Annotated in this window: 51 protein-coding genes and 2 pseudogenes (2 of these 53 running past the window's edge); 27 read left to right on the top strand and 26 right to left on the bottom strand. The window is 65.4% G+C overall.

What is annotated here, in order from left to right:
* Together dapF and mtaB are read left to right on the top strand one after the other, a co-directional pair.
* A protein-coding gene (gene dapF / locus ABIA45_RS27175) for a diaminopimelate epimerase (RefSeq protein ID WP_057026575.1) crosses the window boundary here: on the top strand, nt 1-726 show its 3' portion. 150 nt of this gene lie to the left of the window's left edge; only the last 726 of its 876 coding nucleotides appear in the window; the start codon falls outside the window, past its left edge; its stop codon occupies nt 724-726.
* Nucleotides 726-1,979 carry a tRNA (N(6)-L-threonylcarbamoyladenosine(37)-C(2))-methylthiotransferase MtaB gene (gene mtaB, locus ABIA45_RS27170; protein ID WP_404654439.1) on the top strand — a complete coding sequence of 418 codons (1,254 nt, stop codon included), beginning with the start codon at nt 726-728 and terminating at the stop codon, nt 1,977-1,979. Before dapF ends, mtaB begins: the two co-directional genes overlap by 1 nt.
* Nucleotides 1,980-2,118: 139 nt before the next feature.
* Here mtaB and ABIA45_RS27165 read toward each other — a convergent pair whose 3' ends face one another.
* Both ABIA45_RS27165 and ABIA45_RS27160 read right to left on the bottom strand, forming a co-directional pair.
* Complete coding sequence (locus ABIA45_RS27165) at nt 2,119-3,228, bottom strand: DUF2336 domain-containing protein (RefSeq protein WP_271543562.1); 1,110 nt, start codon at nt 3,226-3,228, stop codon at nt 2,119-2,121.
* Between the two features lie 259 nt (nt 3,229-3,487).
* Nucleotides 3,488-4,189 carry an RluA family pseudouridine synthase gene (locus ABIA45_RS27160; protein ID WP_198399943.1) on the bottom strand — a complete coding sequence of 234 codons (702 nt, stop codon included), beginning with the start codon at nt 4,187-4,189 and terminating at the stop codon, nt 3,488-3,490.
* A 57-nt stretch (nt 4,190-4,246) separates the two neighbouring features.
* On the opposite strand from ABIA45_RS27160, the gene ftsY reads away from it, so the two are divergent.
* Both ftsY and ABIA45_RS27150 read left to right on the top strand, forming a co-directional pair.
* The gene (ftsY, locus tag ABIA45_RS27155) at nt 4,247-5,191 is read left to right on the top strand and encodes a signal recognition particle-docking protein FtsY (RefSeq protein WP_275503074.1); all 945 of its coding nucleotides are present in this window, start codon (nt 4,247-4,249) and stop codon (nt 5,189-5,191) included.
* 122 nt (nt 5,192-5,313) lie between these two features.
* On the top strand, nt 5,314-5,916 hold the full coding sequence (locus ABIA45_RS27150; RefSeq protein WP_036008846.1) for a septation protein A: 603 nt from the start codon (nt 5,314-5,316) through the stop codon (nt 5,914-5,916).
* A gap of 165 nt (nt 5,917-6,081) precedes the next feature.
* Here ABIA45_RS27150 and ABIA45_RS27145 read toward each other — a convergent pair whose 3' ends face one another.
* From ABIA45_RS27145 to ccmA, 5 genes and pseudogenes are all read right to left on the bottom strand, one after another.
* Entirely contained in the window at nt 6,082-6,675 is a 594-nt protein-coding gene (locus ABIA45_RS27145; RefSeq protein WP_157286495.1) for a DsbE family thiol:disulfide interchange protein, read from the bottom strand.
* On the bottom strand, nt 6,672-6,857 hold the full coding sequence (ccmD, locus tag ABIA45_RS27140; protein ID WP_036040763.1) for a heme exporter protein CcmD: 186 nt from the start codon (nt 6,855-6,857) through the stop codon (nt 6,672-6,674). Before ccmD ends, ABIA45_RS27145 begins: the two co-directional genes overlap by 4 nt.
* Nucleotides 6,854-7,627 (bottom strand): heme ABC transporter permease, encoded by a 774-nt coding sequence (locus ABIA45_RS27135; RefSeq protein WP_271543571.1) that lies wholly within the window; start codon nt 7,625-7,627, stop codon nt 6,854-6,856. Before ABIA45_RS27135 ends, ccmD begins: the two co-directional genes overlap by 4 nt.
* A gap of 91 nt (nt 7,628-7,718) precedes the next feature.
* Nucleotides 7,719-8,387: a heme exporter protein CcmB gene (gene ccmB / locus ABIA45_RS27130; protein ID WP_025032861.1), complete on the bottom strand. Its 669-nt coding sequence runs from the start codon at nt 8,385-8,387 to the stop codon at nt 7,719-7,721.
* A gap of 154 nt (nt 8,388-8,541) precedes the next feature.
* Nucleotides 8,542-9,145: pseudogene (gene ccmA / locus ABIA45_RS27125) on the bottom strand (heme ABC exporter ATP-binding protein CcmA).
* A 241-nt stretch (nt 9,146-9,386) separates the two neighbouring features.
* On the opposite strand from ccmA, the gene acnA reads away from it, so the two are divergent.
* The 3 genes from acnA (at nt 9,387) to ABIA45_RS27110 (ending at nt 14,021) form a co-directional block, all read left to right on the top strand.
* The gene (gene acnA / locus ABIA45_RS27120; protein ID WP_036008823.1) at nt 9,387-12,107 is read left to right on the top strand and encodes an aconitate hydratase AcnA; all 2,721 of its coding nucleotides are present in this window, start codon (nt 9,387-9,389) and stop codon (nt 12,105-12,107) included.
* A 231-nt stretch (nt 12,108-12,338) separates the two neighbouring features.
* Entirely contained in the window at nt 12,339-13,115 is a 777-nt protein-coding gene (locus tag ABIA45_RS27115; protein WP_157286493.1) for a thioredoxin family protein, read from the top strand.
* A gap of 534 nt (nt 13,116-13,649) precedes the next feature.
* Entirely contained in the window at nt 13,650-14,021 is a 372-nt protein-coding gene (locus ABIA45_RS27110; RefSeq protein WP_157286492.1) for a DUF2794 domain-containing protein, read from the top strand.
* A gap of 109 nt (nt 14,022-14,130) precedes the next feature.
* Here the strand turns inward: ABIA45_RS27110 and ABIA45_RS27105 are convergent, their stop codons facing one another.
* The 4 genes from ABIA45_RS27105 to ABIA45_RS27090 all read right to left on the bottom strand — a co-directional run bounded on the left by ABIA45_RS27105 (nt 14,131) and on the right by ABIA45_RS27090 (nt 19,267).
* Entirely contained in the window at nt 14,131-14,661 is a 531-nt protein-coding gene (locus tag ABIA45_RS27105) for a GNAT family N-acetyltransferase (RefSeq protein ID WP_404654438.1), read from the bottom strand.
* Between the two features lie 248 nt (nt 14,662-14,909).
* Nucleotides 14,910-15,701, bottom strand: a complete 792-nt coding sequence (locus ABIA45_RS27100; protein WP_128265191.1) for a Bax inhibitor-1/YccA family protein — start codon at nt 15,699-15,701, stop codon at nt 14,910-14,912.
* Nucleotides 15,702-15,983: 282 nt separating this feature from the next.
* A complete protein-coding gene (locus ABIA45_RS27095) occupies nt 15,984-18,551 on the bottom strand; it encodes an ABC transporter permease (protein WP_404654437.1) in 2,568 nt (855 codons plus the stop codon).
* Nucleotides 18,548-19,267 (bottom strand): ABC transporter ATP-binding protein, encoded by a 720-nt coding sequence (locus tag ABIA45_RS27090; protein ID WP_036024603.1) that lies wholly within the window; start codon nt 19,265-19,267, stop codon nt 18,548-18,550. The genes ABIA45_RS27095 and ABIA45_RS27090 overlap by 4 nt, the downstream gene beginning before the upstream one ends.
* 55 nt (nt 19,268-19,322) lie before the next feature.
* On the opposite strand from ABIA45_RS27090, the gene ABIA45_RS27085 reads away from it, so the two are divergent.
* Both ABIA45_RS27085 and thpR read left to right on the top strand, forming a co-directional pair.
* A complete protein-coding gene (locus ABIA45_RS27085; RefSeq protein WP_404655762.1) occupies nt 19,323-19,958 on the top strand; it encodes an arylesterase in 636 nt (211 codons plus the stop codon).
* A 176-nt stretch (nt 19,959-20,134) separates the two neighbouring features.
* A complete protein-coding gene (gene thpR / locus ABIA45_RS27080) occupies nt 20,135-20,671 on the top strand; it encodes an RNA 2',3'-cyclic phosphodiesterase (RefSeq protein ID WP_122400402.1) in 537 nt (178 codons plus the stop codon).
* A gap of 17 nt (nt 20,672-20,688) precedes the next feature.
* Here the strand turns inward: thpR and ABIA45_RS27075 are convergent, their stop codons facing one another.
* Nucleotides 20,689-21,093 carry a type II toxin-antitoxin system VapC family toxin gene (locus ABIA45_RS27075; RefSeq protein WP_404654436.1) on the bottom strand — a complete coding sequence of 135 codons (405 nt, stop codon included), beginning with the start codon at nt 21,091-21,093 and terminating at the stop codon, nt 20,689-20,691.
* Entirely contained in the window at nt 21,093-21,347 is a 255-nt protein-coding gene (locus tag ABIA45_RS27070) for a type II toxin-antitoxin system VapB family antitoxin (protein ID WP_157286488.1), read from the bottom strand. The genes ABIA45_RS27075 and ABIA45_RS27070 overlap by 1 nt, the downstream gene beginning before the upstream one ends.
* A gap of 161 nt (nt 21,348-21,508) precedes the next feature.
* On the opposite strand from ABIA45_RS27070, the gene zapE reads away from it, so the two are divergent.
* From zapE to ABIA45_RS27020, 10 genes are all read left to right on the top strand, one after another.
* Complete coding sequence (gene zapE, locus ABIA45_RS27065) at nt 21,509-22,696, top strand: cell division protein ZapE (protein WP_404654435.1); 1,188 nt, start codon at nt 21,509-21,511, stop codon at nt 22,694-22,696.
* Nucleotides 22,697-22,936: 240 nt separating this feature from the next.
* Entirely contained in the window at nt 22,937-23,905 is a 969-nt protein-coding gene (mdh, locus tag ABIA45_RS27060) for a malate dehydrogenase (RefSeq protein WP_025032846.1), read from the top strand.
* 204 nt (nt 23,906-24,109) lie between these two features.
* Nucleotides 24,110-25,309, top strand: a complete 1,200-nt coding sequence (gene sucC, locus ABIA45_RS27055; protein ID WP_036008785.1) for an ADP-forming succinate--CoA ligase subunit beta — start codon at nt 24,110-24,112, stop codon at nt 25,307-25,309.
* Nucleotides 25,310-25,313: 4 nt separating this feature from the next.
* Nucleotides 25,314-25,793: a DUF1579 family protein gene (locus tag ABIA45_RS27050; protein ID WP_404654434.1), complete on the top strand. Its 480-nt coding sequence runs from the start codon at nt 25,314-25,316 to the stop codon at nt 25,791-25,793.
* A 36-nt stretch (nt 25,794-25,829) separates the two neighbouring features.
* A complete protein-coding gene (gene sucD, locus ABIA45_RS27045) occupies nt 25,830-26,714 on the top strand; it encodes a succinate--CoA ligase subunit alpha (protein ID WP_036008780.1) in 885 nt (294 codons plus the stop codon).
* A gap of 137 nt (nt 26,715-26,851) precedes the next feature.
* On the top strand, nt 26,852-29,809 hold the full coding sequence (locus tag ABIA45_RS27040) for a 2-oxoglutarate dehydrogenase E1 component (protein ID WP_275512090.1): 2,958 nt from the start codon (nt 26,852-26,854) through the stop codon (nt 29,807-29,809).
* Nucleotides 29,810-29,948: 139 nt separating this feature from the next.
* Nucleotides 29,949-31,190, top strand: a complete 1,242-nt coding sequence (gene odhB, locus ABIA45_RS27035) for a 2-oxoglutarate dehydrogenase complex dihydrolipoyllysine-residue succinyltransferase (protein ID WP_404654433.1) — start codon at nt 29,949-29,951, stop codon at nt 31,188-31,190.
* 54 nt (nt 31,191-31,244) lie between these two features.
* Nucleotides 31,245-32,006: an SDR family oxidoreductase gene (locus ABIA45_RS27030; RefSeq protein ID WP_128265196.1), complete on the top strand. Its 762-nt coding sequence runs from the start codon at nt 31,245-31,247 to the stop codon at nt 32,004-32,006.
* 57 nt (nt 32,007-32,063) lie between these two features.
* Nucleotides 32,064-33,464 carry a dihydrolipoyl dehydrogenase gene (lpdA, locus tag ABIA45_RS27025; protein WP_157286484.1) on the top strand — a complete coding sequence of 467 codons (1,401 nt, stop codon included), beginning with the start codon at nt 32,064-32,066 and terminating at the stop codon, nt 33,462-33,464.
* A gap of 34 nt (nt 33,465-33,498) precedes the next feature.
* Nucleotides 33,499-34,029, top strand: coding sequence for a hypothetical protein (locus ABIA45_RS27020; protein WP_157286483.1), 531 nt, complete (start codon nt 33,499-33,501; stop codon nt 34,027-34,029).
* Nucleotides 34,030-34,177: 148 nt separating this feature from the next.
* Here ABIA45_RS27020 and ABIA45_RS27015 read toward each other — a convergent pair whose 3' ends face one another.
* Both ABIA45_RS27015 and ABIA45_RS27010 read right to left on the bottom strand, forming a co-directional pair.
* The gene (locus ABIA45_RS27015; protein WP_275503052.1) at nt 34,178-34,765 is read right to left on the bottom strand and encodes a DUF4337 domain-containing protein; all 588 of its coding nucleotides are present in this window, start codon (nt 34,763-34,765) and stop codon (nt 34,178-34,180) included.
* A gap of 249 nt (nt 34,766-35,014) precedes the next feature.
* Complete coding sequence (locus ABIA45_RS27010; protein ID WP_404654432.1) at nt 35,015-35,980, bottom strand: tyrosine recombinase XerC; 966 nt, start codon at nt 35,978-35,980, stop codon at nt 35,015-35,017.
* Nucleotides 35,981-36,092: 112 nt separating this feature from the next.
* Here ABIA45_RS27010 and ABIA45_RS27005 point away from each other — a divergent pair, with 112 nt between their 5' ends.
* Nucleotides 36,093-38,297, top strand: coding sequence for a primosomal protein N' (locus ABIA45_RS27005; protein ID WP_404654431.1), 2,205 nt, complete (start codon nt 36,093-36,095; stop codon nt 38,295-38,297).
* A gap of 228 nt (nt 38,298-38,525) precedes the next feature.
* Here the strand turns inward: ABIA45_RS27005 and ABIA45_RS27000 are convergent, their stop codons facing one another.
* Nucleotides 38,526-39,020, bottom strand: a complete 495-nt coding sequence (locus ABIA45_RS27000) for a septal ring lytic transglycosylase RlpA family protein (RefSeq protein WP_275512088.1) — start codon at nt 39,018-39,020, stop codon at nt 38,526-38,528.
* Between the two features lie 659 nt (nt 39,021-39,679).
* Between ABIA45_RS27000 and ABIA45_RS26995 the strand changes: the two genes are divergently transcribed.
* The 6 genes from ABIA45_RS26995 (at nt 39,680) to ABIA45_RS26970 (ending at nt 46,567) form a co-directional block, all read left to right on the top strand.
* Nucleotides 39,680-40,240, top strand: a complete 561-nt coding sequence (locus ABIA45_RS26995; protein WP_109141817.1) for a F0F1 ATP synthase subunit delta — start codon at nt 39,680-39,682, stop codon at nt 40,238-40,240.
* A complete protein-coding gene (gene atpA, locus ABIA45_RS26990) occupies nt 40,240-41,769 on the top strand; it encodes a F0F1 ATP synthase subunit alpha (protein WP_057026554.1) in 1,530 nt (509 codons plus the stop codon). Before ABIA45_RS26995 ends, atpA begins: the two co-directional genes overlap by 1 nt.
* A gap of 142 nt (nt 41,770-41,911) precedes the next feature.
* Nucleotides 41,912-42,787, top strand: a complete 876-nt coding sequence (locus ABIA45_RS26985; RefSeq protein WP_225158377.1) for a F0F1 ATP synthase subunit gamma — start codon at nt 41,912-41,914, stop codon at nt 42,785-42,787.
* Nucleotides 42,788-42,821: 34 nt separating this feature from the next.
* Nucleotides 42,822-44,264, top strand: coding sequence for a F0F1 ATP synthase subunit beta (atpD, locus tag ABIA45_RS26980; protein WP_036008750.1), 1,443 nt, complete (start codon nt 42,822-42,824; stop codon nt 44,262-44,264).
* Between the two features lie 86 nt (nt 44,265-44,350).
* Nucleotides 44,351-44,758: a F0F1 ATP synthase subunit epsilon gene (locus tag ABIA45_RS26975; protein ID WP_157286478.1), complete on the top strand. Its 408-nt coding sequence runs from the start codon at nt 44,351-44,353 to the stop codon at nt 44,756-44,758.
* Nucleotides 44,759-44,917: 159 nt separating this feature from the next.
* Nucleotides 44,918-46,567, top strand: coding sequence for an adenylate/guanylate cyclase domain-containing protein (locus ABIA45_RS26970; protein WP_404654430.1), 1,650 nt, complete (start codon nt 44,918-44,920; stop codon nt 46,565-46,567).
* A gap of 123 nt (nt 46,568-46,690) precedes the next feature.
* On the opposite strand, the gene ABIA45_RS26965 is transcribed toward ABIA45_RS26970, so the two are convergent.
* The 10 genes and pseudogenes from ABIA45_RS26965 to proB all read right to left on the bottom strand — a co-directional run bounded on the left by ABIA45_RS26965 (nt 46,691) and on the right by proB (nt 56,578).
* Nucleotides 46,691-47,191, bottom strand: a complete 501-nt coding sequence (locus ABIA45_RS26965) for an RNA pyrophosphohydrolase (RefSeq protein WP_404654429.1) — start codon at nt 47,189-47,191, stop codon at nt 46,691-46,693.
* A 198-nt stretch (nt 47,192-47,389) separates the two neighbouring features.
* Nucleotides 47,390-47,896 carry an RNA pyrophosphohydrolase gene (locus ABIA45_RS26960; protein ID WP_036024645.1) on the bottom strand — a complete coding sequence of 169 codons (507 nt, stop codon included), beginning with the start codon at nt 47,894-47,896 and terminating at the stop codon, nt 47,390-47,392.
* Between the two features lie 75 nt (nt 47,897-47,971).
* Nucleotides 47,972-49,195 (bottom strand): divergent polysaccharide deacetylase family protein, encoded by a 1,224-nt coding sequence (locus ABIA45_RS26955; protein ID WP_404654428.1) that lies wholly within the window; start codon nt 49,193-49,195, stop codon nt 47,972-47,974.
* Between the two features lie 146 nt (nt 49,196-49,341).
* The gene (locus ABIA45_RS26950; RefSeq protein ID WP_157286473.1) at nt 49,342-50,703 is read right to left on the bottom strand and encodes a S41 family peptidase; all 1,362 of its coding nucleotides are present in this window, start codon (nt 50,701-50,703) and stop codon (nt 49,342-49,344) included.
* The gene (locus ABIA45_RS26945; protein ID WP_404655760.1) at nt 50,700-52,076 is read right to left on the bottom strand and encodes a murein hydrolase activator EnvC family protein; all 1,377 of its coding nucleotides are present in this window, start codon (nt 52,074-52,076) and stop codon (nt 50,700-50,702) included. Before ABIA45_RS26945 ends, ABIA45_RS26950 begins: the two co-directional genes overlap by 4 nt.
* Before the next feature lie 32 nt (nt 52,077-52,108).
* A complete protein-coding gene (gene rlmH, locus ABIA45_RS26940; RefSeq protein WP_404654427.1) occupies nt 52,109-52,591 on the bottom strand; it encodes a 23S rRNA (pseudouridine(1915)-N(3))-methyltransferase RlmH in 483 nt (160 codons plus the stop codon).
* Nucleotides 52,592-52,682: 91 nt separating this feature from the next.
* Nucleotides 52,683-53,039, bottom strand: coding sequence for a ribosome silencing factor (gene rsfS / locus ABIA45_RS26935; protein ID WP_128265207.1), 357 nt, complete (start codon nt 53,037-53,039; stop codon nt 52,683-52,685).
* Nucleotides 53,040-53,248: 209 nt separating this feature from the next.
* On the bottom strand, nt 53,249-53,893 hold the full coding sequence (locus ABIA45_RS26930) for a nicotinate-nucleotide adenylyltransferase (RefSeq protein WP_404654426.1): 645 nt from the start codon (nt 53,891-53,893) through the stop codon (nt 53,249-53,251).
* Between the two features lie 19 nt (nt 53,894-53,912).
* Nucleotides 53,913-55,209, bottom strand: a pseudogene (locus ABIA45_RS26925) (glutamate-5-semialdehyde dehydrogenase).
* 247 nt (nt 55,210-55,456) lie between these two features.
* A complete protein-coding gene (proB, locus tag ABIA45_RS26920) occupies nt 55,457-56,578 on the bottom strand; it encodes a glutamate 5-kinase (protein ID WP_404654425.1) in 1,122 nt (373 codons plus the stop codon).
* Nucleotides 56,579-56,767: 189 nt separating this feature from the next.
* Between proB and ABIA45_RS26915 the strand changes: the two genes are divergently transcribed.
* A protein-coding gene (locus tag ABIA45_RS26915) for a Bug family tripartite tricarboxylate transporter substrate binding protein (RefSeq protein ID WP_275503037.1) crosses the window boundary here: on the top strand, nt 56,768-56,824 show its start. 909 nt of this gene lie beyond the right edge of the window; the window shows 57 of its 966 coding nt (coding positions 1-57); it begins with the start codon at nt 56,768-56,770; its stop codon lies beyond the right edge, outside the window.

The raw sequence follows: 56,824 nt of genomic DNA, 5'->3' as shown, positions 1-56,824 counted from the left end.
CTCATGGTGCTCTCGAGGCCGCGGCTCGACGGCACCGAGGCCTTCATCAGCATCTACAACAACGACGGCTCGGAGGCCGGTGCCTGCGGCAACGGCATGCGCTGCGTCGTGCGCCGCATCTTCGAGAAGACCGGGCAGACCACCGCGACCTTCGAGACGGCCGCCGGCCTGCTCAATGCCTGGCAGGGTCCGGCGCCCGACCTCTACACAGTGGATATGGGCGCGCCGAAATTCGGCTGGCAGGACATTCCGCTGGCGGAAGAGTTTCGCGACACCCGCTACATCGAATTGCAGATCGGGCCGATCGACAATCCCATTCTGCATTCGCCCTCAGTGGTGAGCATGGGCAATCCGCACGCGGTGTTCTGGGTCGACGACGTCAACGCCTACGATCTCGGCCGCTTCGGTCCGCTCTTGGAAAACCATCCGATCTTCCCCGAGCGCGCCAACATCACGCTCGCCCATATCGTCGATCGCGAGCACATCACGATCCGCACCTGGGAGCGCGGCGCCGGCCTGACCAAGGCGTGCGGGTCGGCGGCCTGTGCCACGGCGGTCGCCGCCGCGCGGCTGAAGCGCGCCGAGCGCAAGGTCGAGATCACCTTGCCCGGCGGCAAGCTCGGCATCGAATGGCGCGAGCGCGACGATCACGTGCTGATGACGGGCACCGCGACCTTCGAATATGAGGGCAGCTTCGATCCGGCGCTGTTCGCGCCGGTCGCCTGATGGCCGTCGACATCGTCACCTTTGGCTGCCGCCTCAACGCCTTCGAGGCCGAGGTGATCCGCAGCAAAGCGGAAGCCGCGGGTCTTTCCGACACGGTCGTCATCAACAGTTGCGCCGTCACCAACGAGGCGGTGGCGCAGGCGCGCCAGTCGATCCGCAAGCTGAAGCGCGAGCGCCCCGAGGCGCGCATCGTCGTCACCGGCTGCGCGGCGCAGACGCAGGCTGCGATGTTCGCCGACATGGCCGAGGTCGACCGCGTCGTCGGCAATGACGACAAGATGCGCGGCGCGGCGTGGCGGGAGACGCGCCACGCTTTCGATCTTGGCGCCAGCGAGAAGATCGCCGTCAGCGACATCATGGGCGTGAAGGAGATGGCACCGCATCTCGTCGATGGCTATGCGAGCGGCCTGCCGCGCGTGTTCGTGCAGGTGCAGAACGGTTGCGATCATCGCTGCACTTTCTGCATCATCCCGTTCGGCCGCGGCAATTCGCGCTCGGTGCCGATGGGTGCGGTGGTCGAGCAGGTGCGCACCTTGGTCGAGCGCGGCCATGCCGAGATCGTGCTGACCGGCGTCGATCTCACCAGCTATGGTGCGGACCTGCCTGGCGCGCCCAGGCTCGGCCTGCTGACCAAGCAGATCCTGCGCCATGTGCCCGAGCTCAAGCGCCTGCGCATCTCCTCGATCGATTCGATCGAGGCGGATGACGACCTGCTCGATGCCATCGCGGAGGATGCGCGCCTGATGCCGCATCTGCACCTGTCGCTGCAGTCGGGCGACGACATGATCCTGAAACGCATGAAGCGGCGGCATTCGCGGCAGGATGCGATTGGCTTCTGCGAGCAGGTCCGCCGCCTGCGCCCCGATGTCGTCTTCGGCGCCGACATCATCGCGGGCTTCCCGACCGAGACCGAGCACATGTTCTCGCGCTCGCTCGACCTCGTCGAGCAATGCGGCCTGACCTTCCTGCACGTCTTCCCTTATTCGCCGCGGCCCGGCACGCCGGCCGCGCGGATGCCGCAGGTGGCGGGGCCGGTCATTAAAGAGCGTGCGAAGCGGCTGCGCGCGGTAGGAGAGGCGGCGCTGCAGCAGCGCCTGCAAGCCGAGATCGGCACGATGCGCGAGGTGCTGATCGAGAGCGAGGGGCAGGGCCGCACGGAGCATTATCTGCCGGTGGCGATTGCGGGCGAGCGGGTGGGAAGCATCGTGCCACGATTGATTGCCGGCGTTGATGGCGAGCGGCTCACCACATAGTCGGTGTCGTCGCCCGGCTTGACCGGGCGCCCCAGTACACCGCGGCTTATCCGTACCCACCAACGTCTCTGGAATACTGGATCCCCCGCCTTCGCGGGGGATGACACCGTGGAGTGGTGCGCAGAGGACCTTAAAAAGTTTACGACGCCCTGACCTGCCAGAATCGCAGCGTCCGCTTGGCGTTCTCCGCCGTCATCCTCACAAAATGCCCCTGTGTCCTCGCGATGTCCGCGGGCTTCATCGCGCCTGTGGCGAAGCGGCATTCGAGCACGGCCTTGGTCGTTTCCCAGCTGAGCTGTGCGGCCTTGCACGGCACCAGCAGGCCGTCCTCGCGCAGACTCTGCATCAGCGGACGGATCACCTCGACCGTCGACCCCGACAACGCCGCCAGCGCCGCCACCGTCTCCTCATAGCGCCGCTGTCTGGCGAAGCCGAGCAACGTCGCCTCGTTGAGCTGGCCGGTAGCCTTCAGGCCGGCAATGGCGCGCTTGGCACCCTCGAAATCGCGCACCGCCGACATTTCGCGCTCGGCGCCGATGGTGACGGCGGCGATCGCGCTCTGGATCTCCTCGAACAGATGCGGCGGGGCGCGCGACAACAGGCGGGTGCGCACGGCGTCCGTCGCCGAGCGCAGCAATTGGCGACGCAGCTCCGAGGGCAAGTCGACGCGGACGCCGACGCTGACCGCGAGCTCCGGATCGCTTTCGGCCTGGCCGACGATGGTGGCAAATCCCTTTGCGGAGACGCGGGCGCCGGGATTGGCGGCGAGCCGCCGGCTGACGCTGGGATAGCGGCGCGCCAGCAGCGCGTCGGTGACGATCTCCTTCAGCCACCAGCGGCCGGCGACCGCGAGCAGATGCGGCTCGCCCTTAGCTGATGCGATCTTCACCAGCTCGCCGTCATCGAGGCGCGCAGATTCCTGCAGCACGGGGCCGGCGATGCGGATCTCGTCATTGTTGGCGAGGCGGCGGATCACCGACGGCGGCGCCTGCGCGATCGGCGCCAGCTGTGCGCTGATCTCGGCCAGCGCGACCCGCGCGGCCACATCGGCGATGGCGCGCAGCTCGATGGTGCCGATCAGGCGCTCGAGCACGTCGTCGAACAGCGCGATCTGCTCGTCGTCGAAATTGCCGGCGGAGGAGAGGAACAGCTCGGTGACGCGCCTGGCCGTCTCCAGGCCCTTTTCCGGCGAGCCGATCCGCAGTGCGGATTCGACCTCGTCGATGATCGATAGCCCGTCCCTGGTCATCACGCGCGGCTCGTCCTGAGCGGTTACGGAAGCTTGTTCTAAGCAACCGTTATCATTAGAGGCGAGCGCTGAAGGTTTCGTAAACCATGGTCGGGATGCGGTCGTTGAGCGAGATGCCGCCACGAATGCGGTGCGCTCCCTCACCCGCCTGCGGGGGAGGGCTGGGGAGAGGGTGTCTCCACAACGGGACAATCCCCTAGAGGATAGAACCCGCGCCTTCGGCGCGACCTCTCCCGCAAGCGGGAGCGGTGAACGGCACCTACTCCCCGTTCCACCCGCAGGCCCGAAGCTTCTCATGCATATGCGGCGGGGCCGGCGCCACGACGCGGACGGGCTCCTTGTTCCGGGAGATCGGCACCACGATCTCGCGCGAATGCAGGTGCAGGCGCGGCTCGCCGAAGCGCGGACCGTTGCCGTAAATGTTATCGCCGAAGATCGGCCAGCCGCTCGCGGCCGCATGTACCCGCAATTGATGGGTCCGGCCGGTCACCGGTTCCATGGCAAGCCAGGTGAAACCGTCGCCCCGGCCCATCACCTTCCAGTTCGTAATCGCCTTCTGGCCTTCGGGATCCGGTTTCTGCCACCAGCCGCGCTCGGCATTGAGCCGGCCGAGCGGCATGTCGATGGTGCCTTCATCCTCGGCAGGCCCGCCCTCGACCACGGTCCAGTACGTCTTGCCGATCTTGCCGTGCTTGAACAAAAGGCCCAGCGATGCCGTCGCCTTGCGGTGGCGGCCGAGCACGAGGCAGCCCGAGGTGTCCTTGTCCAGCCGGTGGGCCAGCACCGGCGGCCGCGGCAGGCCGAAACGCAGCGCATCGAAGCAATCCTCCAGATTGGGGCCGCCCTTCGGGCCGCGATGCACCGGCAGGCCGGCAGGCTTGTCGATGACCAGCATCAGGCCGTCGCGATGGAGCACGCGGGCCAAGATCTCATCGGCGGTCAATTGGGGAACATCGAGCAATCGCAGGACTTTCGGTCAAGGCTTTCGTTTACGGGCCGGAACGGCTAACACGCCACCATGAACGATACCACCTCCGAGACCCCCAAGCTGAGCTGGTGGCGCCGCCTGTCTAACGGGCTGAAGCGCACCTCGTCCTCGCTCGGGACCGCGGTCGCCGACCTCGTCACCAAGCGCAAGCTCGACCGCGCCATGCTCGACGACATCGAGGACGTGCTGCTGCGCGCCGACCTCGGCACGTCAGTCGCGGTGCGCATTGCCGATGCCGTCGGCACCGGCCGCTACGACAAGGCGATCTCGGCGGAGGAGGTCAAGGACGTCGTCGCCACCGAGGTCGAGAAGGTGCTGTCGCCGGTGGCAAAACCGCTCGTGATCGATGCGGCCAAGAAGCCGTTCGTCATTCTCGTCGTCGGCGTCAACGGTTCCGGCAAGACCACCACGATCGGCAAGCTGTCGCAGAAATTCGCCTCCGAAGGCCGCAAGGTGATGCTGGCCGCCGGCGACACGTTTCGCGCCGCCGCCATCGAGCAGCTCAAGGTCTGGGGCGAGCGGACGAAGACGCCCGTCATCGCAGGCGCGCAGGGCTCGGATTCGGCGAGCCTCGCCTTCAATGCGCTGACCGCGGCGAAAGAGCAGGGCATCGACGTGCTGCTGATCGACACGGCCGGCCGCTTGCAAAACAAGGCCGAGCTGATGAACGAGCTCGAGAAGGTCGTGCGCGTGATCCGCAAGGTGGATGACACTGCGCCGCATGCCGTGCTGCTGGTGCTGGATGCGACCGTCGGCCAGAATGCGCTGTCGCAGGTCGAAGCCTTCCATCGCACCGCCGGGGTCACCGGCCTCGTGATGACCAAGCTCGACGGCACCGCGCGCGGCGGCATCCTGGTGGCGCTCGCGGAGAAGTTCAAGCTGCCGGTGCACTTCATCGGCGTCGGCGAAGGCGTCGACGATCTCGCGCCCTTCACCGCGCGCGACTTCGCCCGCGCCATCGCCGGAATCGAATAGCGTCATCCTTCGAGACGCCGCTTGCGCGGCTCCTCAGGATGAGGTCGTGCCACACATGAGGTCCTCATCCTGAGGAGACCGCGAAGCGGTCGTCTCGAAGGATGGGAGATACGGAAGAGAGAATGGACAAAACCCAGCCGCATCCGCTGTTCAAGCTCGCGACCGAGCTCGGTCCGCTGCTCGTGTTCTTCTTCGTCAACGCGAAGTTCAATCTGTTCGCGGCGACTGGCGCCTTCATGGTGGCCATCGCGGTCGCGATGGCCGCCTCCTACATTGTGACGCGCCACATCCCGATCATGGCGATCGTCACGGGCGTGATCGTGCTGGTGTTCGGCACGCTGACCCTGGTGCTGCACGACGAGACCTTCATCAAGGTCAAGCCGACCATCATCTACGGCCTGTTCGCCGCGATCCTCGGCGGCGGCCTGTTGTTCGGCCGCTCCTTCATCGCCGTCATGTTCGACCAGGTGTTCAACCTGACGCCGCAGGGCTGGCGCATCCTCACCTTGCGCTGGGCGCTGTTCTTCGCCGGAATGGCGGTGCTGAACGAGATCGTCTGGCGCACCCAGAGCACGGATTTCTGGGTGAACTTCAAGGTATTCGGCGTCACTCCGATCACGATGATCTTCGCCATCGCCCAGATGCCGCTGACCAAGCGCTATCATCTGGCGCCGGTCTCGCTGGAGAGAAGCGAGGCCGAGGCGGGGGATGTGAGCAAGGGATAGGCGAAGGACAGGCGAAGCGTCGCCCCACATACCGCTGTCATGCCCCGGCTTGACCGGGGCATCCAGTACGCCGCAGCTTCTCCGTATACGACTGGCGTCTCTGGAATACTGGATCGCCCGATCAAGTCGGGCGATGACAGTTGAGCGTGTGGTACGAGCGCGGCATCAGCTTCCTGCCTTCAGCGCCTTCTCCAGCTCCGGCATCAGCACGGCCTTGAGATTTTGCGGCGTGATCGGCCCGACCAGCTTGTAGACGATGGTGCCCTCGCGCCCGACGACGAAGGTCTCCGGCACGCCATAGACGCCCCATTCGATCGAGGCGCGGCCGTTGGCGTCGACGCCGACGTGGCCGAACGGGTTGCCGTAGCGGCCGAGGAAGCGGCGCGCATTGTCGGCGGCGTCCTTGTAGTTGATGCCGACCAGCTGGAAGCGCTTGTCTTTTGCCATTTCGGTCAAAAGCGGCGCTTCGTCATGGCACGGCACGCACCAGGACGCCCAGACGTTGACGAGGCTGACCTTGCCCTTGAAGGCGGCGGGATCGAGTCCCGGCACCTGCGTGCCGTTGTCCTGCAGCCCCTGGAGCGGCGGCAGCACGGTCTGCGGTGCGGGCCGGCCGATCAGCGCCGAGGGAATCCGCGAGGGATCGCCGCTGCCGAGCCGGAACCAGAACAAAAGCGCTAGGCCGATGAAGACGATCAGCGGCAGCACCACCAGGAAGGTGCGGCGCTGCTGCGGAGCGGAGGCAGGTTGATCGCTCATCGCGGCTCCGTCGCGCTGCGGCCCGACCGGCGGGTGATGCCGCGCTGCTCCAGCTCGCGTAGGCGCTGCGTCTGGCTGCGATAATCGAGCATGACCCAGCCGATCAGGATCGCAACCACGAGGGCGACAGCTGCGTAAGACGCCACGATGAAAGAGGCATAAGGACCGAGCGACATCGTCATGCAGCCCCAGCTTCTTTTGACGCGTTTTCTACTCCGCTCGAGAACGCCATGCGACTGGCCTGCATCATCTGCAGCGAGCGGACACGGCGGCGCAAAATCTCGTTGCGCATCGCGGCCAGATGCAGCGTGACGAACAGCAGCGTGAAGGCGAGCGCCATCACCAGCAGCGGAATCAGGAACGACTTGTCCAGCGCCGAGCCGCTCATGCGCATCACCGAGGCGGGCTGGTGCAGCGTGTTCCACCAATCGACCGAGAACTTGATGATCGGCAGGTTGATCGCGCCGACCAGGGTCAGCACCGCGGCGGCGCGCGCCGCACGCGAGGGATCGTCGACGGCACGCCACAGCGCCATCAGGCCCAGATACATCAGGAACAGGATCAGCACCGAGGTCAGCCGCGCGTCCCACTCCCAATAGGTGCCCCACATCGGCCGGCCCCAGAGCGAGCCCGTGAGCAACGCGAGGAAGGTGAAGGCGGCGCCGATCGGAGCTGCGGCCTTGGCGGCGACGTCGGCGAGCGGATGCCGCCACACCAGCGTGCCCAACGATGCGATGCTCATCACGCCCCACACGAACATCGACAGCCAGGCATTGGGCACGTGGACGAACATGATCTTGACGGTCGCGCCCTGCTGATAGTCGTCGGGCGCGAGCGCAGCTTGATAGAGACCGATCGTGAGCAGGATGATTGTCGCGGCCGCCAGCCACGGCAACACCCGCGCTGTCAGCGCGAGGAACCGCGTGGGGTTGGCGAGGTCGATCAGCGTCATGGTATCCTGATAATCACCGGGGGCCGCTCAGGCAATCAACACGAAAGCCCGTCGCGAAAGTTGATCGGGGTCAAGGTCGGCCCGGTCCATTTCAATCGAGACCATGCCGCAGGCTCGCTGCGGCCGCGAACGGGCCGATCACGAGGCTGACCAGCGACAGCGCGCACAGGATCGAGAACGGCGCGCCGAAGGTCATCGGGCCGACGATCACCGCCTGCGAGGCCGCAACCCCGAAAATCAGCACGGGAATCGACAGCGGCAGCACCAGCACCGCCATCAACAGCCCGCCGCGATGCAGCGTCACCGCCAGCGCCGCGCCGATCATGCCGGTGAAGGTCAGCGCCGGAGTGCCCGCTAGCAACGTCAGCGCCACCGCAGCCGTGGCGATCATGTCGAGGTTGAGCAACAGGCCGAGCACGGGGGTTGCGACAATCAGCGGCAGGCCGGCGGCGAGCCAATGCGCCAGCGCCTTGGCGGCGCAGGCGAGTTCCAGCGGCGTCCGGCTCATCGTGATCAGGTCGAGCGAGCCGTCCTCATGGTCGGCCATGAACAGCCGGTCGAGGGTCAGCAGGCTGGCTAGGAGGGCGCCGAGCCAGAGGATCGCAGGTCCCAGCCGCGACAGCAGCGCCAGATCCGGCCCGACCGCGAACGGCATCAGCACCACCACGGTCAGAAAGAACAAGACGCCAATCAAGGCCCCGCCGCCGACGCGGAGCGCAATCCGGATGTCCCGGCGGATGAGGGCGGCAAGGGCGGTCATGGGGGGCTCCCCTTGTGCCTCAAGAGCGGGAGAGGCAAGGGAGCCCGCGGCGGCGCCTGGCTGCCGGGCCCGAGATGGATCGCTGCGGCAAGCTGAAGGGAGTCAACGGAGCGGGCGGCGCCCGGCCGCTCGGAAAGCTGAGGGTCGGCTCGCATCACGCCACTCCCCCGATCCGCAGCTCCCGCGATTCGATCCCGAGCGGGGCATGCGTCGCCGCGACGATCATGCCGCCGGCGGCAAGATGCTCGCGCATCAGGCCCGCGAACATGTTCTGACCGGCGACATCAAGCGCATTGGTCGGCTCGTCCAGGAGCCAAACCGGGCGGCGGACCGTCAGCAGCCGCGCCAGCGAGAGCCGGCGGCGCTGTCCCGCGGACAGGAATCCGGCGGGCAGATGGGTGGCGTGGTCGAGGCCCACCTTGGCGGAGGCTCTCGGCCGCATCGAAACGCTCGCCGCCGAGAAAATCAGCCCAAAACGTCAGGTTTTCGGCCACGCTCAGCGCCGGCTTCAGGGCGTCGCGATGGCCGAGATAGTGGCACTGCTCCGCCAGGGTCAGCTCGCCATCGCCCCCCTTCAGCGTGATCGTCCCGCCGGCCGGAACGAGCAGGCCCGCGATCAGCCGCAGCAGCGAGGTCTTGCCTGATCCATTGCGCCCCATCACCGCGACGGCCTCGCCCGACCCGGCCGCGAAATCGAGCCCGGTGAACACCTCGCGCCCGCCCCGCACGCATCTCAGCCCGTGACCTGACAGCCGCATGTCGCCTTGGTTCAGTCTGTTCACAGCCGGGCCTCAGGAAATCTTGGGGTAGCGCATGGGAATTTTTGGCTCGCGAATTGCTGCGGCACGATAGTGGCTGTGGCGGCGCGGTTAGAAAGCTTCTATAAGCCCGGAACTACTTGATGCAGCAATTCAACCTGCCCCTGCAAGCGGCCCAGCCTGATGCGCTGACGGTGTTAAAATACCCTGCCGGGTATAACTAGCAATTGGGATCTCCTACATGACCTCGCTCGACAGCTTCAAATGCAAAAAGACTCTCAAGGTCGGCGCCAAGACCTATGTCTATTACAGCCTGCCCACCGCCGAGAAGAATGGTCTGAAGGGAATTTCGAAACTTCCCTATTCGATGAAGGTCCTGCTCGAGAATTTGCTGCGCAACGAGGACGGCCGCTCGGTCAAGAAGGAAGACATCGTCGCGGTCTCGAAATGGCTGCGCAAGAAGTCGCTGGAGCATGAGATCGCCTTCCGCCCGGCGCGGGTGCTGATGCAGGACTTCACCGGCGTGCCAGCGGTGGTCGATCTCGCCGCGATGCGCAACGCGATGCAGAAGCTCGGCGGCGAGCCTGAGAAGATCAACCCCTTGGTGCCCGTCGACCTCGTCATCGACCATTCCGTGATCGTGAACTTCTTCGGCGACAACAAGGCCTTCGGCAAGAACGTCACCGAGGAATACAAGCAGAACCAGGAGCGCTACGAGTTTCTGAAGTGGGGTCAGAAGGCGTTCTCGAACTTCTCCGTCGTGCCGCCCGGCACCGGCATCTGCCACCAGGTCAATCTCGAATATCTGGCCCAGACGGTCTGGACCAAGAAGGAGAAGATGACCGTCGGCAAGAAGACCGGCACCTTCGAGGTGGCCTATCCCGATTCGCTGGTCGGCACCGATTCGCACACCACCATGGTCAACGGCCTTGCCGTGCTCGGCTGGGGCGTCGGCGGCATCGAGGCGGAAGCCTGCATGCTCGGCCAGCCGCTGTCGATGCTGCTGCCCAACGTCGTCGGCTTCAAGTTGAAGGGCGCGCTGAAGGAGGGCGTCACCGCGACCGACCTCGTGCTCACCGTGACGCAGATGCTGCGCAAGCTCGGCGTGGTCGGCAAGTTCGTCGAGTTCTTCGGCCCTGGCCTCGACCACCTCTCGGTCGCCGACAAGGCGACGATCGCCAACATGGCGCCCGAATACGGCGCGACCTGCGGCTTCTTCCCGGTCGATGCCGCCGCGCTCGATTATCTCAAGACCTCCGGCCGTGCCTCGGCCCGCGTCGCGCTGGTGCAGGCCTATGCCAAGGCCCAGGGCCTGTTCCGCACCGCCAAGTCGCCCGACCCCGTGTTCACGGAGACGCTGACCCTCGACCTCGGCGACGTCGTGCCGTCGATGGCCGGCCCGAAGCGTCCCGAAGGCCGCATCGCGCTGCCGACCGTCGCCGACGGCTTCTCGCTCGCGCTCGCCAGCGAGTACAAGAAGGCCGAGGAGCCGGCCAAGCGCTTCCCCGTGGAAGGCAAGAACTTCGACATCGGCCATGGCGACGTCGTGATCGCCGCCATCACCTCCTGCACCAACACCTCGAACCCGAGCGTGCTCATCGGCGCCGGCTTGCTCGCGCGCAATGCGGCTGCGAAGGGCCTCAAGGCCAAGCCGTGGGTGAAGACCTCGCTCGCCCCGGGCAGCCAGGTGGTCGCGGAATATCTCGCCAATTCCGGTCTGCAGCCCGATCTCGACAAGGTCGGATTCAACCTGGTCGGCTTCGGCTGCACCACCTGCATCGGCAATTCCGGTCCGCTGCCCGAGGAGATCTCGAAGTCGATCAACGACAACGGCGTCGTCGCGGCCGCCGTGCTCTCCGGCAACCGCAACTTCGAAGGCCGCGTCTCGCCGGATGTGCAGGCGAACTATTTGGCCTCGCCGCCGCTGGTGGTCGCCTACGCGCTCGCGGGCAGCGTCACCAAGAACCTCGCCACCGAGCCGCTCGGCGAGGGCAAGGACGGCAAGCCGGTGTACCTGAAGGACATCTGGCCGACGACCAAGGAGATCAACGCCTTCATGAAGAAGTTCGTGACCGCGTCGATCTTCAAGAAGAAGTATGCCGACGTGTTCAAGGGCGACACCAACTGGCGCAAGATCAAGACGGTCGAGAGCGAGACCTATCGCTGGAACATGTCTTCGACCTATGTGCAGAATCCGCCTTACTTCGAAGGCATGAAGAAGGAGCCGGAGCCGGTCACCGACATCGTCGAGGCGCGCATCCTCGCCATGTTCGGCGACAAGATCACCACCGACCACATCTCGCCGGCCGGCTCGATCAAGCTCACCTCGCCCGCCGGCAAATATCTCAGCGAGCACCAGGTGCGTCCGGCCGACTTCAACCAGTACGGCACGCGTCGCGGCAACCATGAAGTGATGATGCGCGGCACCTTCGCCAACATCCGCATCAAGAACTTCATGCTGAAGGGCGCGGACGGAAACATCCCCGAGGGTGGCCTGACCAAGCACTGGCCCGACGGCGAGCAGATGTCGATCTACGACGCCGCGATGAAGTACCAGGAAGAGAAGGTGCCGCTGGTGGTGTTCGCGGGTGCCGAGTACGGCAACGGCTCCTCGCGCGACTGGGCCGCCAAGGGTACGCGCCTGCTCGGCGTGCGCGCCGTGATCTGCCAGAGCTTCGAGCGCATCCACCGCTCCAATCTGGTCGGCATGGGCGTGCTGCCGCTGACCTTCGAGGAAGGCACCTCCTGGCAGTCGCTTGGGCTGAAGGGCGACGAGAAGGTGACCATCCGCGGCCTCGTCGGCGACCTCAAGCCGCGCCAGAAGCTGACCGCGGAGATCGTCTCCGGCGACGGTTCGCTGCAGCGCGTTTCGCTGCTCTGCCGCATCGATACGCTGGACGAGCTCGACTACTACCGTAACGGCGGCATCCTGCACTACGTGCTGCGCAAGCTCGCGGCGTAAACGCGGATTTGTGAATGATGGCTCACTGCGAAGTGAGTAGAAGCCTTAACGAAGGCGGCCTATCAAAGGCCGCCTTCGCGCGTTTGCGGTACGCTTCAGATGGGCCCGCCCGGCGGAAAACCTCCCTTTGGACGGTGGCCCGGATGGATGAATGTACCGCGCCCCGTAAGACTACGGTGACCATCCGGCGATAAGATTTCCCCCTGAGAGCAACGGTGTGCGGCGTTCGACATGACGACAATGACGGCTTCCCATCTGATTCCACGTTGGTCCGGCGCCCTCTGGTCGGGAGCTCTCGGCATATGTGCGATCATCGCCGTCATTCGTCCTGCCCAGGCTGAACCCCGCGCCGTCGTCGAATTGTTCACCTCGCAGGGCTGCTCCTCCTGCCCGCCCGCCGATCAGATCATCGGCGATCTCTCCAAGGACCCCTCCGTGATCGCGCTGAGCATGCCGATCGATTACTGGGACTATCTCGGCTGGAAGGACACGCTGGCGGATTCGCGCTTCTCTGCACGGCAGCGTGCCTATTCGCGCATGCGCGGCGACCGCGAGGTCTACACGCCGCAGGTCGTGGTCAACGGCTCCACCCATGTCATCGGCAGCGATCGCGCCGGCATCGAGAACGCGATCGGCAAGACCGACAAGGGCACCGGCGTGATGAGCGTGCCGGTGACGATGTCGCTCTCGGGCAAGCAGATCAACGTCTCGGTCGCCGCCAGCAAGGAGCCCGCGGTCTCGCGCGGCGAGGTCTGGATCTGCTCGATCGCCAAGTCGGTGCCGATCGCGATCACCCGCGGCGAGAACAAGGGACAGCAGGTCACCTATCACAACGTGGTGCGTAGCCTGCTCAAGGTCGGCGACTGGACCGGCCGTCCGGAGAGCTGGACGGTGCCGATCGAGAACCTCACGCGCGACGGCGTCGACGGCGCGGTGGTCTACGTCCAGGACGGCAGCCGCGAGCGACCGGGCCCGATGCTGGGTGCGGCGTACACGTCGCTGCATTGAAGCGCAGATCTTCTTGAGACATCAGTCTCTCGTCATTCCGGGGCGCGCCACTTGGCGCGAGCCCGGAATCCATCAATCCCATTATCCGAGCTGAGAAATGGATTCCGGGCTCGCGCTTCGCGCGCCACGGAATGACAGGCGCCGGAAGCATCCCGACACAAACAAAAAAGGACCAACTTGCGTTGGCCCTCCTTGTCGTGCGTACAGACCCGATCCTGTTCGACCCCGGGGGGCTGGGGGCTGAGGAATCCGGAACCGAAAGGACCGGGTCAACGCACGTCACCCTTTTCGCAGTGCAGGGCGGCAGGCGGTTGGCGGAAAAGCGGCGATACTATGATTCCTGCTAACGATCCCGTGACGGTTTGCCGCGACGGAGTTCCACCCTTGCGTGTGCCCTGATGGACGCCGATTCGATGGGTCGAGCCCCTTGCGATGCGGAACGGTTGGCGCAATCATGCAATTGTCACGAACGCGGTTCCGGGGACGATCTTGGCGGACGCGGGGTCATAGCCGTGCGATGAGGAGGCGCTTCCCATGAGTCTGACGTCGGAGGATGCCGACCCGAGTGAGCAGCGCGCGGCGGCACGTCCTGCCGCGGTGCATGCGCAGCCGAACCGGGTGACGTTCAACCGGATCGAACTGCACCGGATTCTCAATCTCTACGGCCGCATGGTCGCCGACGGCGAATGGCGCGATTATGCCATCGACTTCCTGAAGGACCGCGCCGTGTTCTCGGTCTATCGCCGCGCCTCGGAAGTGCCGATCTATCGCATCGAGAAGGACCCGCGCCTCGCGCGCAAGCAGGGCATGTACAGCGTGATCTCGGCGACCGGCCTGATCCTGCGCCGCGGCCACGAGCTCGAGCGGGTGCTGCTGGTGATCGATCGCAAATTGGCGGTGGTTTAGACGAACGAACGGTGCCGTAGGGTGGGCAAAGGCGCGTAGCGCCGTGCCCACGCGCTTTCTCTAGTGCGGCGAACGGTGGGCACGCTTCGCTTTGCCCACCCTACGACGTCTACTTTGTCGGCACCGTGCTTGCGCCCTCGCCGAGGTCGCGTTGCATCATCACGGTGTCCAGCCAGCGGCCGAATTTCAGCCCGACACTGGGATGCGTGCCGATCATCTTGAAGCCGCACCTCGTGTGCACGCCGATCGATCCGGTATTGGCGGAATCGCCGATGACAGCGATCATCTGACGGAAGCCGCGCGCCTCGCATTCGGCGATCAGCCGTTCCAGCAGCATTGACCCGACGCCGCGGCGGTGGAAGGACGGATCGAGATAGATCGAGTTCTCCACCGTGAAGCGATAGGCCGGCCGCGGCCGGTAGGCGCCGGCATAGGCATAGCCGGCCACGCGCCCGTCCAGCATGGCGACAAAATAGGGATAGCCGCCGTCGATCAGCGCGCGATAGCGGCGCGTCATTTCCGAGAGGTCGGGCGGCTCCAGCTCGAACGTCGCCGTGCCCTCGCGGACGGCCTGCTGGTAGATGGCGGTGATGGCGGGGAGGTCGGCCTCGGTGGTGGGCCTGATATCGGGTGCGGACATGGGGGAAGGATAGAGCCTTCGTCCGACTGCTGGAAGGGGTTCCGCCGCCTCCGCAGCGTCATTGCGAGCGCAGCGAAGCAATCCAGAAATGCATCCGCGGAGGGACTCTGGATTGCTTCGTCGCATCAGCGCAAAATTGCTGCGCAATTTTGTCGCGAGCTCCTCGCAATGACGAGGAGAGCCCGTACCCCCAAACGAAAACCCCGGCCTTTCGGCCGGGGTTCGTGTCCGTTCTCTCGTCTCAGAGCTTACTCGCGCTGGCCGAGGAGCTGCAGCAGCAGCGTGAACAGGTTGATGAAGTTCAGGTACAGCGACAGTGCGCCGGTGATGGCCGAACGCTCTGCGACTTCACCGCCGGCCGAGGCATAGCCGTAGATGTAGTCGTTCTTCAGCCGCTGGGTATCCCAGGCGGTCAGGCCCGAGAACACCAGCACGCCGACCACCGACACGATGAACTGCAGCATCGAGCTGGCCAGGAACAGGTTCACCAGGCTGGCGAGAACGATGCCGATCAGGCCCATGAACAGGAACGAGCCCATGCCGGTCAGGTCACGCTTGGTGGTGTAGCCGTAGAGGCTCAGCGCACCGAAGGTCGCCGCGGTGATGAAGAACACCCGCACGATCGAGGTGTGCGTGAACACCAGGAAGATCGACGACAGCGAGATGCCCATCAGCGCCGCGAACACCCAGAACAGGATCTGGGCGGTCGAGGGGGCCAGACGGTTGATGCCCGCCGAGATCACGAACACCATCGCGAGCGGCGCCAGGATGAACAGCCACTTCAGGGGGCTGACGAACATGGCGTAGCCGAACGGCGTCAGGAACACCTTGCCGACGCGAACGGCGTCCGCCGTCGGAACGTCGGTCACGGCGGCCATGTAGACGCCGAGCGCGGCAAGGCCGGTGATGGCCAGGCCAATGCTCATGTAGTTGTAGATGCGCAGCATATAGGCGCGCAGGCCGGCATCGACCGTCGCGGCGTCAACACGCCCGGCGGCCCTGCCGAAAGGAGAAGCGTAGTTACGGTCTAGGTCCGACATGGTCGAATTCCCGTTGGTTGGTCCGGTCCGGCACGAGGGTCGCCATGCCGCCGGTTCGTCAAATTCTATCTCGGAGACCGCTGCCAGCCGATTTAATTTTGGCTCACAATCGGGACTCCGAACCCATCCGATATGTGGGAAACTAACACATTCGCCGCAACCTTCCACGCGCGGCTGAATGTCGCCCTCGGCGTCAATCCTGACGCGAAGCTGACGGGGGTAGCGTGGTTAATCGCGGAAACCGGGCCGATTCCGGGCAGCTCGATCCGCCGCTACATTTTGTCACAAATTTCGCAACACCGTCGCGGGCTTTTTGTTCAATGCCAGCAGCGTGCCGGCAAGCCCGAGCCCGACGGTCACGACCAGCGCGGCGGCGACCACGCCGGCGGCGCTGCCGGCCTGCCAGACGAAGCTCAGCGTCATCAGCCGCGTCACGATCAGCCAGGCCGCGATGCTGCCCGCGATCACCCCGAACACCGCGGTGGCAAGGCCGATCAGGAGGTATTCGAGGGCATAGGCGCCGAGCAGCCGCAGCCGCGTCGCGCCCAGGGTCTTGAGGATCACCGCGTCATAGACCCGGTGGCGGTGGCCGGCGGCGAGCGCCCCGCCCAGCACCAGGATCGCCGAGATCAGCGTCACGGCGCTGGCGCCGCGGATCGCCAGGGCCAGATTGGTCACCACGGAGCCGACCGTCTCCATCACCTCGCGCACGCGCACGCTCGTCACCATCGGATAGGCGTCGGCGACCTCCTTGATGATCTTGCCGTCGCCCGCCTTTCCGCCCGCTTCCGTCAGCGTCGCGATATGGGTGTGCGGCGCGCCCTTGAAGGCGTTGGGCGAGAACACCAGGACGAAATTGATGCCGAGACCCTGCCAGTCGATCGTGCGCAGATTGCTGATCTTGGCCGGGATGTCGCGGCCGAGCACGTTGACCACCACCTCGTCGCCGAGCTTGAGGCCGAGCCCGTCGGCGATCTTCTTCTCCAACGAGACCAGCGGCGGGCCGGAATAATCAGCGCGCCACCATTCGCCCTCGACCACCTTGGAGCCCTTCGGCAGCTCGGCGGTGTAGGTCAGGCCGCGATCGCTCTGCAGCACCCATTCGGAATCCGTGGTCGGCTTGAGCTCCTCGGCGCGCACCCCGCGCGCGGCGACGATGCGTCCGCGCAGCATCGGCACGTCGTCGATCCTGGCGCCGGGGGCGATCTGGCGCAGATAGCCATCGAACTGCTCGGCCTGCGCGCTCGGAATGTCGATGAAGAAGAACGATGGCGCCTGGTCGGGGAGCGCCGCCAGGAACTGCCGGCGCAGATTGCCGTCGATCTGGGTGATGGTGACGAGCACGGCGAGCCCGAGTCCCAGCGACAGCACGACGGACGGCGTCAGCGCGCCCGGCCGGTGGATGTTGGCGATCGCAAGCCGCAGCATCGGCAGCCGCGTCCGTGGCAGCCGTCGCGCGATCGTCATCAGCAGGGCGGCGATGCCGCGCAGCAAGGCGAACACGACCACTGAGGAGGCCACGAACACCGCGGCGATGCGCCTGTCGAACGACAGGCCGATCACGACCGCGATGAGGAGTGCGATCACGACGGCCATGAACACGAGATAGCTCGCGCGTGGCCGGTGCCATTCGGAGCTGATGGTGTCGCGGAACAGCGCGGCCACCGGCACGTCGTGCACGCGCGCGAGCGGCCACAGGCCGAAGGCGAGCGCGGTGAGGAGGCCGTAGAGGAAGGACAGCGCGAGCTCGTCGGTGTGCACGGCCGGCACCACCGGCAGCGGCAACAGCTTGCCGAACAGGCCAACGATCGCAAACGGCATCGCGGCGCCGAGCGCCAGGCCGATCACGGACCCGATCGCGGCCAGCAGGACCACTTGCGCCAGATAGATGCCGAACACGTCCCGGCCGGTGGCGCCGACGGCCTTGAAGGCAGCGATCACCTCGAGCTTGCGGTCGATGTGACTCTTGACGGCATTGGCGACGCCGACGCCGCCGACCAGCAGCGCGGCAAGGCCGACTAGGGTCAGGAACTGCGTGAAGCGGTTGATGTTGCGCTCGAGCTGCGGCGAGGCATTGGAGCGGCTGCGGATCTCCCAGCCGGCCTGCGGCGCGGCGCTGCGCGCATCCGCGATGAAGGCTTCGGTGGCGCGCTCGTTGTTCGCGGCCTCCGGCAGCTTGACCCGGTAGACCCAACGCACCAGGCTGCCGGGCTGGATCAGGCCGGTGGCGCGCAAGGCCGCCTCGCTGATCAGAAAGCGGGGCCCGAAGCCGATGCCGCCGGCGAGCTTGTCCGGCTCGGCCTCGACGGTGGAGCGGATCTGGAACGTTGCGGACCCGATCGTGACGCGGTCGCCGGTCTTGAGAGAAAGCCGCGCCAGCAGCGTCGGATCGGCGGCGGCGCCGAACGCGCCGTCGCGTTCCGCGAGCAGATCGGACATCTCCAGCTGCGGCGCAAGCTTCAACTTGCCGAGCATCGGATAGGTGTTGTCGACCGCCTTCATCTCGACCAGCGCCAGCTTGCCGTCAGCCGAACGCGCCATGCCGCGCAAGGTCGCAGCCGCCGACAGCGTGCCGCGCGAACGCAGGAACGCGACCTCTTCCGGCTTGGCCTCGCGCTGGAACAGCACGAAGGAGACGTCGCCGCCGAGCAGCGTGCGGCCCTCGCGTGCGAGACCGTCGCTCAGGCTCGCCGACACCGAGCCGACGCCGGCAATCGCCATCACGCCGAGCGCGATGCAGGCGATGAAGACGTAGAAGCCGCGCAGGCCGCCGCGCAATTCGCGCAAGGCGTAGCGCAGCGACAGCGCAACGGCGTTCGGCTTCGCGAACGATCCGGCCACGGCGCTCATGCGGGCGCAGACTGCGTGTCGATGCGCCCGGAGCGCAGGCGGATGACGCGATCGCAGCGATGCGCGAGCGAGGAATCGTGCGTCACCAGCACCAAGGTCATGCCGCGCTCGGCATGCTTGCTGAACAGGAGATCGACGATCTGCTTACCGGTGGTCTCGTCGAGATTGCCGGTCGGCTCGTCGGCGACCAGGATCGCGGGATCCGGCGCCAGCGCGCGGGCGAGCGCGACGCGCTGCTGCTCGCCGCCGGAGAGCTGCGTCGGATAATGATGCAGGCGGTCACCGAGCCCGACCGATTGCAGCTCCTCTGCCGCGCGCTTGGCGGCATCGGGGTTGCCGGCGAGCTCGAGCGGCACTGCGACGTTCTCCAGCGCCGTCATGGTCGGGATCAGGTGGAAGGACTGGAAGACGATGCCGACCTGGCGGCCGCGGAAGCGCGCCAGCGCGTCCTCGTCGAGGGCATTGAAAGGCGTGCCATTCACCACCACCTCTCCGCTATCAGGACGTTCCAGCCCCGCCATCACCATCAGTAGCGTGGATTTGCCCGAGCCTGACGGGCCGATCAGTCCGATCGTCTCGCTCCGGCCGACCCGCAGGCTGATATCCTTGAGGATGTGAACGCGTGCCGCGCCCGTGCCCAATGAGAGGTTGACGTTGGAGATGGCGATGGTGTCCGCGGTAGCGGCGAGCGAAGAGGGGTCGATGCGAGTGTCCATGGTCCGGTCATATGGCAAGTCCGCACGCGGGGTCGAGGGGCGTTACGGATTGTTCATGCACATAGCCGTGTTGATGCTTGCCGTCATGACGATGGCCAACCCCGCTTGGGCGGGTGCGACAAAACCGGTCAAGCTCGTCGTCCTCGGCGATTCCCTGAGCGCGGGCCTTGGCCTTCCGGCCCAGGAGGCGTTCCCCCAAAAGCTTCAAAAAGCCTTGCGGGCCAAAGGCATAGAGGTCGACATGACCAATGCCGGGGTGTCCGGCGACACCACCTCGGGCGGCCGCGACCGGCTCGACTGGTCGGTGCCCGATGGAACTGACGGTGTCATCGTCGAGCTCGGCGCCAATGACGCGCTGCGCGGCATCGATCCCGACGTGGCGCGCGCCGCGCTGACCGACATCGTCCAGCGGCTCAAGGCGCGAAAGATTGCAGTCATGCTCTGCGGCATGCTGGCGCCGCCGAATTACGGCGCCGAATACGCCGCGCGCTTCAATTCGATTTATCCGGATCTGGCGAAGACATTCGACGTGCCGCTCTATCCGTTCTTCCTCGAGGGCGTCGCGGCCGATGCCAAGCTCAATCAGCCCGACGGCATTCATCCCACCGCTGAAGGCGTCGACATCATCGTCGGCAGGGTCATGCCCATGGTGGAGGCATTCATTGGCACGATCGCTGAGCAACGGCGTTGAAAACCAGGCAACGCAAACCCTAATTCCCAGGGTTTTACCGGGGTGAGGCGCGGTGTGCTTCGCAGAGTCACACAACTGCGATAGGAATCGGGGTACCGGTGATTCGTCGCCGGCTCTAATTTGGATATGGTTCTCGCTGTTCGAGCACCGTACCCAAGCATCGGGAGTGCGAAACGATGCCGCGTTTGTTCACGGGTCTGGAAATTCCGGCCGAAATCGGCCAGTCGCTTTCCAACTTGAGGGGTGGCCTCCCCGGCGCCCGCTGGATCGATCCCGAAAATTATCACGTCACCCTGCGCTTCATCGGCGACATCGACGGCGCTTCCGCCAACGAGATCGCTTCGATGCTGTTTCGCGTCGACCGCAAGCCGTTCGAGGTGAAGGTGCAGGGGCTCACCAGCTTCGGTGGCCGCAAGCCGCGCGCAGTGGTCGCCACCATCGTGCCGAGCAAGCCCCTCATGGAGCTGCAGGCCGAGCTCGAGCGCATGATGCAGCGGATCGGCCTCGACCCGGAGGGACGCAAGTTCATTCCGCACGTCACGCTGGCGAGGCTGCACGACGCCTCCGATCGCGACGTCGCCGACTATCTCTCGCTGCGCGGCTATTTCCCGAGCAAGGCGTTCATGGCCGAACGTTTCGTGCTGTTCTCCTCGCGCGCATCGACGGGCGGCGGCCCGTATGTGGTCGAGGACGCCTACGAGCTGTGTGAGTAGGTTTTCACTTCGGGGCGCTATGGCGGCGGCGTCGCGCCTGGCCGGCTCACGTCGGTCTTCGCAAAGTCCGCGCCTTTGAACAGCAGTGGCTCGTTGCGGGTCAAGGCCAGCGCGTAGGAAAAGCAATCCCCGTAGTTGAGCGACGCGGCGTGTCGCCCCTTTCCATAACGTCGCCAGGCGCGCCGTGCTGCATCGGCTTGTCCGGCATCGACTGCCACGATCTCGGCGCCGATCTTGACGAGCCAGAGATCAAGCTCGCGCCCGCCCGCATCACCTAATCGTGTCTCGATCACCATCGTTGCTTCAAGCACCGTTGCCGCTGAGATCAGGCGGATCGGATCATCCACGATCAGTCGCTCGATATCCGCTGCGTCGTCTTCGTTGAGCGCGATTGCCACGATCGCCGACGCATCGATCACCATCAGCGTGGCAATCCGTGCTCGTCATATCCGAGAATTTCCTCCGGTGTGCGGTCGTCCAGAACTCGCATTTCGCTCCAACGTCGTCTGATCTCGGCCAGATCTTCGAGCAACACGTCTTTGTTTTTCTGACCGCCAAGGCGACGCAATCGCTCCTCAATGGCGCGCCGGGTTGCTGTGGTAATGTTCTCCCCGGTCAGTTGCGCCAGGCTTCGCGCCAATTGCTCCGTTTCGGGGTCCTTGATGCTAAGCGCCATTTCGAGTTCCTTGGTTCCTTAATAGGTATATTCTAGCCGCCTAGGAGCGCAAGAACAGTTCGTTGGGAGAACCGGCATCGCGAGCGCGAGGGACAGGCCGCATACGCCCGTTGCGCCAAAACGCAGTTGCAATTTCCGTCCGTCTCTGGCGGTAAAGAGCCATGCTCTCCACCCCAAATCCCTCATTCCGCGAGGCCTACCAAGCCGAGATCGCGTCCGGCGCGATCGAGCCGGATGCCGCGCAGGCCGAGGTTGCCGAGGCCTATGCGGCGCTGGACCTGCGGCTTTCGACCTACAAGCCCGCCCGCAAGCAAGGCCTGCTCAGCCGGCTGTTCGGCTCTGGCGACAAGGACGAGGCGCCGCGCGGGCTCTACATCCATGGCGAGGTCGGCCGCGGCAAGACCATGCTGATGGACCTGTTCTTCCAGCACTCATCGGTCGAGCACAAGCGCCGCGCGCATTTCCACGAGTTCATGGCGGACGTGCACGAGCGAATCTACGATTATCGCCAGAGCATCGCGCGCGGCGAGATCGCCGACAGCGACGTCATCGCTCTAACGGCCAATGCCATCTTCGAGGAGAGCTGGCTGCTCTGCTTCGACGAATTCCACGTCACCGACATCGCGGACGCGATGATCCTGGGCCGCCTGTTCGCAAAACTGTTCGAGCACGGCACCGTCGTGGTCGCGACCTCCAACGTCGCGCCCGACGATCTCTACAAGGGCGGTCTCAACCGCTCGCTGTTTCTGCCCTTCATCAAGCAGATCACCGACCACATGGACGTCGCGCGGCTCGATGCGCGCACCGACTTCCGCCTGGAGAAGCTGCAGGGCGTGCCAATGTGGCTGACACCGGCCGATGGCGATGCGGATGCCGCGCTCGATCGCGCCTGGAAGCGGATGACGGGCGGCGCCAAATGTCGCTCGCGCGACATTTCGATCAAGGGCCGCATTCTGCACGTGCCGTGCTCGGCCCATGGCGTGGCGCGGTTCTCCTTCGCCGACCTCTGCGAGCAGCCGCTCGGTGCATCCGACTACCTCAGGCTGGCGCACGACTATCACACCCTCCTGGTCGACCATATTCCAGTGATGGACCTCCCCCAGCGCAACGCGGCCAAGCGCTTCATCACCCTGATCGATACGCTCTATGACAACGCCGTGAAGCTGATGGCCTCGGCCGACGCCAACCCGATCTCGCTCTACCTCGCGACCGATGGCACCGAGGCCATGGAGTTCAACCGGACCGCCTCGCGCCTGATCGAAATGAGCTCGGAATCCTATCTGGCGCTGCCTCACGGCCGCAAGGATTCCACCGCCAGCGGCTCGACCAAGGGCTTGGTCGAGACTTAAGTCCTATCCCCGCCGTCATTCCGGGGCGTCGCAAAGCGACGAGCCTGGAATCCATACTCCGGATGGTGGTTACGGATTCCGGGCTCGCGCTTCGCGCGCCCCGGAATGACGGCCGGGGTATGCTGGCTGCTATCTCGGCAAGCCCGACAATTGGGCATTGGGCGACTTGAACGGGGGAGGCGAAAGGGATAACCACCCGTCTCAGTTTCCCCTCCTTACGTGTCTAAAGGACAGGTTCACATGGCGCGCGACAAGATTGCTTTGATTGGCTCCGGCCAGATCGGCGGAACGCTGGCTCACCTCATCGGCCTGAAAGAACTGGGCGACGTCGTGATGTTCGACATCGCCGAGGGCGTGCCGCAGGGCAAGGCGCTCGACATCGCGCAGTCCTCGCCGGTCGACGGCTTCGACGCCCACTACACCGGCGCGAACTCCTATGAGGCGCTCGACAACGCCAAGGTCTGCATCGTCACCGCCGGCGTGCCGCGCAAGCCCGGCATGAGCCGCGACGACCTCCTCTCCATCAACCTCAAGGTCATGGAGCAGGTCGGCGCCGGCATCAAGAAGTACGCCCCCGACGCCTTCGTCATCTGCATCACCAACCCGCTCGATGCCATGGTCTGGGCGCTGCAGAAGGCTTCGGGCCTGCCGCACAAGAAGGTCGTCGGCATGGCCGGCGTGCTGGATTCGGCCCGCTTCCGCTACTTCCTCGCCGACGAGTTCAACGTCTCGGTCGAGGACGTCACCGCCTTCGTGCTCGGCGGCCACGGCGACACCATGGTGCCGCTGGTGAAGTACTCCACCGTCGCCGGCATCCCGCTGCCCGACCTCGTCAAGATGGGCTGGACCTCACAGGCGCGCCTCGACGAGATCGTCGACCGCACCCGGAACGGCGGCGCCGAGATCGTCAACCTGCTCAAGACCGGCTCGGCCTTCTACGCCCCTGCCGCCTCCGCGATCGCGATGGCCGAGAGCTATCTGAAGGACAAGAAGCGCGTGCTGCCCTGCGCCGCCTATCTCAACGGCGAGTACAGCGTGAAGGACATGTATGTCGGCGTGCCCGTCGTGATCGGCGCCAAGGGCGTCGAGCGCGTGGTCGAGATCGAACTCGCCGGCAAGGACCGCGAGGCGTTTGACAAGTCGGTCGGTGCCGTGCAGGGCTTGGTCGATGCCTGCAAGAAGATCGCACCCGATCTTCTCGGCCGCTAAGGCAAAGCAATACCCGCCGAAGATCGAAACCCGGTCTTCGGCGGTTTCACTTCCGGACCCCGGCTGACCGGGGTGGGGTTCCGGTCTCGGCAGATCTCGATTGTCAAAGAATCCGGGTTGCAGTTCCTGTGGTATATGGTATGCCAGCCACAAGACTGAGGTGGGCCCATGAGGTCACCGCCCGCGGGTTCAGGGAGCGACCATATGAATATCCATGAATATCAGGCCAAAGCGCTGCTGCATGAATTCGGCGTTCCGATTTCGCGCGGCGTAGCGGTACTCAAGGCCTCGGACTCCGACGCCGCCGCAAGACAGCTTCCCGGCCCGGTCTGGGTGGTGAAGAGCCAGATCCATGCCGGCGGGCGCGGCAAGGGCAAGTTCAAGGAGGCATCCGCCGGCGACAAAGGCGGCGTCCGCATCGCCAAGTCGGTGGAAGAGGTCAACGAATTCGCCAAGCAGATGCTGGGCGCGACGCTGGTCACCGTGCAGACCGGCCCGGCCGGCAAGCAGGTCAACCGCCTTTACATCGAGGACGGCTCCGACATCGACAAGGAATTCTACCTCTCGATCCTGGTCGACCGCGAGACCTCGCGCGTCTCCTTCGTGGTGTCGACCGAAGGCGGCGTCAACATCGAGGACGTCGCGCACAACACGCCGGAGAAGATCGTGACCTTCTCGGTCGATCCGGCGACCGGCATCATGGGCCATCACGGCCGCACGGTCGCGAAGGCGCTGAATCTGTCCGGCGACCTCGCCAAGCAGGCCGAGAAGCTCACCGCGCAGCTCTACGCGGCCTTCGTCGCCAAGGACATGTCGATGCTGGAGATCAATCCGCTGGTCGTGACCAAGCAGGGCGAGCTCCGCGTGCTCGACGCCAAGGTGTCCTTCGACGACAACGCCCTGTTCCGCCATCCCGAGATCGCGGTGTCGTTGCGCGATCTGACCGAGGAAGACGCCAAGGAAATCGAGGCGTCGAAATACGATCTCAACTACGTCACGCTCGACGGCAATATCGGCTGCATGGTCAACGGCGCCGGTCTCGCCATGGCGACGATGGACATCATCAAGCTCTACGGCATGGCGCCGGCGAACTTCCTCGACGTCGGCGGCAGCGCCAGCAAGGAGAAGGTCGCGGCCGCGTTCAAGATCATCACCGCCGATCCCAACGTGAAGGGCATCCTGGTCAACATCTTCGGCGGCATCATGAAGTGCGACGTGATCGCCGAGGGCGTCACGGCTGCGGTTCGCGAGGTCGGCCTCAGCGTGCCGCTGGTGGTCCGCCTCGAAGGCACCAACGTCGAGCTCGGCAAGAAGATCATCCGTGAATCCGGGCTGAACGTGGTGCCGGCCGACAATCTCGACGACGCTGCGCAGAAGATCGTGAAGGCCGTCAAGGGAGGCTAGCGCCATGGCCCAGGACCATCTCGCCGCATCATCTCCACTCCCCGAGCATGCGCGCCTCGCCGCGTTCGCCGGCGAATGGGATGGTGAGGAGATGGTCTTCCCGTCGCGCTGGACGGCGGGCGGGTCGGCCACCTCGCGCACCGTCGCGCGCATGGATCTCAACGGGTTCTATCTGATCCAGGACTCGGTCCAAATGCGGGACGGCAAGCAGGTCTTCGCCACCCACGGCATCTTCACCTTCGACCGCGACGACCGGACCTACAAATTGTTCTGGTACGACTCGCTCGGCTACACGCCGCCATCGCCCGCCTCGGGCGGGTGGGCCGGCAAGACCCTGACGCTGGTGCGCGGCTCGCTCCGCGGCAATGCGCGCCACGTCTACGAGATCATCAATGAGGATTCCTACTCGTTGAAGATTCAATTCTCGCCGGACGCGGAAGGCTGGTCCGACGTCCTCACCGGCGTCTACCGCCGCATCCACTGACCCACTCACTCTGTTAGTTTCGCGAAAGCAGACCTCATGTCCATCCTGATCGACAAGAACACCAAGGTCATCTGCCAGGGCTTCACCGGCAAGAACGGCACGTTCCACTCCGAGGCCGCGATCGCCTACGGCACCAAGATGGTCGGCGGCACCTCGCCGGGCAAAGGCGGCTCGACGCATCTGGGCCTGCCGGTGTTCGACACCGTGCGCGAGGCACGTGAGAAGACCGGCGCCGACGCGTCGGTGATCTACGTGCCGCCGCCGGGCGCAGCCGACGCGATCTGCGAAGCCATCGACGCCGAGGTCCCGCTGATCGTCTGCATCACCGAGGGCATTCCTGTGATCGACATGGTTCGCGTCAAGCGCTCGCTGCTCGGCTCCAAGTCGCGCCTGATCGGGCCGAACTGCCCGGGCGTCATGACCGCGGGCGAATGCAAGATCGGCATCATGCCCGCCAACATCTTCAAGACCGGGTCGGTCGGCATCGTCTCCCGCTCGGGCACGCTGACCTATGAAGCCGTGTTCCAGACCTCCCAGGAAGGCCTCGGCCAGACCACCGCGGTCGGCATCGGTGGCGACCCGGTCAAGGGCACCGAGTTCATCGACGTGCTGGAGATGCTGCTCGCCGACCCTAAGACCGAATCGATCATCATGATCGGCGAGATCGGCGGTTCCGCCGAGGAGGACGCCGCCCAGTTCCTCAAGGACGAGGCCAAGCGTGGCCGCAAGAAGCCGATGGTCGGCTTTATCGCCGGCGTTACCGCGCCTCCCGGCCGCCGCATGGGCCATGCCGGCGCCATCATCTCCGGCGGAAAAGGCGACGCCGGTTCCAAGACCGAGGCGATGAAATCCGCAGGGATTACAGTGTCCCCGTCGCCCGCCCGCCTCGGCCACACGCTTGCCGAAAAGTTGAAAGGCTAATTCACTCCTTCGTGCTTTTCCGGGCGAAGTTTCGCAGCAAATAGGGTAAAGGGTGCCTGTCGCGTCGAGCCCTGTCGGGGGAGCTCGGCGCCAGCGCCGTTTGTTATGCGCGAACCGAAATCGCCAGGAACTCAAGTATGTCTCGCCAGGACGCGAACGCAGCCTTTGCCCTGTCATCCTTTTTGCAGGGCACCAATGCCACCTACATCGACGAAATCTACGCCCGCTACCAGAAGGACCCGTCCTCGGTCGATGCCGAGTGGCAGGAGTTCTTCAAGAGCCTGAACGACGCGCCGGCTGACATCAGCAAGAACGCGGAAGGCCCGTCCTGGGAGCGCGACAACTGGCCGCTGACCCCGAAGGACGACCTGACCTCCGCCCTCGACGGCAACTGGGCCGAGGTCGAGAAGGCCGTCGGCGCCAAGATCGCCGCCAAGGCGCAGGCCAAGGGGGCCGACATCTCCTCCGCCGACCTGCTTCAGGCCACGCGCGATTCCGTCCGCGCCCTGATGCTGATCCGCTCCTACCGCATGCGCGGCCACTTCCACGCCAAGCTCGATCCGCTCGGCATCGAAGCCCAGCGCAACCGCGAAGAGCTCGATCCCCGCACCTACGGCTTCAGCGAGGCCGATTTCGATCGCAAGATCTTCCTCGATCACGTGCTCGGCCTCGAATACGGCACGCTGCGCGAGATCACCGCGATCTGCGAGCGCACCTACTGCCAGACGCTCGGCGTCGAGTTCATGCATATCAGCAACGCCGCGCAGAAGGCTTGGATCCAGGAGCGCATCGAGGGACCCGATAAGGAAATCTCGTTCACGCGCGAGGGCCGCAGGGCCATCCTGCAGAAGCTGATCGAGGCCGAAGGCTTCGAGAAGTTCTGCGACACCAAGTTCACCGGCACCAAGCGCTTCGGCCTCGACGGCGGCGAATCCCTGATTCCCGCGCTTGAGCAGATCATCAAGCGCGGCGGCAATCTCGGTGTGAAGGAGATCGTGCTGGGCATGCCGCATCGCGGCCGCCTCAACGTGCTGACCCAGGTGATGGGCAAGGCGCATCGCGCGCTGTTCCACGAGTTCAAGGGCGGCTCGGCCAATCCCGACGCGGTCGAAGGCTCCGGCGACGTCAAGTATCACCTCGGCGCCTCCTCGGACCGCGAGTTCGACGGCAACCGCATCCACCTGTCGCTGACCGCCAACCCCTCGCATCTCGAGATCGTCGATCCCGTCGTGCTCGGCAAGGTCCGCGCCAAGCAGGACCAGCACGGCGATCCCCCGGACATGCGCATCTCCGTGATGCCGCTCCTGATGCACGGCGACGCCGCGTTCGCCGGCCAGGGCGTGGTTGCTGAATGCTTCGGCCTGTCCGACCTGAAGGGCTACCGCACCGGCGGCTCCGTGCACTTCATCGTCAACAACCAGATCGGCTTCACCACCTATCCGCGCTACTCGCGCTCCTCGCCCTATCCGTCGGATGTGGCGAAGATGATCGATGCGCCGATCTTCCACGTCAACGGCGACGATCCGGAAGCCGTCGTGTTCGCGGCCAAGGTCGCGACCGAATTCCGGCAGAAGTTCCACAAGCCCGTCGTCATCGACATGTGGTGCTACCGCCGCTACGGCCACAATGAGGGCGATGAGCCGGCCTTCACCCAGCCTGTGATGTACAAGCGGATCGCCGCCCATCCCTCGACGCTGACGCTTTACTCCAAGCGCCTGATCGCGGAAGGCGTCGTCACCGAGGGCGAGGTCGACAAGCTGAAGGCGGACTGGCGCGCTCGGCTCGATGCCGAGTTCGAGGCCGGCACCTCCTACAAGCCGAACAAGGCCGACTGGCTCGACGGCAAGTGGGCGGGCTTCAAGATCGCCGACCAGGAAGAGGATGCGCGGCGCGGCGTCACCGGCGTCGACATCGCTACGCTGAAGGACATCGGCCGCAAGATCACCAAGGTGCCGGACGGTTTCCGCGTTCACCGCACCATTCAGCGCTTTCTCGATAACCGCGCCAAGGCGATCGAGAGCGGCAACGGCATCGACTGGGCGACCGGCGAGGCGCTGGCGTTCTGCTCGCTGCTCAACGAAAACCACCACGTCCGCCTGTCCGGACAGGATTCGGAACGCGGCACCTTCTCGCAGCGCCATTCGGTCCTGATCGATCAGGAGGACGAGAGCCGCTACACGCCGTTCAACCATCTCGGCCACGAGCAGGGCCATTACGAGGTCATCAACTCGCTGCTGTCGGAAGAGGCCGTGCTCGGTTTCGAATACGGCTATTCGCTCGCCGAGCCGAACACGCTGACGCTGTGGGAAGCCCAGTTCGGCGACTTCGCCAACGGCGCGCAGGTCGTGTTCGACCAGTTCATCTCGTCGGGCGAGCGCAAATGGCTGCGCATGTCCGGTCTGGTCTGCCTGTTACCGCACGGCTATGAGGGCCAGGGGCCGGAGCACTCCTCGGCGCGCCTCGAGCGTTACTTGCAGATGTGCGCGGAAGACAACATGCAGGTGGTCTACCCGACCACGCCGGCGAACTATTTCCACGTGCTGCGCCGGCAGCTGCATCGCGAGATCCGCAAGCCGCTGATCATGATGACGCCGAAGTCGCTGCTGCGTCACAAGCGGGCGGTGTCGCGCCTCGACGAGCTCGCGAAGGGCACGACCTTCCACCGCATCCTCTACGATGACGCCCAGATGCTGCCAAACGAGGCGATCAAGCTCGTCCCCGACGAGAAGATCCGTCGCATCGTGCTGTGCTCCGGCAAGGTCTATTACGACCTCTACGAGGAGCGCGAGAAGCGCGGCATCGACGACATCTACCTGATGCGAGTCGAGCAGCTCTATCCGGTGCCGCTGAAGGCGCTGGTGGCCGAGCTGTCGCGCTTCAAGAAGGCCGAGATGGTGTGGTGCCAGGAAGAGCCCCGCAACATGGGTGCCTGGCACTTCATCGAGCCCTATCTGGAATGGGTGCTGAACCAGGTGAACGGCGCGAGCCGGCGTCCGCGTTATGTCGGCCGCGCCGCTTCCGCCGCGACCGCCACGGGTCTGATGTCCAAGCATCAGGCTCAGCTGAAGGCGTTCCTGGACGAAGCACTGAGCTGACCGAAATTCCAATTGTCATGCCCCGCGAAGGCGGGGCATCCAGTACGCCGCGGCGTCCGTTTGATCCATGATCGTCACGGTGTACTGGATCGTCCGCCTGCGCCGACGATGACGGCCAAAAACGATTAAGGAAGAGACCATGACTGAAATTCGTGTGCCGACGCTCGGCGAATCCGTCACCGAGGCCACCATCGGCCGCTGGTTCAAGAAGGCCGGCGACCCCGTCGCCGTCGACGAGCCCCTGGTGGAGCTCGAGACCGACAAGGTCACCATCGAAGTCCCCGCGCCGACCGCCGGCACGCTGAGCGAGATCATCGCTGCTGATGGTGCGACCGTTGCCGTGGGCGCGCTGCTCGGTCAGATCACCGAAGGTGCCGGCGCAGCCAAGCCCGCTGCCGCGCCGGTCAAGGCTGCTGCGCCTGCCGCTGCTACCGCTGCTCCGGCGCCGGCTCCCGCTGCCGCGAAGGCGCCGCCGGCCGATGCGCCGCTCGCGCCGTCCGTGCGCAAACTGTCGGCCGAGACCGGCATCGACGCCTCGACCGTGCCGGGCTCCGGCAAGGACGGCCGCGTCACCAAGGGCGACATGCTGGCCGCGATCGAGCGCGCCGCGTCGGCGCCGACGCCGGTCAACCAGCCCGCCGCTGCCGTGCAGGTCCGCGCGCCGTCGCCGGCCGATGACGCCGCCCGCGAAGAGCGCGTCAAGATGACCCGGCTGCGCCAGACCATCGCGCGCCGGCTCAAGGACGTGCAGAACACCGCGGCCATGCTCACGACCTTCAACGAGGTCGACATGACCAACGTCATGGCGCTGCGCGCGCACTACAAGGACGCGTTCGAGAAGAAGCACGGCGCCAAGCTCGGCTTCATGGGCTTCTTCACCAAGGCCGTCGTGCAGGCGCTGAAGGACATCCCGGCCGTCAACGCCGAGATCGACGGCAGCGACCTGATCTACAAGAACTACTACCACATCGGCGTTGCCGTCGGCACCGACAAGGGCCTGGTCGTGCCTGTGGTGCGCGACTGCGACCACAAGTCGATCTCCGACATCGAGAAGAGCATCGCCGATTTCGGCCGCCGCGCCCGTGACGGCCAGCTCAAGATCGACGAGATGCAGGGCGGCACCTTCACCATCACCAATGGCGGCATCTACGGCTCGCTGATGTCGACCCCGATCCTGAACGCGCCGCAGTCCGGCATCCTCGGCATGCACAAGATCCAGGAGCGGCCGATGGTCGTCGGCGGCAAGATCGAGGTCCGCCCGATGATGTATCTGGCGCTGTCCTACGATCACCGCGTCATCGACGGCAAGGAAGCCGTCACCTTCCTGGTCCGCGTCAAGGAGAGCCTGGAAGATCCGGCGCGCCTGGTGCTCGATCTCTGATCGCTGATGCTTTGCGAGCGCCGTCGCAACTGATGCGACGGCGCGTGTCGAACCATGGAGGCGCGCGTGACGGATAAAGTCGTTGTCATCACCGGCGGCAGCCGCGGCATCGGGCGGGCGACCGCGCTTGCGGCGGCCGCGCGCGGCTTCCGCGTCGTGGTCGGCTATGCCAGCAACAAACAGGCCGCCGACGAGGTGGTCGCGCAGATCGCGGCCAGCAACGGCAAGGCCATCGCGGTGAAATGCGATGTCGCCGAGGAAAGTGACATCCTCAATCTGTTCAAGGAAGCCGACAAGTTCGGCACGCTTGGGGCGCTCGTCAACAATGGCGGCATCGTCGGCAAGAGCGGCGTGCGCGTCGACGAGATGTCGGCCGAGCGCATCCAGCGCGTGATGGCGGTGAACGTCACCGGCTCCATCCTCTGCGCGCGCGAGGCGGTGAAGCGGATGTCGACCAAGCACGGCGGCACGGGCGGCGTCATCGTCAACCTGTCGTCCGTCGCTGCGCGGCTCGGCTCGCCCAACACCTATGTCGACTACGCCGCGTCCAAGGGTGCGGTCGATTCCTTCACCGTCGGCCTCGGCCATGAGGTCGCGGGCGAGGGCATCCGCGTCGCCGCGATCCGTCCCGGCCTGATCGACACCGACATCCACGCGGCCGGCGGCGAGCCCGACCGCGCCCATCGCCTGGCCCATCTGGTGCCGATGAAGCGCGTCGGCACCGCCGACGAAATCGCCAATGCCATCGTCTGGCTGATCTCGGACGAGGCCTCCTACGTCACCTCAGCCATTCTCGATGTGTCCGGCGGACGCTGACGCGCCGCGCGGACGCTGAGCATCCTCACCACGCCTAACTTTACGGGACTTTCTCTCATGGCTACCTACGATCTCGTCGTCATCGGCACCGGACCGGGCGGTTATGTCTGCGCGGTACGCGCGAGCCAGCTCGGCATGAAGGTCGCCGTGGTCGAAAAGAACGCGACTCTCGGCGGCACCTGCCTCAATGTCGGCTGCATGCCGTCGAAGGCGCTACTGCACGCCTCCGAAATGTTCGAGGAAGCCGGCCATTCCTTCGCCAAGATGGGCGTCAGCGTTTCCGCGCCGAAGCTCGATCTGCCCGCGATGATGAACTTCAAGCAGCAGGGCATCGACGGCAACGTCAAGGGCGTCGAGTTCTTGATGAAGAAGAACAAGATCGACGTGCTCAAGGGTACCGGCAAGATTCTCGGCACCGGCAAGGTCGAGGTCTCCGCCGACGGCAAGTCGCAGGTAGTCGAGACCAAGAACATCGTGATCGCCACCGGCTCCGACATCGCGCGCCTCAAGGGCATCGAGATCGACGAGAAGCGCATCGTCTCCTCGACCGGCGCGCTGTCGCTGGAGAAGGTCCCCGGCAAGCTCCTCATCGTCGGCGCCGGCGTGATCGGCCTCGAGCTCGGCTCGGTCTGGCACCGCCTGGGTGCCGAAGTCGTCGTGGTCGAATTCCTCGACCGCATCCTGCCCGGCATGGACGGCGAGATCGCCAAGCAATTCCAGCGCATCCTCGAGAAGCAAGGATTTGCATTCAAGCTGGGCTCGAAGGTGACCGGCGTCGAAGTGAACAGCAAGGCATTGCTCGCGAAAATCGAACCGGCTTCCGGCGGTGCCGCCGAGACGCTTGAAGCCGACGTCGTCCTCGTCTGCATCGGCCGCGTGCCCTACACCGACGGTCTCGGCCTCAAGGAAGCCGGTGTCGCGCTCGATGCGCGCGGCCGGGTCCAGATCGATCCGCATTTCGCCACCAGCCTGAAGGGCGTCTATGCCATCGGCGACGTCGTCGCAGGCCCCATGCTCGCGCACAAGGCCGAGGACGAGGGCGTCGCGGTCGCCGAGATCATCGCAGGCCAGGCCGGCCACGTGAATTACGACGTGATCCCGGGCGTCGTGTATACCACGCCGGAAGTGTCCTCCGTCGGCAAGACCGAGGAGGAACTCAAGCAGGCGGGCACGGCTTACACGGTCGGAAAGTTTCCGTTCACCGCCAACGGTCGCTCCAAGGTCAACCAAACCACTGACGGCTTTGTGAAGATTCTCGCAGACGCGAAGACCGATCGCGTGCTCGGCGTGCACATCATCGGCCGTGAAGCCGGCGAAATGATCCATGAAGCGTGTGTTCTGATGGAATTCGGCGGCAGTGCGGAAGATCTCGCGCGCACCTGCCACGCCCATCCGACGCGCTCGGAGGCCGTCAAGGAAGCCGCGCTTGCGGTCGGCAAGCGAGCCATCCATATGTAACGACGCGCCCAGCGCCGAACCGGGCGGGAAACACATGCTGCGCCGCCTTCTTCAACCGGTCTGGGTCCTGCTTGCGATCGTTTTCCTGATCGAAGCCTGGCTGTGGGATCATCTCGAGCCGATCGTCGCCAGGATCGTCGCAGCCATCCCGCTGGCGCGCTTCAAGCATTGGCTGACGGAGCGCGTCGATGCGCTCTCGCCGGCCATGACGCTGCTCGTGTTCGCGGTGCCCGTCGTCCCGCTGTTTCCGCTCAAGCTGGTCGGGCTGTGGCTGCTCGCGCATGAATACTGGACCGGCGCGTTCGTCACGATCGTGTTCGGAAAGCTCGTCGGCGTCGGCGTCACCGCCTTCGTGTTCGACGTCACGCGCGCCAAGCTTCTGGAGATGCCCTGGTTCGAGCGGATCTACGCCTTGGTGCTGAAGATCCGCGCCAAGGCTGCGGAGCTGGTCGACCCGATCAAGCGCCGCATCCGCGAGCTGATCGCCGGCAACGGCGAGGGCTGGTCCTATCGCACGCTGCGAATGATCCAGCGCTTCAGGAAGAGCGTGCACCAGGCGCGGTGACACACATTCAGTGTCATTGCCCGCGAAGGCGGGCAATCCAGTATTCCACCAGCAGTCGTGATTGAACCGAGAGGCCGCGGTGTACTGGATGCCCCGCCTTCGCGGGGCATGACACTGTCTGTGTGGTTACAATCGTCGCCTCAACGCCTCAATGCAAATGCAGCAGATGCGGCCACCACAGGCCGAGCGCGGTCATGATCAGGCCGGCGATCGTCAGCACGCCGCTGACATAGGCGAGCGCCAGCATGCCGGTGATGATGGTGGCGGACGCCAGCACGATGCCGATCTGGAAGGCGGCCGAGGCCAGCTCGAAATGGTGGTACTTCGCGGTCGCCTCGTCGCGGGCGTGCTCGGCGTGCTTGGCCTTGTCCGCAAGCTGCTCGGTGCCTTCGCCGGTCTCGGGCTCGGAGCGGTAGCGCTGCGCCGTCTTGGTCCAGTCGTCGATCTGCTTCTGCACGGCGGGCTTCTGCGCCTCGGCCGCGGCGGCCAGTGTCAGCTTGCCCTGCTCCGCCGCGGTCACCACCACGGTGCGGCGGATGCTCTTGGCTTGGAAGAACGCCCAGAGATTGGCGGCTTCGACGTTCTTGCTGATCGATTCGGTCTGGGCACCCTTGCCGAGCGTCTCCGAGATCGCCAGGAACAGCGCCAGCACGGCGATCAGAAGGGCGATCTTCTTGTTCGAGCCGGACGCGTGTTCGGCGTGCTCGGCATGCTCCATGCTTTCATGTGCGCCCATAAGTCTCTCCTGTCCTGGTTCGGTACGATTGAACCAACCGCGTGCGCGGCGCAAGAGGCACGCGAGCTATGACGAGAGTGTGTCAGTCTGCCGGCTCTCTTGTCCCGGACGCGGCGCGGCGTGTAACGCTGCGACGCTGAGCCGGGACCCAGAAGCTGCAGACGATCGCGCCGGAGGATGGGCCCCGGCTCAGCAGCGCATCACTGAAGAAGTGCTGCGCTGCGTCCGGGGCACGAGAGCTCGTCAGCGTCAGCGCCGCGGATGGGCGCTGGCATACACCTCGAGCAGCCGCTCGGAATCGATGCCGGTATAGACCTGCGTCGTCGAGAGCGAGGAATGGCCGAGCAATTCCTGGATGGCGCGCAAGTCGCCGCCGCGCGAGAGCAGATGCGTGGCAAAGGAATGCCGCAGCGCGTGCGGCGTGGCGCTGTCGGGCAGCCCGAGCGCGCAGCGCAGCCGCTCCATCGCGAGCTGGATAATGCGCGGGCTCAAGGGGCCGCCGCGTGCGCCCACGAAGATCGGTCCTTCGGCTGGCAGCGGATACGGACACATCGCGACGTACTCTTGAATCAATGCGAGCACGTTCTGCAGCACCGGCACCATGCGGGTCTTGTTGCCTTTGCCGGTCACGACCAGCACGTCGCCTTCGCCGGGCTTCGGCACCTCGCGGTGCTTGAGACCCAGCGCCTCGGAGATGCGCAGGCCCGAGCCATAGAGCAGCGCCATCACCGCGGCGTCGCGTGCAAGGATCCAGGTCTCGCGCTCCTCGCCGGCGCGCTCGTCGGCATCGGCCAGACGTTTGGCCGAGGCCATCGGCAGCGGCTTCGGCAGGCTCTTGGCGACCTTCGGCGCGCGGATCGCCGACAATGCGCCGACCTTGCCCTTGCCCTCGCGCTCAAGAAAACGTCCGAACGAGCGCAGGCCCGCCAGCGCGCGCATCAGGCTGCGGCCGGCGATGTCGTCAGCCCGGCGCATCGCCATGAAGGCGCGCACGTCGGTGGCTTCCAGCGCCGCGAAGCGCTCGAGCGTGACGCGCTCGCCCCAATGGGCACAGAGGAAATCCAGGCACTGACGCAGATCGCGGCCATAGGCCTCCAGCGTCTTCGGCGACAGCCGCCGCTCGGCGCCGAGATGCGCCAGCCAGCGCGCCGTCTCCTGCGCGATCGAGGGATCGGCGCTGGCGAGCTCGATGTGTGGGGCGGCCGCTTTGCTCATGCGCTCTGGACGTGGTGATTCCGCACAGTATATCGCATCACACTCGTTTATCGTTCGCTAAGGCCGCCGCGCGGCGCTAGCCTGAAGGCCTCAAGGTTCCGATTCCCCGCTCATGGACCAATCGCCGCGCAACGACACCGCCCCCGCCACCCGCATGGTCGACGTGCTGGTGCCGGTCGCGCTCGACCATACCTATTCCTACAAGGTGCCGCGCGGCATGGAGCTGAAGGCGGGCGACCTCGTCGGTGTGCCGCTCGGTCCGCGCGAGGTGCTGGCCGTGGTCTGGGGCGAGAACGCCAATCCCGATCCGCGCCTGCATAACCGCCTCAAGGAGGTCAGCGAGAAGCTCGACATTCCGCCGCTCAAGCCGGAGCTGCGCCAGGTGGTGGACTGGGTCGCCAATTACACGCTGAGCCCGCGCGGCATGGTGCTGCGCATGTGCCTGCGCATGGGCGAAAATCTCGGCCCGGAGCGGGTGCGCGCCGGCGTGCGCCTGACCGGCGATCCGCCGAAGCGTCTGACGCCGGCGCGCCAGCGCGTCATCGCGCTGCTGTCGGACCGGCTGCTGCACGGCAAGTCCGAGGCGGCCAAGGAGGCCGGCGTCTCCTCGGGCGTCATCGACGGTCTCGTCGACGAAGGCACGCTCACGGTGGAGCCGATGCCGCCGCCGCCTCCGCCGCCGGCGCCTGATCCGGAATTCGGCCGGCCGGATTTTTCCCCGCTGCAGCGTGCCGGTGTGGATGCGATGCGCGCGCTCGCGGCCAACGGCACCTTCCATGTTGCGCTGCTCGACGGCGTCACCGGCTCGGGCAAGACCGAGGTCTATTTCGAAGCCGTCGCCGAGGTGATCCGCCGCGGCAAGCAGGCGCTGATCCTGATGCCGGAGATCGCGCTTACCGGCCAGTTCCTCGATCGCTTCGCGCAGCGTTTTGGCGTGCGGCCGATCGAATGGCATTCCGAGCTCACCCCGCGCACCCGCGCGCGCAATTGGGCCGCGATCTCCGAAGGTTCGGCGCCGGTCGTCGTCGGCGCGCGTTCGGCGCTGTTTCTCCCTTACGCCAATCTTGGCCTCATCGTCGTCGATGAGGAGCACGACCAGGCCTACAAGCAGGACGACGGCGTGCATTACCACGCCCGCGACATGGCGGTGGTGCGCGGGCATATCGCAAAAATCCCGGTCGTGCTGGCCTCCGCGACGCCGTCGGTGGAATCCGAGGTCAATGCGCGCAAGAACCGCTACCAGCGCATCGCGCTGCCCTCGCGCTTCGGCGGCCAGCACATGCCGCATATCGAGGCCATCGACCTGCGCCGCGAGCCGCCCGCGCGCGGCCGCTTCATCTCGCCGCGGCTTGCCGGCGCGATCCGAACCGCGATCGAGCGGCGCGAGCAGGCGCTGTTGTTCCTCAATCGTCGCGGCTATGCGCCGCTGACCTTGTGCCGTGCCTGCGGCCATCGCTTCGCCTGCACCATCTGCGATGCCTGGCTGGTCGATCATCGCTTTCGCCAGCGCCTCGTCTGCCATCATTGCGGCTTCTCGATGCCGCGCCCGCACATCTGCCCGAACTGTTCGGCCGAGGAATCGCTGGTCGCGGTCGGACCCGGCGTGGAGCGCCTGCAGGAGGAGGCGGCGGCGCTGTTCCCGCAAGCGCGCACCATGGTGCTGTCGAGCGATCTCATCACCTCGATCGAGACCATGCGAAGCGAGCTCGCCGAGATCGCGGAGGGCCGCGTCGACATCATCATCGGCACGCAGCTCGTGGCCAAGGGCCACAACTTCCCGCGGCTCAACTTGGTCGGCGTGGTCGATGCCGATCTTGGCCTCAGCAATGGCGATCCGCGCGCGGCCGAGCGCACCTGGCAATTGCTCAACCAGGTGATCGGCCGCGCCGGTCGCGAGCAGGGCCGCGGCGTCGGCTATCTCCAGACCCATCAGCCCGATCACCCCGTGATGCGGGCCTTGATCGCCTGCGACCGCGAGGCCTTCTACGACAGCGAGATCGAGCTGCGCGAAAAGACGCTCTACCCGCCGTTCGGCCGGCTCGCCAGCCTGATCATCTCCGCCGGCGACCGCCCGGGCGCCGAAGGCTTCGGCCGTAAGCTCGTCGCGCTCGCGCCGCGCGACGAGCGCGTCGTCGTGCTCGGCCCCGCCGAAGCGCCGCTCGCCGTCATCAAGGGCCGTTACCGCTTCCGCATCCTGGTGAAATCGGCGCGCGGCTTCGACCTGTCGGACTACTTGCGCAACTGGCTCGCGGTCTGCCCGAAGCCGACAGGCAATCTGAAGCTCGAAGTCGACGTCGATCCGCAGAGCTTTTTGTAGCCATCGCCGTAGCCAAATCCTCCGCCGTCATCCGGGGCGCGACGAAGTCGCGAGCCCGGAATCCATTCCTCCACCGACTCTGCCGCGCGATGGATTCCGGGTTCGCGCTCCGCGCGCCCCGGAATGACAAAACAAAAAAAGCCCGCGGTCCCCCAAGACCGCGGGCTTGTTTCACGTGCGCAGCAAACTGATGAAAACTGCGCGCTCGATCAGGCGCGGATCGCGCCTTTAGGAGACGACTTCCGCGGTGACGCGGCCGACGCCGCGACTGGTGAGGCCAATGGCGCGGGCGGCACCCGTGGAGAGGTCGAGCACACGCCCGCGAATGAACGGGCCGCGGTCATTGATGGTGACGATGACGCTCTGGCTGCCATGGGTGACGCGCAGCTTGGTGCCGAAGGGCAGCGAACGGTGCGCCGCGGTCATGGCGTTCTGGTTGAAGCGCTGGCCCGAGGCGGTCTTGCTACCGGACTCATTGCCGTAAAAGGACGCGATGCCGGAGAAGCTGCGGCCCGTGCCGGAGGTCGGCGTCATCGACGCATTGGCATTGCGCCAATCGGCGGTCGCGTTGGCCTCGGTCTGGGTGTGGTGGCGGTGGTGATGGCGATGCTTGGATTTGGCGGAAGCTTCGGTGGCAGTTCCACCGACAAGGAGAGTTGCGGCGACGAAAGCAATCGCCGTTCGCGGCCGGGTCACAAAGCCCAGCGTCTTCAAAGACAGCATTTAATGGTCCCTAAGCTAGTATTGCCACATTTGTGGCAAGTGGAGCCCCCATCAGTTTGTGAGCGATTTGGCGTTTCGATTCCCAATGAGGCGTGAATTGGGCAGTAAATCCGGTATGTGTCGTTATGAAATATCTTGTTACCGTCGCGAGATATTCATCCGATATCCCGTAATCTTCGCCTTTAACGATTTATTAACCTCTATATTACTTGCGAATACTGTAAAGCGAAGTCATCGGCCCTAGCGTTTAGAATTCGATAAGTATTCGGTGGGTGGAACCGGCGGGAACGGATTCACGCCTCAGCGATCCGTGTTCATGGCCGCTATGCGCTGGGGGCAGGAACCAATGGAGGTGTTCGCGGCAGGGCCGGCGCTGAATTCCGTGACGTGGCAGGTCGCCGCCTCGGTCGGCCCTTCTCGCGCGCAATGTGTTGCGAAGCTGCGACGAACTGGCGACAGAACCTCATGCCTTTAGTTTGGCGTCATGTTGCACCTGCGCACCTGCTATGTTAGCAAAGCCGCGATTTTAACGAGCCCGGCACCTCCCGTGCTGGTCGGAAATCGAAGTCCCGCTTGAATTCCAAGGGCTTGGATCGCTAGGCGCCGCTTCGTGGCGACGGTTTTTCCCTTGCGAGTTTGACAGCAAAAAGAGCGCGTCTGTGGCTGCAGAAGATACGTCCGTTTCAGGTGTGTCCGGCCGTTATGCAACGGCCTTGTTCGAGCTGGCCCGCGACCAGAACGTGGTCGACGAGGTCAAAGCCGATCTTGATAAATTCGATGCCTTGCTGAACGAAAGCGCTGATCTCAAGCGCCTCGTCCGCAGCCCGGTGTTCGCCGCCGACGCCCAGTCCAAGGCCCTTTCGGCCGTGCTGGACAAGGCGGGCATCGCCGGCATCACCGCCAACTTTCTGAAAGTGCTGACCGCCAACCGCCGCCTGTTCGCGGTGGCCGACGTCAGCCGCGCCTACCGCGCCCTCGTGGCCCGGTTCAAGGGCGAGACGACGGCCGACGTCACGGTGGCGGAGGCGCTCTCTGACAAGAATCTCGATGCCCTCAAGGTTGCCCTGAAGTCGGTGACCGGCAAGGACGTCGCGCTGAACGTGAAAGTCGATCCCTCGATCATCGGTGGCCTCGTCGTCAAGCTGGGCAGCCGCATGGTGGATGGTTCGCTTCGCACCAAACTCAATTCGATCAAGCACGCGATGAAAGAGGCAGGCTGATGGACATCCGCGCCGCGGAAATTTCCGCGATCCTCAAGGACCAGATCAAGAATTTCGGCCAGGAAGCTGAAGTCTCCGAAGTCGGACAGGTGCTGTCCGTCGGCGACGGTATCGCCCGCGTCTACGGTCTGGACAACGTCCAGGCCGGTGAAATGGTCGAGTTCGAGAACGGCACCCGCGGCATGGCGCTGAACCTCGAAACCGACAACGTCGGTGTCGTTATTTTCGGTGCCGACCGCGAGATCAAGGAAGGCCAGACCGTCAAGCGCACCCGCGCCATCGTGGACGCGCCGGTCGGCAAGGGCCTGCTCGGCCGCGTCGTCGACGCGCTCGGCAATCCCATCGACGGCAAGGGACCGATCCAGGCCGACAAGCGCATGCGCGTCGACGTCAAGGCGCCCGGCATCATTCCGCGAAAGTCGGTGAACGAGCCGATGGCGACCGGCCTCAAGGCGATCGACGCCCTGATCCCGATCGGCCGCGGCCAGCGCGAGCTGATCATCGGCGATCGCCAGACCGGCAAGACCGCGATCGCGCTCGACACCATCCTGAACCAGAAGCCGCTCAACGCGCAGCCGGACGAGAACATCAAGCTGTACTGCGTCTACGTCGCGGTCGGCCAGAAGCGTTCGACCGTCGCGCAGTTCGTGAAGGTGCTGGAAGAGCAGGGCGCGCTCGAATACTCGATCGTCGTCGCCGCCACCGCGTCGGATCCGGCGCCGATGCAGTACATCGCGCCCTTTACCGGCTGCACCATGGGCGAGTACTTCCGCGACAACGGCATGCACGCGGTCATCATCTATGACGATCTGTCCAAGCAGGCTGTCGCCTACCGTCAGATGTCGCTGCTGCTGCGCCGCCCGCCGGGCCGCGAAGCCTATCCCGGCGACGTGTTCTATCTGCACTCCCGCCTGCTCGAGCGCGCGGCGAAGCTGAACAAGGACATGGGCTCGGGCTCGCTGACGGCGCTGCCTGTCATCGAAACCCAGGCCAACGACGTGTCGGCTTACATCCCGACGAACGTCATCTCGATCACCGACGGCCAGATCTTCCTGGAAACCGACCTGTTCTTCCAGGGCATCCGTCCTGCCGTGAACGTCGGTCTGTCGGTGTCGCGCGTCGGTTCGTCGGCGCAAACCAAGGCCACCAAGAAGGTCGCCGGCAAGATCAAGGGCGAGCTCGCGCAGTACCGCGAAATGGCGGCGTTCGCGCAGTTCGGCTCCGACCTCGACGCCTCGACCCAGCGCCTGCTCAACCGCGGCTCGCGCCTCACCGAGCTGCTCAAGCAGCCGCAGTTCTCGCCGCTGAAGATGGAAGAGCAGGTCTGCGTGATCTGGGCCGGCACCAACGGCTATCTCGATCCGCTCCCGCTCAACAAGGTGCGCGCGTTCGAGGACGGCCTGCTCTCGCTGCTGCGCGGCAAGCACGCCGACATCCTCAACGCGATTCGCGACAGCCGCGATCTCTCCGACGATACCGCTGCCAAGCTGAAGTCGGTGGTCGAGGGCTTCGCGAAGTCTTTCTCGTAAGAAGGCCGCCATGGCCGGGCTTGTCCCGGCCATCCACGTCTTGTGCGTGGAAGACGGAGAACGTGGATGCCCGGGACACGCCCGGGCATGACGAAAGGATAGGGTCGCGGTCGAGCCGCAGGCTGATCGCTGGGGACGAAGAATGGCGTCACTTAAAGATATGCGCGTCCGCATCGCCTCCACCAAGGCGACGCAAAAGATCACCAAGGCCATGCAGATGGTCGCGGCCTCCAAGCTGCGCCGCGCGCAGACCGCCGCGGAAGCGGCGCGTCCCTATGCCGACAAGATGAGCGCGGTGATCTCCAACATCGCCAGCGCCGCGGTCGGCTCGCCCGGCGCACCGGTGCTGCTGGCCGGCACCGGCCGGGACCAGGTTCACCTCCTGCTGGTCTGCACCGGCGAGCGCGGCCTGTCCGGCGCCTTCAACTCCTCGATCGTGCGTCTCGCCCGTGAGCGCGCTCTGGCGCTCGCTGCGCAGGGCAAGGAGGTGAAATTCTTCTGCGTCGGCCGCAAGGGTTATGAGCAGCTCCGCCGCCAGTTCGACAAGCAGATCGTCGAGCACATGGACCTGCGCAGCGTCCGCCAGCTCGGCTTCGTCAACGCCGAGGAGATCGCCAAGAAGGTTCTGGCGCGTTTCGACAACGGCGAATTCGACGTCTGCACGCTATTCTATTCGCAATTCAAGTCGGTGATCGCACAGGTCCCCACCGCTCAACAGATCATTCCGCTGGTTGTCGAGGAAGGCGCTGCGAATGGCAGCGCGACCTCTTACGAATATGAGCCGGAGGAGGACGAGATCCTCACGCGCCTGTTGCCGCGCAACCTCGCGGTGCAGATATTCCGCGCCCTGCTCGAGAACAACGCCTCGTTCTACGGTGCGCAGATGTCGGCGATGGACAACGCCACCCGCAACGCCGGGGAAATGATCCGCAAGCAGACGCTGGTCTACAACCGCACGCGTCAGGCTCAGATCACCAAGGAACTCATCGAAATCATCTCCGGCGCAGAAGCAGTCTGACCGGACACGAAATTCGGATCGAAGGAGACAGTAAATGGCTACAGCAGCCACACAGATCGGTCGCGTTACCCAGGTCATGGGCGCCGTCGTCGACGTGCAGTTCGAAGGCCACCTGCCGGCCATTCTCAACTCGCTCGAAACCAAGAACGGCAACAACCGCCTGGTGCTGGAAGTCGCGCAGCATCTCGGCGAGTCGACCGTCCGCACCATCGCGATGGACGCCACCGAAGGTCTGGTGCGCGGTCAGGAAGTGACCGACACCGGTCAGCCGATCTCGGTTCCCGTGGGGGACGGTACGCTGGGCCGCATCATGAACGTCATTGGCGAGCCGATCGACGAGGCCGGCCCGATCAAGTCGGAAGGCACCCGCGCCATCCACCAGGAAGCGCCGACTTATACCGACCAGTCGACCGAAGCTGAAATTCTCGTCACCGGCATCAAGGTCGTCGACCTTCTCGCTCCCTATGCGAAGGGCGGCAAGATCGGATTGTTCGGCGGCGCCGGCGTGGGCAAGACCGTGCTGATTCAGGAGCTGATCAACAACGTCGCGAAGGCGCACGGCGGTTACTCCGTGTTCGCCGGCGTCGGCGAGCGTACCCGCGAGGGCAACGACCTCTACCACGAGTTCATCGAGTCCAAGGTCAACGCCGACCCGCACAATCCGGATCCGAGCGTGAAGTCGAAGTGCGCGCTGGTGTTCGGTCAGATGAACGAGCCGCCGGGCGCCCGCGCCCGCGTCGGTCTGACCGGTCTGACCGTCGCCGAGCACTTCCGCGACCAGGGCCAGGACGTGCTGTTCTTCGTCGACAACATCTTCCGCTTCACGCAAGCCGGCTCGGAAGTGTCGGCGTTGCTCGGCCGTATTCCTTCGGCGGTGGGTTATCAGCCGACGCTCGCCACCGACATGGGCGCGCTGCAGGAGCGCATCACCACCACGCAAAAGGGCTCGATTACCTCGGTGCAGGCCATCTACGTGCCGGCCGACGACTTGACCGACCCGGCGCCCGCGACCTCGTTCGCGCACTTGGACGCCACCACGGTGCTGTCGCGCGCGATCTCGGAAAAGGGCATCTATCCGGCGGTGGACCCGCTCGACTCGACCTCGCGCATGCTCTCGCCGCTGGTCGTCGGCGAGGAGCACTACACCGTCGCCCGTCAGGTCCAGCAGGTGCTGCAGCGCTACAAGTCGCTCCAGGACATCATCGCCATTCTCGGCATGGACGAGCTTTCGGAAGAGGACAAGCTGACGGTGGCCCGCGCCCGCAAGATCGAGCGCTTCCTGTCGCAGCCGTTCCACGTCGCCGAAATCTTCACGGGTTCGCCGGGCAAGTTCGTGGACCTCGCCGACACCATCAAGGGCTTCAAGGGCCTGGTGGAAGGCAAGTACGACCACCTGCCGGAAGCTGCCTTCTACATGGTCGGCACCATCGAAGAGGCGGTGGAGAAGGGCAAGAAGCTCGCCGCTGAAGCGGCTTAAGAAGCGAATGGCGAATGGGGAGTAGCGAATAGTCGCTGCTTCCATTCGCTACTCGCCATTCGCCACTCGCTATTCGCAGGTTTCCCATGGCCACCTTCCATTTCGATCTCGTCTCTCCTGAAAAGCTCGCCTTCTCGGGTGAGGTCGATCAGGTCGACATCCCCGGCGCCGAGGGTGATTTCGGCGTGCTGGCGGGGCATGCGCCGGTCGTGGCTGCAATCCGGCCCGGCATCCTCACCGTCACCACCGGCGGCAAGCACGAGAAGATCATCGTGCTCGGCGGCCTTGCCGAAGTCTCCGAAAAGGGCCTCACCGTGCTCGCCGACGTCGCGACCTCGCTGGACGAGCTCGACCGTGTCCAGTTCGCCGAGACGATCGCGGAGATGGAAGAGAACTTGAAGGAGCACGAAGGCACCGAGCTCGATCAGGCCATCGAGCGGCTCGACCACTTCAAGAGCATCCAGCATCAGCTCAACGCCACGGCTATGCACTAAGCCCCGGGGCACCGCTCCGGGGCGAACAAGACATTCCTGCAAGGGAATTCTGGGACAGGTCCAGCGCTCGTCACCGACCGTGGCGGGCGCTGAACTTTGTTGCACCGCGCCGGAGATGGCGGCATTCTGCGCGCGCGGATTTGTTCCGGGGGCCGGCAGATGAAACGCAAGATCGCAGCGATTTTCGCAGCCGATATTGCCGGGTATTCGAGGCTGGTCGCGGAAGACGAAGAGGAGACGCTGCGGCGTCTGGCCTCCTATCGCGAGGTCGTCGACGATTTCATCGCCAAGGCCGGCGGGCGCATCTTCAACACGGCGGGCGATGCCGTGCTCGCGGAGTTTCCGAGCGCGGTGGATGCGGTGCGCTGCGCGATCGACATCCAGGAGAGCTTGCGGACCCGCAACATGGCCTATCCGCCGAGCCGGCAGATGTCGTTTCGCATCGGCATCACCATCGGCGACGTGGTCGAGCGCGACGGCGATCTCTTGGGCGACGGCGTCAACATCGCCGCGCGCCTCGAGGGTCTTGCCGAGGTCGGCGGCATCTGCGTCTCGCGCGGGGTGCATGAGCAGGTCGCCAACAAGCTGTCGGTGCAGTTCGCCGATATCGGCGCGCAGGAGGTCAAGAACATTCCGACACCGGTGCACGCCTATATGGTGGCGATGCGGCGCGAGGACGGCGCCTATGCCAAGCCGCAGCTGAAGAAGCCGGCCTCCAAGATGGCGGCGGCGCCGGTGTGGATATGGCCGCTGGCGGTCGCAATCGTCTCGATCGTCGCCATCGTCGTTACCGGCTCTCTCTACAACACCAAGCTGAAGCACGCCGCGAGTGCCGCGGCACCCGTCGCCGTGCCGAGCGCAACGCCGACCGCGATGGCGGCAACGCCAAGTCCAATGCCGACCCAGATGGTAAAGGCGCCGATGACGCCGCCGAACGCCGGCGCCGCGATGGCGCCGATGCCCGCGCCGTCACCCTCACCGATGACAGGCAAGCTTGCGGCCGACAGCGTGCCCTTCATCAACGAGCGCGCCCGCAACTACGTCGCCGGCGACTACTCCGCTGCCGCCGGCTACAAGGCCTTCGCGCTCAATGTCGGCGGCTTCATCGGCTCGGCGTTGAATCAACCAACCGAGGAAGCCGCGCGAAACACGGCGCTCGAACAGTGCCAGAAGCGCGCCGATGCCGCGCAATCGCCGCGACGCTGCGAGCTTTATGCCGTCGGCAGCAACGTCGTCTACACCCACGGCAAGCCGCCGATGCCGCCGCAGCCTTGGGTCCGCCACGATGCCATAACCGAGAAGCCATTCGCGTCGAAGGATTTTCCGATCGTGCGCAGTGCCGCAAAAGTGCGGATCGAGAACATGTTCGCGCCCGCGGCAAAATCCCGTTCGATCGCGCTCGGCCCGACCGGGCATTATTTCATGGTGCTCGGCGCATCATCGGTGGATGAAGCCGTGCGGCGTTCTCTGGAATCGTGCGGCGCGATCGCCGGTGTTGCCTGCATGGTCGTCGCGGTCGACGACAATTTCGTCGTGCCGATCCCAACCTCGTTCAGGATCACCGGCTTCTTCAATGCCGCCTCCAACGCCTCGATCGTGGCCGAGGCGCGCGGCGAGGTCGTCCGCAAGCTCGGTGACACCATGGGCTGGACCGCTGTCGCCGTCGGCACATCCGGCCGGGCCGGCCTCGGTCTCAAGGCCGCTGATGAGCAGACCGCCGTCACCTCCGCGCTCGCCGACTGCGCCAAGCGCGACAGCGACTGCCACGTCATCGCCATCGGCCCATTCACGGTGGGCCCGATCAATTAGCGCTCACGTGAGATGAGGCCTGGCGCATGATGACAGAGGTGCCACCTCACGCGCCCGCGCCGGCAAAAAATTCTCTAACAATTTCAACGCCATTTCTACTGTGCATGGGGTTGTTTTCGAAAGTCAGCTTGCGAACCCCGCAAACTCCTGCGCCACGGCCCGGTAGACCTCGCGGCGGAACGGCACTACGAGCTCGGCGACACGATCGAGGCGCTCCCAGCGCCAGGCGTCGAACTCGGCGGGCTGGCCGTTGCGCGGCGTCAGCGGATCGATCTCGTCGTCTGTGCCGGTGAACCGCAGCGCGAACCATTTCTGGCGCTGGCCGCGAAATTTTGCGAGGCGGTGCGTCTGCGGTCCGTCGTAAGGCGGGAATTCATAGGTGAACCAGTCGGTCTCGCCGAGATAGTCGGCACTGACGACGTTGGTCTCCTCCCATAGCTCGCGCATCGCCGCGTCGCGCAAATTCTCGCCCTCGTCGACACCGCCCTGCGGCATCTGCCAGTCGAGCCCCGGCAGGATGATCTCCGGCCCATCGCCCTTGAAGCGATGGCCGATCAGCACGCGGCCGTCGGCGTTGAACAGCGCGATGCCGACGTTGGGGCGGTAGGGCTTGTGAGTCGTCACGCGTAACCTTCTCTCGTCATTCCGGGGCGCGCGAAGCGCGAGCTCTGGTGCGCAATTGCGCACCTGAGAATCCATAACCACAGGCGGTAGTCGGTTTAAAGGACGTCGCTGCTATCCTTCGCACAACTTCTGCCTGGGGAGTATGGATCCCCGCCTTCGCGGGGATGACGGGCGAGAGAGCCGCGACAGGTGATCTGATCACCCCTCCGCCAGCGCAGAAAATTCCTGCACCACGCGCTCATAGACCGGGCGCTTGAACGGGATGATCAGCTCAGGGAGATTCTTCATCGACTCCCAGCGCCAGCTCACGAATTCCGCCTTGTGGCCGCCGCCGCCGGGATGCTCGACGTTGATCTCGCTGTCCTTGCCGGTGAAGCGCACCGCGTACCATTTCTGGCGCTGGCCGCGGTAGCGGCCCTTCCAGGCGCGCCCGGCAACGGTGCGCGGAATGTCGTAAGTGAGCCAGTCCGGGACCTCGCCGAGCCGCTCGACCGAGCGCACGCTGGTCTCCTCGTAGAGCTCGCGCTTGGCCGCTTCCCAGGTGTCCTCGCCGGGATCGACCCCGCCCTGCGGCATCTGCCAGACATGGGTGTCGTCGACATGCTCGATGCCGCCGGCGCGGCGGCCGATGAACACCAGTCCCTTTGGATTGATCAGCATCACACCGACACAGGTCCGGTAGGGCAGATCCTCGTAACGCGCCATTCCGCCAGACCTCTTGCCTGCTTCTTGGGAAGGCATGCCGGCCCCGCGAGACCCGCGCCGAACCAATTCGTTGATTTAGCTGGATTTTGATTTCAGCATCGCGGTTGTCAATGGCACCAAAAGGATACCTCGGTCGCCCAATGTCTTGGTCCAGGCGCTGATGCGCTCGATCGAGACGGGCAAGGCGGAGGCCGTGCCGACGGCGATGCCGCGCTCGCGCGCCGCCGATTCCAGCTTGTTGAGGGCGCGGTCGATCTCGGTCGCCGTCGGCACCGCGTCGATGGCGATATCGCCCTTGCCGAACGGCACGGCCTGATTGGCCGCGGCCTGGGGCGCGATGCTGCGGGGCGAGGAGCCGTCGTCGAAGAAGCCGAGGCCGCGCTTGGCCGCCTCGCGGATGATCGGCTGCATCGCCGGCTCCGTGGCGATGAAGCGGGCGCCCATGAAATTGGTGAGACCGGCATAGCCCTGCATCCGGCTGAGGTGCCAGTACAGGCGGTCCATGTTCTGGTCGGGGCTGAGCGAGGTCAGCAGCGTCTGCGGCCCCGGATCGTTGTCGGGGAAGTCGTAGGGCTCCATCGGGATCTGGAGGAAGATCTCGTGGCGCTGCGCCCGCGCCCGCTCGGCGAGCTTGCCGGGGTCGGAGCCGTAGGGCGTGAAGGCCAGCGTCACCGCCGGCGGCAGCTTCATGATGGCGTCCAGGGTCTTGGCGGCGCCGACGCCGAGGCCGCCGATCACGATCGCGACCACCGGCATCTTGGCGGCCTTGGCGCGGTCGGCGTCCGCCGCATAGACGTTGAACGGCCTCAGCCCATCGGCGACCACCGGGATCATGCCGTAGCGCGATTTCTCCAGCAGCTTCGGATTGATCCCGGTCATGACGGGCGGCGGGGCGGATGCAGCCTCGCCCTTGTCCGCAGCATCGCCCCCGCCGATCACCACGTCGCGGCGGGCGCCGGTGGAGCCGTCGATCATGGTGATGGTCTTCTGCTCGCCGGGCGCGGCCTGCTTCGGCGCTTCCTTGGTCTCGTGCTTACCCTCCGGCTTGCTCTCTGCGCCGTGGCCGGATGCGGCCGGTTTCTCGTCCGTGGCAGTGGGAGCGCGGATCGCGAGCCTGGCCATCGGCTCACCGCCGAGCGGGTCCTTGTTGAAGATGGCGAAGCCGGCAAAGGTAACCAGGAACAGGCCGAGCAGAACAGCCAGCAGCTGCATAGACGTGAACGGCAGCCGCAGCCGGCGTTTGCGGCGCGGCTTATCCTGTCCGAGCGGGGCGCTCAGATCATCCGCCGTTTCAGTCATGCGCGATCCCGAATCACTCCAGCCGACGATACCACGCCGAGGTCAAGCGGCGGCAGGCCGGGATAGGCCGGAGGCAGCAGCAGTTCCCAAGCAAAAAGGGCGGCTTCAGGAAGCCGCCCTTTCGCTGGATCGCGTGATACGCCGACCTAGTTCGCCGCTTTGGCCTTGTCGGTCGCCGCCTTGTTGTCGCCGCCCGGGGTCGGCGCGGCGGAGGCGCTGTTCTTGATGCCGTGGAGCAGGTCGCCGGCGAGCTTGAGCGCCTTGTCGTCCTTGGCGTCCGGCGGGACGTAGGACTGCGAGCCCGTCTTCTCGTCGCCGTCGTTCTTCAGGTGGCCGCGCAGCGAAGCCTCGCCCTTGGTGTCGGTGCGCGACTTCAGCTCGTCCGGCACGTCCTGGAGCACTTCGATATCGGGCACGATGCCCTTGGCCTGGATCGACTTGCCCGACGGCGTGTAATAGCGCGCGGTGGTCAGCCGCAGCGCGCCGTTGCCGCTGCCGAGCGGAATGATGGTCTGCACCGAGCCCTTGCCGAACGAGCGCGTGCCGACGATGGTTGCGCGCTTGTGGTCCTGCAGCGCGCCGGCGACGATTTCCGACGCCGAGGCCGAGCCGCCATTGACCAGCACGATGACCGGCCTGCCCTTGGTCAGGTCGCCCGCATGCGCGGCGCGGCGCTGGGTCTCCTCGGCATTGCGGCCGCGGGTCGAGACGATCTCGCCCTTCTCGAGGAACGAGTCGGAGACGGTGACCGCTTCCTCGAGCAGGCCGCCCGGATTGTTGCGGAGGTCGATGATGAAGCCCTTGAGCTTGTCGCCGCCGATCTGGTTCGTGAGGTTGCCGATCTCGCGCTTCAGGCCTTCGGTGGTCTGCTCGTTGAAGGTGGTGATGCGGATATAGCCGATGTCGTCCTGCTCGACGCGCGCGCGCACCGAGCGGACGCGGATATTGTCGCGCACCAGCGTGACGTCGAGCGGGTTGTCCTGGCCCTTGCGGATGATCTTGAGCTTGATCTTGGTGTTGACAGGACCGCGCATCTTCTCGACCGCCTGGTTCAGCGTCAGGCCCTGCACCGCCTCGTCGTCGAGATTGGTGATGATGTCGTTGGCCATGATGCCGGCGCGCGAGGCGGGCGTGTCGTCGATCGGCGAGACCACCTTGATCAGGCCGTCTTCCATCGTGACCTCGATGCCGAGCCCGCCGAATTCGCCGCGGGTCTGCACCTGCATGTCGCGGAAGCTCTTCGCGTCCATGTAGCTCGAGTGCGGATCGAGGCCGGTAAGCATGCCGCTAATGGCGGACTCGATCAGCTTGGTGTCATCGGGCTTCTCGACATAGTCGGAGCGCACGCGCTCGAACACGTCGCCGAACAGGTTGAGCTGGCGATAGGTGTCCGCGGTGGCGGCTCGCGCGCTGGAGCCCATGAACACCGCGCGCGGCTGGGTCACGAACAGCGTCAGCGCCGCACCGGTTGCGGCGCTGAGGAGGATTACTGAAGTCTTGCGCATCATCCGCGAACCTTCTCGCCTTCATTTGCGGCCCACCATGGGCCTGGATCGATTGGAGTGCCGTCTTTACGGAACTCGACATACAGCACAGGTTGACTCGCGTTCGTGGCGAGAATGGAGGCGACCTGAGAGGTCGACCCCATGGTCGCGACCGGCTCCCCCGTGAGCACAAACTGCCCGATGTTGACCGAAATGCGCTCCATTCCGGCGATCAGGACATGATACCCGCCCCCGGCGTTTAGGATCAAGAGTTGTCCATAGCTGCGGAATGGGCCGGCATACACAACCCAGCCATCACACGGCGTCGTGACCTGGGCGCCGGGCTTGGTCGCCAGCGAAATGCCCTTCTGGACGCCGCCGACCCCGTCGGAACCGCCAAAGTCCCTGATCTTGTTACCGTTAACCGGAAACGGCAGGAGACCCTTGGCCGAAGCGAAGGCGATCGCCGGGGTGGTGCGGGACTTGTCCTTGAACGCGCCCGGGCCCTGTTTGGCGCTGGCGGCCGCGTTTGCCGCCGCCAATTTGGCCTCCTTGGCCTCGGCCTGCCTTGCGGCCTCGGCGGCCTTCTCGGCTGCCTTGGCGGCGGTTTGCAGGTCCTGCTCCATCTTGGCGATCAGCCCCTGGAGATCGCCGACCTGCCTTGACAGCGCGATCGCGCGCGCGCTTTCGGCATCGAGGTCTTTTTCCCGTGCGGACTGCTGGCGCTGCCGTTCCTCGATCAGGGCGGTGAGCCGGGTCTGGTCGCTCCTGACCTTGTCGCGGTCGGAGGCGAGCTGATCGCGCTCGGTTGCTATGGTCTTGCGCAAGGCCACGAGCTCGCCGAGCTCGCTTGCGATCTTCTCGGCGCGGCCGCGCAATTCCGGCACGACGGCGCCGAGCAGCATCGCGGTGCGCAAGGATTGCAGCGCATCTTCGGGCCGCACCAGCAGCGCCGGCGGCGTGCGCCGGCCGGCGCGCTGCAAGGCCGCCAGCACCTCGACGATGTCGGCACGGCGCGAATCCAGCGAAGCGCGCATCTGCTGCTCGCGGCCGTTCAGCGTTCGCAGCCGCGCCTCGGCCTCGTCGATCTTGGTTTCCACGGCGCGCACATTGGCGGCGGTGTCGATCAGCTGCTGATTGAGCTGGGTGCGGTCCTGGCCGAGCGCAGTGATCTCGGCCTTCAGCTTGGCCTGCGCTTCTTCCGCGCTTCGTTGCCTCGCGCGCGCGGCCTCCAGCTCCTGCTCGCGCTGCTTGATCGCGTCGGGCGAGACCGCAGCAGTCTGCGGCGGCGCAACTGTCTGACCTTGCGTCTGAGCTTGCGCGAGGCTTTCTTCGGCGAAGAGGCTTGCGCCGGCAAGACCGGTGATCAGCAGCAGGTTGAGGAGCGGCGCTCGCATCGTGTCGGCAAAGGTGCTCGTTGTGGCGCGCATCACGCGCGGTGATAGGGATGGCCGGCCAGGATGGTGGCGGCCCGATACAGCTGTTCCAGAAGCATGACGCGGATCATTTGGTGCGGCCAGGTCGCAGAGCCGAACGCGATCGCGAGCTTGGCCTTACGGCGCAATTCGGGCGAAAGTCCGTCCGCCCCTCCGATCACGAAGATAGTATGTCCGGCACCTTCGTCGCGCCAGCGCGCCAGATACCGTGCGAATACGGTGGAATCGAGATTCTGGCCACGCTCGTCCAGCGCCACCAGGACCGCCTTGTCAGGTATATGCGCCGAGATCGCCGCGGCCTCTTCGGCCATCCGAGTCGCCGCATCGCGTGCGCGGCTTTCGGGAATTTCGTGGATGCCGAGTTCGCGGAATCCAAGCTTGCGGCCGGCCTCCTCGAACCGCTCGAAATAGCGGTCTGCAAGCTCCCGTTCGGGGCCCTGCTTCAGCCGGCCCACCGCAATGACAGCAACACGCATGGTTCTTGAGTCGCGTTGACGAGACCGCGCGCAACAAGCGCGCGCACGACGCTAGCATGCGCGTCAGCCGATTCGAAATCGGCCTTCGAGCCTAGATCGCCTTCGCCGCCCCTGGGCCCTGCGTGTACAACCTCTCGAGGTTGTAGAACTCGCGGACCTCGGGTCTGAACACGTGCACGATCACGTCGCCGGAATCGATCAGCACCCAGTCGCAATTGGGCAAGCCCTCGACATGGATGGTCTTGATGCCGTTTTCCTTGAGGCTCTTGGTGACGTTTTCCGCGATCGCGCCGACGTGCCGGTTCACCCGGCCGGTGGTGACGATCATGTAGTCGGAGTACGCCGATTTGCCGCGAAGGTCGATGGTGACCGTCTCTTCCGCCTTCATGTCCTCGAGGCGGGAGAGGATCAGGCTCAGCGTCTTGTCGGCGTCGGGTTGCGCCTTCAAGGCCGCAGCTTTGGTCGATGTTTTACGCGTAGGCTTGGCAACCTTGGGTAAAACAGGCTTGGACAATACAGATGCGGTCAGGGACCATTCCTTTCACTGTATCGCGAACGCCGAATCCGGGCGCCCACTGGCTACACTACATCATGTGGGGTTAAGGGTTTCAATATGCCAGAGAGACCGAAATCCCCACCAAGTCCGCACACTTCGTCTCACTTCGTACCTTTCCAGCTCCCGTCCGGGTTCCGTAGGCCGGTCGAGGAGAGATTCAGCTTCAATCCGGTCAGGAACACCCAGGCCGGTGCTGGCCGATCCGCAAGCTGGACGGCCTTGTTCTCGGGCAGACGGTAGCGCGATAACGCCTGGGCTGCGGGCGAGCCGAGCGCGCGAAAACTCTGCGGGGGGCGATCGATCACTGCCATCGGCACCTGGGCGGCGATGCGCCGCCAGTCCTGCCAACGATGGAATTGAGCGAGATTGTCGGCGCCCATGATCCAGACGAAGCGCAAGCCAGGGAAGCGGCGGCGCAAGGTGTTGATCGTGTCGATAGTATAGCGGGTGCGAATGACGGATTCGAGACAGCTCACCTCGATACGCGGATCATCGGCGACCTCGCGCGCGGCCTGCATGCGCTCGCCGAGCTCGTGCAGCGTGCCGTTCTCCTTGAGCGGATTGCCTGGCGTGACCAGCCACCAGACGCGATCGAGCTGCAATCGCTTCAGCGCGAAGCGGCTGATCGCGCGGTGCGCCTGATGCGGCGGGTTGAACGAGCCGCCGAGCAGGCCGATGCGCATGCCCGGCACCGAGGGCGGAACCGCTTGCGCCACGAAGCGCGGCACGACGAGATTGTTGCTCAATGCCCGCGCCCCGCGACGTCTACGGCCGGGTCTGTCCGGTGCCGCGGACGCGATATTTGAAGCTCGTCAACTGCTCGGCGCCGACCGGCCCGCGGGCGTGGAAGCGGCCGGTGGCGATCCCGATCTCGGCGCCGAAACCGAACTCGCCGCCATCGGCAAACTGCGTCGAGGCGTTGTGCAGCACGATCGCGGAATCGACCTCGCTCAGGAACTTGTTGGCCGCAGCCTCATCCGCGCTCACAATAGCATCGGTGTGATGCGAGCCGTGGTCCTGGATGTGCGCGATCGCGCCGTCGACGCCGTCCACCACCTTCGCCGCGATGATCGCGTCGAGGTATTCGGTGTCCCAATCCTCGTCGCTCGCCGGCTTGACGCGCGCATCGGCCTTCTGCACGGCCTCGTCGCCGCGGATCTCGCAGCCGGCATCGAGCAGCATCTCGACCAGCGGTTTCAGGCTCGATGCAACGGCGGCACGATCGACCAGCAGCGTCTCGGCCGCGCCGCAGACGCCGGTGCGTCGCATCTTGGCATTGAGCACGATCGACTTCGCCATGGCGAGGTCGGCGCTGCCGTCGATATAGACGTGGTTGACGCCTTCGAGATGCGCGAAGACAGGCACGCGCGCTTCCTGCTCGACGCGCGCGACGAGGCTCTTGCCGCCGCGCGGCACGATGACGTCGATGGCGCCGCTCAGGCCCGACAGCATCATGCCGACCGCGGCGCGGTCGCGGGTCGGCACCAGCGTGATCGCAGCTTCCGGCAGGCCGGCTTCCCGCAGGCCCTGCACCAGGCAGTCATGGATGGCGCGGCACGAACGAAAACTGTCGGAGCCGCCGCGCAGGATCACGGCATTGCCCGACTTCAGGCACAGCACGCCGGCATCGGCAGCGACATTGGGTCGGCTCTCGAAGATCACGCCCGACGACGCCGAGCGGCACGCGCACGCGCTCGATGGACATGCCGTTCGGCCGCTGCCAGCGCTCGGTGACGACGCCGATGGGATCGGCGATGCCGCGCACGATGCCGATGCCTTCGGCCATGCCCTCGATGCGCGCCGGCGTCAGCGTCAGGCGGTCGATGAAGGAGGAGGTCATGTTGCCGGAGGCGCGGGCCTCCGCGACATCCTCGGCATTGGCGGCAAGAATCGCGGCCGAGTTGGCGCGGATTGCCCGCTCCATCGCCTCGAGCGCCCGGTTCTTCTGCTCCGGCGGCGCCAGCGCCAGCACGCGCGCGGCAGCGCGGGCACGGGTTCCGAGATCGGACATCAGCGCCTGAAGATCGGCGTTGCCGTCTACGGCTTTGAGGGGGGCGGCCATGGGGTCAAAACCTTCTGCTAAGGCGGTGTCCTAGCACGGAAATCCTGCTTCTGCGAAGGGCAGGAAGGGTATGGCTGGGGTTCGGTTGCTGGGCCAGCTGAGCCACTGGCCTATCTCCGGCGTCATGGCCGGGCTTGACCCGGCCATCCACGTCTTGGTCGCCCCGAAAGAACGTGGATGCCCGGGCATAGGCGAGCGGAAGCGAAGCCGTTCTTCGAACGGCTATGCCCGGGCATGACGAAAAAACCTATCCGCCCACCACCAGATCATCCCGATGGATCATCTCGGCGCGCCCGCTGATGCCGAGGATGGTCATCACATCAGGGGAGGAGCGGCCCTTGATCCGCTCGGCATCATCGACGTCATAGGCGATCAGGCCGCGGCCGACCTCGCTGCCGTCGGGGCCGCGCACGATCACGGCATCGCCGCGGGCGAATTGGCCCTCGACCTTGATCACACCGGCCGGCAGCAGGCTGGCCCCGGCCCGTAGCGCGGTCACGGCGCCGGCATCGATCGTCAGCGTACCCTTCGGCTCCAGCGTGCCCGCGATCCAGCGCTTTCGCGAGGTGATGGGATTGGCCGGCGTCAGGAACCAGGTGCAGCGGCCGCCATCGGCGATCGCCTGCAAGGGATGCTCGATCTTGCCGGAGGCGATCAGCATATGCGTGCCGCCGGTCGTCGCAATCTTGGCAGCCTCGACCTTGGTACGCATGCCGCCACGCGACAGCTCGGACTCGGCATCACCCGCCACCGCCTCGATCTCCGATGAGATGCTGTCGACGACGGGAATGAGCTTTGCGTTCGGATTGTTCTTCGGCGGGGCATCGTAGAGCCCGTCGATGTCGGACAGCAGCACCAGCAGGTCGGCGCTCGCCATGGTCGCGACGCGCGCGGCGAGGCGATCATTGTCGCCGTAGCGGATCTCGGTGGTCGCCACCGTGTCGTTCTCATTGATCACGGGGATCGCGCGCCATTCCAGCAGCTTGCCGATGGTGGAGCGCGCATTGAGATAGCGGCGGCGCTCCTCGGTGTCCTGCAGCGTCACCAGGATCTGGCCGGCGCCGATACCGTGGGCGCCAAGCACCTCCGACCAGATTCGCGCCAGCGCGATCTGACCGACCGCGGCCGCGGCCTGGCTCTCTTCCAGCTTCAGCGGGCCGCGCGGCAATTTGAGCCGGCTGCGGCCGAGCGCGATCGAGCCGGAGGACACCACGAGGACGTCGCGCCCTTCCTGGTGCAGCTTGGCCATGTCGTCGGCGAGCGCGGCGAGCCAGGACGCCCGCACCTCGCCCCTGTCGGAATCGACCAGCAGCGCTGAGCCGACCTTGACGACGATGCGGCGGAATTGACTGAGTTCGGGGCTGGCCATGTCTCTCTGTGCTGGCGCTGGATGCGAATGACGGCGGAGCGACAGGCGGCGCCGATGAGCCCTGCTTTTGCAGCAGGACGGTGACCGGCGCAAGGCAGCCGGGATGGTAAACGGCGCATGTCGACCTTGTGTCAGCCGTCCATCTGGCTCTAATGGCGGCAACGATAAACGGGCCGAAAGAGGAAACGAATGGATCGCCGCAAATTCATGGCCGGATGCCTCGGCCTGCCGCTGTTCGCGCAGGCG

The organism is Bradyrhizobium sp. USDA 336, assembly GCF_044908355.1.
Taxonomy (GTDB): domain Bacteria; phylum Pseudomonadota; class Alphaproteobacteria; order Rhizobiales; family Xanthobacteraceae; genus Bradyrhizobium; species Bradyrhizobium yuanmingense.
This window is presented reverse-complemented; position numbering and strand designations above follow the sequence as displayed.

Coding starts and splice junctions, on each gene's coding strand:
- ABIA45_RS27085 (WP_404655762.1), top strand. CDS start 19,323: ATGCACATAGCCGTGTTGATGCTTGCCGTCATGACGATGGCCAACCCC.
- ABIA45_RS27030 (WP_128265196.1), top strand. CDS start 31,245: ATGGAGGCGCGCGTGACGGATAAAGTCGTTGTCATCACCGGCGGCAGC.
- zapE (WP_404654435.1), top strand. CDS start 21,509: ATGCTCTCCACCCCAAATCCCTCATTCCGCGAGGCCTACCAAGCCGAG.
- ABIA45_RS26960 (WP_036024645.1), bottom strand. CDS start 47,896: ATGGCGCGTTACGAGGATCTGCCCTACCGGACCTGTGTCGGTGTGATG.
- ABIA45_RS27005 (WP_404654431.1), top strand. CDS start 36,093: ATGGACCAATCGCCGCGCAACGACACCGCCCCCGCCACCCGCATGGTC.
- ABIA45_RS27095 (WP_404654437.1), bottom strand. CDS start 18,551: ATGAGCGCCGTGGCCGGATCGTTCGCGAAGCCGAACGCCGTTGCGCTG.
- ABIA45_RS26955 (WP_404654428.1), bottom strand. CDS start 49,195: ATGACTGAAACGGCGGATGATCTGAGCGCCCCGCTCGGACAGGATAAG.
- ABIA45_RS27115 (WP_157286493.1), top strand. CDS start 12,339: ATGACGACAATGACGGCTTCCCATCTGATTCCACGTTGGTCCGGCGCC.
- odhB (WP_404654433.1), top strand. CDS start 29,949: ATGACTGAAATTCGTGTGCCGACGCTCGGCGAATCCGTCACCGAGGCC.
- ABIA45_RS26950 (WP_157286473.1), bottom strand. CDS start 50,703: ATGATGCGCAAGACTTCAGTAATCCTCCTCAGCGCCGCAACCGGTGCG.
- sucC (WP_036008785.1), top strand. CDS start 24,110: ATGAATATCCATGAATATCAGGCCAAAGCGCTGCTGCATGAATTCGGC.
- ABIA45_RS27070 (WP_157286488.1), bottom strand. CDS start 21,347: ATGGCGCTTAGCATCAAGGACCCCGAAACGGAGCAATTGGCGCGAAGC.
- mtaB (WP_404654439.1), top strand. CDS start 726: ATGGCCGTCGACATCGTCACCTTTGGCTGCCGCCTCAACGCCTTCGAG.
- proB (WP_404654425.1), bottom strand. CDS start 56,578: ATGGCCAGCCCCGAACTCAGTCAATTCCGCCGCATCGTCGTCAAGGTC.
- ABIA45_RS27110 (WP_157286492.1), top strand. CDS start 13,650: ATGAGTCTGACGTCGGAGGATGCCGACCCGAGTGAGCAGCGCGCGGCG.
- ABIA45_RS27050 (WP_404654434.1), top strand. CDS start 25,314: ATGGCCCAGGACCATCTCGCCGCATCATCTCCACTCCCCGAGCATGCG.
- ABIA45_RS27040 (WP_275512090.1), top strand. CDS start 26,852: ATGTCTCGCCAGGACGCGAACGCAGCCTTTGCCCTGTCATCCTTTTTG.
- sucD (WP_036008780.1), top strand. CDS start 25,830: ATGTCCATCCTGATCGACAAGAACACCAAGGTCATCTGCCAGGGCTTC.
- ccmB (WP_025032861.1), bottom strand. CDS start 8,387: ATGACCGCCCTTGCCGCCCTCATCCGCCGGGACATCCGGATTGCGCTC.
- ABIA45_RS27075 (WP_404654436.1), bottom strand. CDS start 21,093: ATGGTGATCGATGCGTCGGCGATCGTGGCAATCGCGCTCAACGAAGAC.
- lpdA (WP_157286484.1), top strand. CDS start 32,064: ATGGCTACCTACGATCTCGTCGTCATCGGCACCGGACCGGGCGGTTAT.
- ABIA45_RS27020 (WP_157286483.1), top strand. CDS start 33,499: ATGCTGCGCCGCCTTCTTCAACCGGTCTGGGTCCTGCTTGCGATCGTT.
- ABIA45_RS27000 (WP_275512088.1), bottom strand. CDS start 39,020: ATGCTGTCTTTGAAGACGCTGGGCTTTGTGACCCGGCCGCGAACGGCG.
- ftsY (WP_275503074.1), top strand. CDS start 4,247: ATGAACGATACCACCTCCGAGACCCCCAAGCTGAGCTGGTGGCGCCGC.
- ABIA45_RS27165 (WP_271543562.1), bottom strand. CDS start 3,228: ATGACCAGGGACGGGCTATCGATCATCGACGAGGTCGAATCCGCACTG.
- atpA (WP_057026554.1), top strand. CDS start 40,240: ATGGACATCCGCGCCGCGGAAATTTCCGCGATCCTCAAGGACCAGATC.
- ABIA45_RS26945 (WP_404655760.1), bottom strand. CDS start 52,076: ATGCGAGCGCCGCTCCTCAACCTGCTGCTGATCACCGGTCTTGCCGGC.
- ccmD (WP_036040763.1), bottom strand. CDS start 6,857: ATGACGATGTCGCTCGGTCCTTATGCCTCTTTCATCGTGGCGTCTTAC.
- ABIA45_RS27010 (WP_404654432.1), bottom strand. CDS start 35,980: ATGAGCAAAGCGGCCGCCCCACACATCGAGCTCGCCAGCGCCGATCCC.
- ABIA45_RS26985 (WP_225158377.1), top strand. CDS start 41,912: ATGGCGTCACTTAAAGATATGCGCGTCCGCATCGCCTCCACCAAGGCG.
- acnA (WP_036008823.1), top strand. CDS start 9,387: ATGACCTCGCTCGACAGCTTCAAATGCAAAAAGACTCTCAAGGTCGGC.
- rlmH (WP_404654427.1), bottom strand. CDS start 52,591: ATGCGTGTTGCTGTCATTGCGGTGGGCCGGCTGAAGCAGGGCCCCGAA.
- ABIA45_RS26975 (WP_157286478.1), top strand. CDS start 44,351: ATGGCCACCTTCCATTTCGATCTCGTCTCTCCTGAAAAGCTCGCCTTC.
- ABIA45_RS26970 (WP_404654430.1), top strand. CDS start 44,918: ATGAAACGCAAGATCGCAGCGATTTTCGCAGCCGATATTGCCGGGTAT.
- ABIA45_RS27090 (WP_036024603.1), bottom strand. CDS start 19,267: ATGGACACTCGCATCGACCCCTCTTCGCTCGCCGCTACCGCGGACACC.
- ABIA45_RS27135 (WP_271543571.1), bottom strand. CDS start 7,627: ATGACGCTGATCGACCTCGCCAACCCCACGCGGTTCCTCGCGCTGACA.
- mdh (WP_025032846.1), top strand. CDS start 22,937: ATGGCGCGCGACAAGATTGCTTTGATTGGCTCCGGCCAGATCGGCGGA.
- ABIA45_RS27145 (WP_157286495.1), bottom strand. CDS start 6,675: ATGAGCGATCAACCTGCCTCCGCTCCGCAGCAGCGCCGCACCTTCCTG.
- ABIA45_RS27150 (WP_036008846.1), top strand. CDS start 5,314: ATGGACAAAACCCAGCCGCATCCGCTGTTCAAGCTCGCGACCGAGCTC.
- atpD (WP_036008750.1), top strand. CDS start 42,822: ATGGCTACAGCAGCCACACAGATCGGTCGCGTTACCCAGGTCATGGGC.
- ABIA45_RS27105 (WP_404654438.1), bottom strand. CDS start 14,661: ATGTCCGCACCCGATATCAGGCCCACCACCGAGGCCGACCTCCCCGCC.
- ABIA45_RS27100 (WP_128265191.1), bottom strand. CDS start 15,701: ATGTCGGACCTAGACCGTAACTACGCTTCTCCTTTCGGCAGGGCCGCC.
- ABIA45_RS27015 (WP_275503052.1), bottom strand. CDS start 34,765: ATGGGCGCACATGAAAGCATGGAGCATGCCGAGCACGCCGAACACGCG.
- thpR (WP_122400402.1), top strand. CDS start 20,135: ATGCCGCGTTTGTTCACGGGTCTGGAAATTCCGGCCGAAATCGGCCAG.